The following is a 56,679-nucleotide window of genomic DNA, read 5'->3' on the forward strand; positions in this document are numbered from 1 at the left end:
GCGCTCCGGGCGGCAAGGTGGGTTCTGGCCGCGGCGCCAACGGCACTGCCTATCTGTCGCCCGAGCTCTACCGCGAGTTTTACCGGGAAACCAACTGGCGCGACGCTACCTACGGCACCGAAACCAAGACGCGCAAGGTCTGCACCGCCGTGCACATGGCTTCGGGCGCCTGCGTGAGCTGGGGCGAGCAGCAGTACAGCGAGACCACGCAGCTCGGTGCGGCGGGCTACGTCGAACAGACCGATTCCCGCGACATTCCGGCGATCAAGGTGCAGGCCCGCATCCCGCCGCAGCAGGCGCTGGCAAGCTTCACGCTCAAGGGCGGCCAACTGGTGCTGAGCCAGCGTATGCATTTGAAGACGCCTAGCTACAAGTACCGGCAATCCGCCTGCCGCGCGGTCGATCCCAAGATGATCGAATGCCCGCTTGAAGACCTGACCGTCTACACTCGCCCGGCGCCCATGGAGTTCACGCAGAAGTACATCGAGCGGCTTGCGAACGTGAGCGATGAGCACCGTAAACTCCTGTCGACGATGATACCGATGCAGATCACGCCGCTGGGCAAGCAGGGTATGGAAGACCCGGTCTGGGGCGTGCCGCTGTCGCTGCGCAAGGGCAAATAGACGGCCAGCGTAGCGGCGCAGCGCTGCCAGGCCGCAACTGACGAGGACGATCCACTTGAAGAAGATCCGGGATTACTGGTTCGGCATCGCGGTTTCCCTCCTGCTGGCGGGACTGCTGGCATTCCTGGGCGTCGTGTTCGTTTCCACCCCCAATCTCGGTTGGGGCGCGCAGGCGCTGCTGAGCTATGGCGTGTTGTTCGGCGGGCCGCTGGCCGTGGTGTTGGCGCTTTGCTGGATCGTGTACATGGTGCGCGACAAGGGCCAGGTGCCGGGGCGTGTCCATGGCTTGATGTTCCTGCCTGCGGTGCTTGCCCTGGCCATCGTGCCCGTCAGCGACTCCATCGAGCAGGGCCGGTACGACCGCTTTCGGGCGTCTCACCCCGCGATCGATGAGGTCCACGTCAATCTGAGCGGGCGCACCATCTGGACGGACAGGCGCGGCGGAAGCTTGTCTTCCGGCTCGTCGCCGTACCTGGAGCCCGGGTCGGCAGTGCAATACATGTTTTCGCGCTTTCACCGCTATCCGAACCAGGGGTCAGCGGCCAGCGAGAATTTCCCCTACCAGGGCGCGCGCCTGAAGGACGGCGTGGACCACTACGTGTACTCCAGCCAGGACGGAAGCCCGGGCGCGTCCGTGCCGTTGAAGCGCCTGCCGTATCCCGATCTGGGCAAGCTGCCCTCGGCGTCCTCGCAGGGCGAGGCTGAGGTGGTGGTCTATCACTACTACCACTATGCCGACCACGTCGAGGTTGCGCCTGGCCTCGCGCGCTTCGCCGGCACGACCGATGAGCGGATGGAGTCGGCGGGGATGCCTGGGTTGGCGATATTCGGCCTGCAGAACCTGACGCCGCTGACCATCGCCAGGGTGGAGATCAATGGCCAGGCCTACGACATGGGTTCTTACGCGACGCGCAGCGTGTTGTCGCGGCCTTGCGATCCGGTGCGTGGCGGCAGCCCGGTACTACTTGATCTGGAGCAGCCCTTGCGGGTGCGTTGGCAGACGCTGGAACAGCCCGGGATCTGGCGCGAGGCGACGGTAAATGTGCCGGCCTTCAGCGCGGCGAGCAGCAAGGATCCGGGCAAGGGCCTGTTGCGCGCGCGCCTGTACTTCCTGCCCGATGAGACGGTGGCGGCCGAGCGCTATCGGGAGATCCGCGTGCGCGGCGAACTGTCCGTCCGCGCCACCGGGCTGCCCGCCGCCGCGCAAGCCCATACGGGCTGCGGCGGCGCGTATTTCGGCTACAACCCGCAGACCGTGAGGCTGCTGGGCAACTGAAGCCTGCGTGCGCGCTATACGTCTTCAATGCGCCGCGATGGCGCGAGGGGCGTGCCCAGATCCAGCATGGCGTAGAGCCGCTGGGTGAAACGCTGGCGCCGGGTGGGCCGGCCCATGCGCCAGCGCGTGTCCAGCCACAGCAGGGGCAGGGCGAAGCCCAGCCACACGACGAAGAAGAGCGCCAATAGGAAGACCGCCAGTTCGGGAAAGTCCTGGAACGAGCCATCGTCCGATCCCGCGAAGTACTGCAGGCCGACCACGAACAGCCAGGTGGTCAGCAACAGCGCGCCCATCAGCTTGAGCATGCGCGCGCGCTGGCTTATGCCTACGCGGATGGGGGTGTCCCGGCCTTGTTCGCCGCCGTAATAGCGGTGGCACATATAGCAGCGGCCGTCTTCAAGATTGCGCAGCGCATAGACGGCGCGCTGTCCGTCGTGGGCCGGGGCCGCGCGCACCGCCATTTCGACGCGGTCGTTCTCGGCCAGGAAGGGCAGCGCGTCGCCGAACGCTTCCTGGGCGATCATCACAAAGTTCTCGCCATTGACCGCGTAGCGGTAGATGCCATAGTTGGGACCTTTGTGGACCTGGCGCATTTCATGCGTGAGGCCGACGAGATGGCCCCGCACATGTCCGATGGGCGGTTCGCCTTCGTCCTGCGTCGATAGCGGCTCCAGGCGTGGCGGCTTGGGCGGCGGGGCGGGCGTGCCGGCTGCGGGCCGTTGCTCGGGATCGAAGAGCGCCTCGCTCGCCAGTATCAACGGACGGTGGCGGCGGTTATGCCAGAGGCCATGCAAGGCCGACCCCGCCACTACCAGCGCCACCAGGGCGACGACCAGCGAAAAGACCATCAGGAACACGCGCGTGAGGCTGGCGATGCCGAGCAGCCACGCCAGCCATACGAACGCCGCGCCGATCGCGCCGCCGATGGCGGCCTCGCGCCAGCCGCGCCGTTTCAGGGTCTGGTAGTAGCGCGGCGGGATGGGCTCCCCGCGCGCCGGAACCGCCCAGGAGAAGACGGCCGATCCTTCCACACCGTCCATCACGCCCATGCGCGCCGGGATGCCCTGCAGATGCAAGCGCTGCAGCTGGTTGATCTGCGGCGCCTCCAGCCCGGCGGCGATCACGGCTTCTGTTCCGATGCGCAGGAACGCATCGTGCCGCACCAGAGGCACCGCGAGGCGGATCTGGTCGATGGTTCCTTCGAGGATGCGGGCGGAGGGCTGCGCCATGACGGGGTGCGGGATGAAAACCGTCAAGGATAGCGTAGCGGCCTCCGTGGGCTACCAGGCATCCGGCAAGGTCGCCGGCCCCTGATGCGTGGGGAAATGCGGAAGCACGTCCTCAGCCAGCTCCTGCAGCACTTCCGCGGCAGGCCGTTGCGAGAACTGGATGCCGATCGCGGCGTGATTGACCCCGACCGCCTGCCATTCCTCCAGCAACGCGATCAAGCCTTTCCTGCCGGTGCGCAGCACAAAGCCGTTGTGCAAGGGCGTGCGCGGATGGTCGGGGTCGTCGGCCAGGTCCAGCCATTCGTTGGTCATGTGCGGACGGAAGCCGCCATCGGGTATCAGCGCGCGCCAGGCGCGGATTTTTTCCCCCAGGCGTTGTGGTCCCATCGGGGTATCCGTGGCGTCGGGATAGGTCAGCCAGCCATCGGCGTGTTCGGCAATCCACGGCAAGGACTGCCCCGACGAGCCGGTGACGATGAGCGGAATGGCGCCGGCGGCGGGCTTGGGCAGGAATTCCGCGCGGCTGAAGCGCCCCAGCGATGAATCGATCTCCAGGCGTCCTGGGCGCATGAGCTGGCGGAAGTACGAGACGGCTTCGGCGAAACGCGCTGCGCGCTCGTCATGGTTCAGCCCATAAGCGGGAAATTCGACAGGCCGGTCGCCCGATGCGATCCCCAGCACCAGCCGCCCGCCCGACAGTTGGTCGATGGTGCTCGCCGCCTTGGCCAGATCGATGGGGTGGCGCAGGGAAAAGATTGCGCTCCCCGTCGCCAAGGCGATCTTCTTCGTTTGCGCCGCCAGAAATGCCAGGTAGGTGAACGGATCGAAGACCTGGCCGGCATCTCCGAAGGAAGGGGAGTACAAGGGCACGTCGCGCACCCAGACGGCAGCAAAGTCCTGCCGGTCGATCTGCTGTACCAGTTCCGCCTGGCCCGCAAGGACCGCCATGCTGCCTTCGTAGAAGCGCAGCGGCAGGAAAATGCCCAGGGTCAGGCGATCGGGTGCGAACATCCGCCGATAACCGGGATGCGCGGAGAAGGCGAAGTGCGACGCTCCGGCCGTGTCATGGAGCGAGTGAGTGGTATCCATTGCGACAGTCCTCGATGCTTTCAGGCGCCCGTTGCCGGCGCAGGCAGGGTGATGCCTTTGGCGACCGCAGGCCGGGCCGCCACGCGTTCGTGCCATGCGCTCAGATGCCGGTGATGGCTGAAATCGAAGTTGATGATGCGCGCGATATGGCTCCAGCCGAAATGCGCGATGTCGGCGATGGAGTAGGTGTCGCCAGCAAGATAGGAATGGTCGGCCAGCCTGCGGTCCAGCACCGCGAGCGCATCCTCGGTCAGGCGTTGGTAGCGTTCCAGCGCGGCAGGGTTGCGCGCCTTGTCGAACACTTCGAAGTTCACGCGCTGTCCGATGATGGGGCCGACGCTACTGGAATGGAATTGCAGCCACTTGATCGCTTCCCACCGGCCCTGGGTGTCCGCGGGCAGCAGCTTCCCGGTTTTTTCAGCGAGGTATAGCAGTATTGCCGCCGACTCGAACAGCACTACGCCGGTTTCGTCGTCGGTGAGGGCGGGGATGCGGCCATGCGGGTTCAGCGCAAGAAACTCCGGCTGGCGGTGCTCGCCCTGCGCGATGCGCACGTGATGCAGGCGGTAGGGCAGTGCCAGTTCTTCGAGGGCAATCGTGGCCTTGTAGCCGTTCGGAGAACTGTCGGTGTATAGGTTCAGCATGGGCTTGCTCATTCAAGATTGGCTAGATATTCAGATTCGCTGCGGTCTGGAAATTCTCCTTCCTGGAAGAGACCGGGTACAGCGATCATTTCTCAATCTTGAATTTAGGAAATCTAAAAGCAGGGCCATGCCTGCGCCGCAGGTCAACCGCGCGATTGCTTCAGCTGCGCAGGGACACGCTTTTTGGCCTGTGCCGCAACAGCTTGCCGTGGGCCATCTTCCAGCATGGCCAAGAGACCGATGATGAGCGCCTGCATGCCCTGATCCAGTTCCCCTTCCATCTCGGATTCTTCCGCCGCCCGTTCCGCGTCCACCACCGGCTCCAGCCCGGCGACTGAATACACCGTGTCGGCGACCGCCATGCCGTGGAAGGCCACGGTCGCCAGCAGGATGCGGGACTGCTCCCTGGAAATGCCGTAGGCATCGGCGATATGGCGCTGTTGCTCGGTGATTTTCGCGAGCATGGACGGGGTGGCCGCCAGCCTGCGGATCACATAGGGCGTCACGCCCGGATGCGCCTTGACGAAGTCCCGCACGGACGCGGCGAACAGGGTCAGGTACTGCTTCAATTCGCCGCGCTCGTTGCTACAGGCTTGCGGAATCTGCCAGCGGCTGAAGATCTCTTCGGCGACCAGGCGCTTGAGTTCTTCCAGGCTGGGCACGTGCTTGTACAGCGCCATATGGCTGACGCCGAGCGCCGCCGCGAGTCCGACGAAGGTGATGTTCGGCAGGCCCATTGCAATGCCGGCGTCGGCAATCCGCTCGCGGGTGATGGTGGGAGGGCGTCCCCGCGCCGGGCGGCGCTCTGGCGGTGTCATGGCTGTTCCTGGTTCCGTGGGGTCATTCATCCCTCACTTTAACCCGGCCCGATTTATTTAGTTTATTGCAATGCAACTAATTGCGGAAATTAGTTTATAGTGATGCAAATAATTATCACCCACATCTGAGCACTTCGATTTCATGAGCAGTTCTGAAGCAGCCGCGGCCAAGCCTGCAAAGCCCGGCCCGCTAGGCCTGGTGCTGGCCCCCATACGCGGGCAATTGATGGCCGCCGCAGCGCTGGCCGCAGTGGGCACCATGCTTACGTTGGTGCCGCTGGCAGGGATTGCGCACATCGCCAGAATCGTCTTCGCCGGCCTCGGCGCCGGGGACTCCGCATCTGCGCCAGCCTGGACCGATATCGGATGGACGGTCATCGCCAGCGTCGCGTGCATGTTCGCGGGCATGGGGCTGATCTCGGCAGGCGAGCTGACCGCCCATCTGGCCGACAACCGCCTTACGCATCGCCTGCGTCTGGCCGCGGCGCAGCGGCTGTCCCAGGTGCCGTTGGGCTGGTTCACCAGCAAGGCGTCGGGCGAGGTCAAGCAGGCGATGCAGGACGACATTGGCACGCTGCACAGCCTGACCGCCCATTTTTATACGGCAGTGGGACGCGCCGCGGGCGGCATCGTCATTTCGGTTGCTTACCTGTTCGCGCAGGACTGGCGCATGGCGCTTGCGGCGCTGTTGCCATTTCCCGGTTTCTTCCTGTTCCTGCGCCGGGCGATGAAGGCCGGAGGGGCGAACATGCAGGAGTTCGTCGAGCGGCTTGGGCGCCTGAACGGGGCAACGGTGGAGTTCGTGGGCGGCATTCCCGTGGTCAAGGCGTTCGGCGACGCGGGCAAGGCGCATCGCGGCTATCGCGAGGCCGTCGATGCTTTTGCCGAAGCCTTCGCCAGCTTTACCCGTCCGCTAGTGGCGGCGATGGGCCATGCCCACGCCATGATCGCGCCGGTCACGGTACTGGGCGTGGTATTGGGCTTTGGCACTTTGTTCGTCGGCTTGGGCTGGATGGCGCCCGTGGACCTGCTGCCATTCGCGCTGGTGGCGCCGGGAATATGCGCGCCGCTGTTGTTGCTGCACACGCTGCTGCACGACCTGGGTAGCGCCGCGGGCGCGGCGCAGCGCGTGCAGGCCCTGCTGGAGACTCCCGTGCTGGAACCGCTGACGTCCGGACAGGCGCAAATCCCCGAGGGCCATCAAGTCCGGTTCGAGAACGTGGGCTACTCCTATGGCGGAGAACGCCGGACACTGTCCAACATCAATTTCACGCTGGAGCCCGGCACGGTCACGGCCATCGTCGGTCCGTCAGGCGCGGGCAAATCCACCCTGGCGCGGCTGCTGCTGAGATTCTTCGACCCCGATGAAGGGCGCATCACGCTGGGTGGCGCCGACCTGCGGCGGATCGAGAGCGCGCAGCTCTACCGGCGCATCGGCTTCGTGCTGCAAGAGGTGCGCCTGATCCATGCCAGCGTGCGCGACAACATCGCGCTGGGCCGGCCGTCCGCCACCCAGCAAGAGATCGAGGACGCCGCGCGCACCGCCAATATCCATGAACGCATCCTGGCGTTGCCGCGTGGCTACGATTCGGTGATCGGGGAGGACGCGCAGCTCTCCGGCGGCGAACTCCAGCGCGCCAGCATCGCGCGCGCGGTGCTGCTGGATCCTCCCGTGCTGGTGCTGGACGAGGCCACGGCGGCGGCCGACGCCGGCAACGAGATGGCAGTCCAGGGCGCGCTGTCGCGCTTCGCCCGGGGGCGCACGGTGATGGTGATTGCGCACCGGCTGGACACGGTGATGCACGCCGACCGGATCGTCGTGATCGAAGACGGCGCCATCGTCGAACAAGGCAGGCATGAACAATTGCTGGCGCAAGGCGGCTGCTATGCCCGGCTGTGGACGCAGGGCGGCTATGCATCCTTCGAAGCGACCGAGGAGGCGTCATGCTGAAGACCTTCATGCTGCTGCTCGGCAAGGATGCGTCCGTCCTGCGCCGCTACGTCTGGATGGCCATCGCCTACGGCGTGTTGTGCGGACTGACGATTACCGCGCTGGTGCCGCTACTCACGCATCTGCTTGAAGGAAACGTGAGGGCGGCCGCGCCGTGGCTGGCCGCGCTGTTGGCCGGAGTGGCGCTGTGCTGGGGCTTGCGCCGCCATGTGGAGCGGGCCGGCGTGCGGGTCGGCGTTGCCATCCTGCGGGACGCGCGCCATCGTCTCGGCGACCATGTCGCGAGCCTGCCGGTGGGCTGGTTCACGGCGGCGAACACGGCGCGCCTCGGGCATCTCGTGACGCAGGGCATGATGTCCCTGGCCCAGCTTCCCGCGCACGTCTTCACTCCCGTCATCGCCGGCGTGGTGACGCCCGCGGTGCTGGTCGCGGCACTGTTTGCGCAGCACTGGCTGCTGGGACTGATCGCCCTGGCGGCGCTGCCGCTACTGGCTGGCGTCCTGCAGTTCACGGCTAGGTTGGCGCGGCGCGCCGATCACGCCTTTCAGCGGCGCTTCGCCGACGCCAGCCAACGCATGGTCGAGTTTGCCCAGGCCCAGTCGGTGCTGCGCGCCTTCAATGGCGAGGGCGGCGGCACGCGCCTGCTCGAACAGGCCGTCGAGCAGCAGCGCCAGTCGGGTGCGCGCCTGATCTGGTTGTCGGCCGGGGCGGCCGTGCTCAACGTCTGGGCCGTGCAGGCCGTCTTCGCTGTTCTGCTGATCGCCGCCGCCTGGTGGATCGACGGCATCCTGGGCAGTCCCTTGGCGGCGGGACAGATCGTGGCCGCGATCGTGTCGCTGTTGCTGGCGGTCCGCTACATCGATGCGCTGCTGGAGGTGGCCGGCTATGGCGAGGTGCTGCGCGGCGCGCGCGGACAACTCGACGCCGTGGACGCGCTGTACGCCGTCCAGCCGTTGCCGGAGCCCGCAGCGCCGCAGGAGCCGCGCGATGCGTCGATCGAGCTGCGGGATGTGCATTTCCGCTATGCCGAGGATCAGCCCGAGGTGCTGCGCGGGGTCGATCTGCGCGTCGAACCGGGCAGCATGACCGCCCTGGTCGGCGCATCCGGCTCCGGCAAGACCACGTTGGCGCGGCTGATCGCGCGCTTCTTCGACGCGAGCCAGGGCAGCGTGCTGGTCGGCGGCGTGGATGTGCGGCAGATTTCCAGTGCGCGGCTGGCAGGCCAGATCAGCCAGGTCTTCCAGGACAACTACCTGTTCACGGGCTCCATTGCCGACAACATCCGCGCCGGCAAGCCTGGCTGCAGCGATGCCGAACTGATGCAGGCCGCCAACCAGGCGGGCTTGGCGGGCATCGCCGAGCGCCTGCCGCAAGGGCTGGACACGCCGGTGGGCGAGGGCGGTGCGCGCCTGTCCGGCGGCGAGCGCCAGCGCATCGCCGTCGCCCGCGCGCTGCTGAACCAGGCGCCGATCCTGCTTCTCGACGAGGCCACAGCGGCGCTGGACGCTGAGAATCAGGCCATCATCACTGAGACGCTGGCGCGGCTGCGCGGCCAGTGCACGCTGGTGGTGATCGCGCATCAGCTCTCCACGGTGGCGATGGCCGACCAGATCGTGGTGCTGGAGGACGGGCGGGTCGTCGAGCAGGGCACGCCCATGGCATTACGCGCGCGCCAGGGGCGATACGCGCAATTCCTGGCGCAGCGGCAAGCCGCCAAGGGCTGGCGTATCGCCGGGGCGCGGTCCTGATGCGCGCAAGCTTGTTCGGCCTGTTCATCGTGCTCTGCGGCGCGTCGCTGCTGGTGGGCGCGCGCCAGATCGCATGGCCGCAGCTGTTCTCGCTGTCGGGCGACGCCTGGCTGACACTGACGGCGAGCCGGCTGCCGCGTCTGGCGGCGGTGGTGCTGACGGGCATCGGCCTGGCCGTCTGCGGCGTGATCCTCCAGCACATCGTGCGCAACAAGTTCGTTGAACCCGCAACCTCGGGCGGACTGGACGCGGCCAAGCTCGGCATACTGGCATCGATGCTGCTCATGCCCGCCGCCGGGACGGCGGGCCGCATGCTGTTCGCATTGGGCTTCTGCTTAGCGGCCAGCCTGTTGTTCGTCGCCATCGTCCGCCGCGTCAAATTCAAGAACACGGTGCTGGTGCCGGTGATCGGCCTGATGTACGGCGGCGTGTTGAGCGCCATGGCGGAGTTCTACGCCTATCGCAACAACATCATGCAGAGCATGCAGGGCTGGCTGCTGGGCGATTTTTCCAAGATCGTGCAGGGCAACTACGAAATCATCTACCTGATCCTGCCCATCGTCGCGCTGACCTATCTGTACGCGCACCGCTTCACCGTGCTTGGCATGGGCGAAGGCATGGCCGCAAGCCTGGGCCTGAACTATCCGGCCACCGTGGCGCTGGGGCTGCTGCTGGTGGCCGTCACCGTGTCCGCCACGGTGATCACGGTCGGAGCCATTCCTTTCGTGGGGCTGGTCATTCCGAATCTGGTCGCGCTGCGCTACGGCGACAACCTGGGCCGCACCTTGCCCATCGTGGCGTTGGGCGGCGCCTCGCTGCTGCTGGCCTGCGACATCCTTGGCCGCCTGCTGATCTACCCGTTCGAAGTGCCTATCGGCCTGACCGCGGGCGGGGTGGGAGGCGTGCTGTTCCTCCTGCTGATCTTCTGGAGGCACAGGTGATGCTTGCAGCCTCCCGGCGAGCGGTGTGGATGGCGGTCATTGCATTGGCCCTGGCTTTCCTGTTCTTCCGCTCCAACTTCGACTTCGGCTACATCATCCCCAAGCGGCTCGCGCGCTTGGCGGCCATGCTCATCGGCGGCGTCTGCATTGCCTGGTCGTCCATCGTGTTCCAGACCCTTGCCGGCAACCGGATCCTGACGCCGGCCATCATGGGATACGAGGCTGTCTACCTGCTGTTCCAGTCCCTCATGATCCTGGCCATGGGAGCGCAGAGCCTGGCCCTGCTCGGCGCGAACGGCAACTTCTTCCTGTCGGTGCTGCTGATGCTGGCCTACTCATGGATCATCCATCGCTGGCTGTTCCGCGACGGCAGGCAGAACGTGTACTTCCTGCTGCTGGTGGGGTTGGTGCTGACGATGGTGATCGGCACCTTCACGCAGTTCGTGCAGCTGAAGACCAGTCCAGGCGAGTTCTCCATGCTGCTGGGCTTTACCCAGGCCTCTTTCAACAAGGCAGAGCCCGGGCAACTGCTCGTGTCCGCCCTCATCGTCGCGGGCGTGTGCCTGGCGGGCGTCAAGAGCTTGCCGACGCTGGACGTGATCTCCCTGGGGCGCGACCAGGCCGTTTCCCTGGGTGTGGACTATCAGCGCGTTTTGCGACGGCATCTGGCGCTGATCGCGGTGCTGGTCGCGGTGTCGACCAGCCTGCTCGGACCCACGGCGTTCATGGGCATCTTCGTCGCCAACATGGCCTATGCCTTGACGCGTACGCGCCGGCACCGGGCCACGTTGTCCACCGGCTGCGCCATCGCCATCGCCATCTTCATCCTGGCCCAGCTTGCGGTCGAACATCTCTTCAACTACCGGACCAGCGTAGGCATCCTGGTCAACCTGGTGTGCGGCGCGTGGTTCCTGGCGCTGATGGCGCGCTCGCGGGGAACGGCATGATCACGATCCGGAATCTCTCGAAAAACTATGGTCCGAAGACCGTGCTGCGCGATGTGAGCCTGCAGTTTCCCGCAGGACGGCTGACCTCGCTAATCGGTCCCAACGGCGCGGGCAAGACGACCTTGCTGATGATGGCTGCCCGCCTGCTGGAACCCAGCCAGGGCGAGGTTCTGATCGAGGGCGCAAGGGTGTCGGATATCCGCATCGGCGATTACGCCAAGCGTGTCGCCACCCTGCGCCAATCGCCGGACTTCAATCTGCGCCTGACGGTGGAAGAGCTCGTTGCCTTCGGACGGTTTCCCTACAGCCGCGGCGCGTTGACGCAGGAGGACCGCCGCCTGATCGACGAGGCCATCGCGTTCCTCTCGCTGGAGCCGCTGCGCGCGGCCTATCTCGACGAACTCAGCGGCGGGCAGCGGCAGATGGCGTTCCTGGCCATGACGATCGCCCAGCAGACGGATTGCCTGCTGCTGGACGAACCGCTCAACAACCTCGACATCAAGCATGCGGTCCAGATCATGCGCGCCTTGCGCCGCCTGTGCGACGAGCACGGCCGCACCGTGATCCTGGTGGTGCACGACATCAATTTCGCGGCCAGCTATTCCGACCACATCGTCGCGATGAAGGGCGGATCGGTGCATAGCGCCGGCAGCGTGGCGCAGGTCGTGACCGAGGAGCGGCTGCGCGAGCTCTACGGGCTGGAATTCGAGATCACGCAAGGCGCGCGCGGACGTCTGTGCAACTACTTCAATCCATCAGGAGAACTGACATGATCCTCAAGCACGGACGCCGGGCATGGGCGCTTGCCCTGCTGGCCGCCGCGGCGGCCGCGATGCAGGGCTGCGGCCAGGAAGCGGCCGAATCGTCGAAGGCGGCGGCACAGCCGGCCGCCGCCAGCCCATCGGCGCAGCGCGCCTACGAAACTGTCACGGTGCAGCACAAGCTGGGGACCACCGTGATCAGCAAGCTGCCACAGCGCGTGGTGGCCCTGGATATGAACGAGGTGGACTTCCTCGACCAGTTGGGCGTACCGGTCGCCGGCATGCCGAAGGACTTCGTGCCGAATTTTCTTGCCAAGTACAAGGATGCGCCGGACGTGCTGGACGTGGGCGCTATCGTCCAGCCCAATCTGGAACGGGTGCACGCAGCCAAGCCAGACCTGATCCTGATCACCTCGCTGCAGGCCAACCACTACAAGGAATTGAGCGAGATCGCTCCGACCATCCACTTCGACGTGGACTACCGGGACAGCGAGGCCAATCACATCGAGATCATCAAGGACCACCTCATGACGCTGGGGCGGATCTTTGAAAAGGAAAGCCTGGCCCGCGACAAGTCCGCCGAACTCGACGCCAAGGTCCAGGAGGCGAAGCGCCTCATCCAGGACCGTCCCGAAAGAGCGCTCATCGTGCTGCACAACAATGGCGCCTTCAGTTCATTCGGCATGCAGTCGCGCTACGGCTTCATTTTCAAGGCCCTGGGCGTGAAGCCCGCCAGCCCCACCGCCGAGGCCGGCCTGCACGGCCAGCCCATCTCCAGCGAGTTCATCCAGCAGGCCAATCCCGACATCCTCTACGTGGTGGATCGCACTGCGGTGATGGAGCGCGGACCCACCTTGAACGCCGAGACCTTGACCAATCCGCTCTTGCGCCAGACCGCCGCCTTCCAGCACGGCCGCGTGGTCTTCGCCGATGCGCAAGCCTGGTACGTCATGGCCGCCAGCGTGAACTCGCTGAAGCTCATGATCGACGACGTCATCAAGGCCTACCAGAACTGAGGTCGTCCACGGATCGGGGCAAGTTGCCGGTTCATATGTAAATGATTCCCAGTCGCCTGATGTCGAAGGCGACCCAAAGCTCAACTGAACGGAGCATTCCATGAGCAAACGTCGCCATAGCGGCCGCGTCGCACGTCCTTCCTTGCACGCCAGGCACGCAATCCCCGTCTTTTCCCTCAACCATCTGACCGCGGCATTGTTCGGACTGACCCTGGGCGCTGCTCCGGCAGCATGGGCCCAACAGGCTGTCGAGGCCGGGGTGAAAACGCTGCCGGCCGTGACGGTGACGGGCCAGGCCGATGCGCCGGCCACGCCCTACGCCGGCGGGCAGGTGACCTATGGCGGCCGCGCGGGCTTTCTGGGCGACCGCGATTTCATGGATACGCCGTTCTCCGTCATCAGCTACACGGAGAAGTACATCGAGGACCTGCAAGCCCAGGACATCACCGATGTGATCGCCAGGACCGATCCTTCGGTGTTCAGCAACGGCGTGACCGGCGCCTGGAGCGAGAACTACTCGATCCGCGGCTTCAGCTCCAGCACCACTGATATTTCGTTTGGCGGGCTGTTCGGCATGGCGCCGTACTACCGGACCTCGCCGGAAATGTTCGAGCGCATCGAAGTCCTGAAAGGGCCGTCCGCCTTGCTGAACGGCATGCCGCCCGGAGGTTCCGTAGGCGGCACGGTCAACCTGGTACCCAAGCGCGCGGGCGCGGAGCCTCTGACGCGCCTGACCGCGACCTACATGTCGGATTCGCAGTTCGGCGGGCACATAGACCTGGGACGGCGCTTTGGCGAGAACCAGCAGTTTGGCTTGCGCTTCAACGGCATGTACAGGGACGGCGACGGTCCGGTCGACAACCAGAAGAAAAAGGCGCAACTGGCCGCGTTGGGCCTGGACTGGCGCGGCGAACGCGCGCGCGTTTCCATCGATATGTATGACAGCGATGAGCGTGTGGACGGCGTGACGCGAGGCATCAACCTGGCGCCGGGCATAGGCGTGCCCAAGCCGCCCAAGCCCGAAACCCTGCTGAATCCGGACTGGGCCTACGTGAAGAACCAGGACAAGGCGGCCATGATCCGTGGCGAATTCGACGTGAGCGACAAGCTGATGGCCTACGCAGCGGTGGGCACGAGCCGGTCCGAGTACACCTACAACGGCGCCATGGTGGCGCAGGTGTTCAACGAGGCGGGCGACTATCGCACCTCGATGGGCCAGCTGAACATGAACGTGAAGAAAACGTCGGGAGAGGCCGGCTTGCGGGGCAAGCTGCAGACTGGCGGCGTCAAGCACCAGTGGGTGCTGAATGCCACGTACTACTCGGACAACCAGCGCGACTACGGCCGCCGGACGGTGCCTGGGGCGGACTGGGTCACCAACATCTACAACCCGGTCTGGGGGCCGGCGCCGGCCACCAGTTGGCCGCCGATCCTGCATAGCAAGACCCGCCTGGTCAGCTACGGCCTGGCGGATACCTTGTCCTTCGCGGAGGACCGGGTGCAGCTGACGCTGGGCGCGCGGCGGCAGGAAGTCCGCACCGACAACTACAGCGTCGCGACCGGGGCGCGGACCAGCCGCTACGATGCGAGCGCGACCACGCCCGCCGCCGCGCTGCTGATCAAGGCAACCGACAACATCTCCGTGTACGCCAACTACATCGAAGGCTTGAGCAAGGGCCAGACCGCACCAGTCACCGCCGCCAACGCCGGGGAGCTGTTCCCGCCCTACAAGACCAAGCAGACGGAGCTCGGCATCAAGGTCGATCTGGGGGATTTCACCCATACCGTCAGCCTGTTCGAGATAAAGCGGCCCAGCAGCTATACGGACCCCGTCACCAACGTGTTCTCGTTTGGCGGCGAGCAGCGCAACCAGGGCGTGGAATGGGGCTTCTTCGGCGAGCCGATGCGTGGCCTGCGGCTGATGGGCGGGGTCGCGTACATCAATCCCAAGGTGACCAAAACCGCTGTCGCCGCCAACGAAGGCAAGCAGGCCACCGGCGTTCCCAAGCTCCAGGGCAAGCTGGGCGTGGAATGGGATGTGCCGGCGCTGCAAGGCCTGACGCTGACGGCCAATGCGACCTCCGTTTCCAAGCAGTACATCAGCGCCGACAACTCGCTGTCGGTGGCGGGACGGACGACCTACGACGTGGGCGCGCGCTACGCCACCAGAGTGGCCGACCGCCCGATCGTGCTGCGAGCCGCCGTCAACAATCTGACGAACAAGGCCTATTGGGGCATGCCGCAATTGTCGAGCCTGGCCCTGGGCGCGCCGCGCACCTTCATGCTTTCCGCCTCGATGGAGTTTTGACGGGGCGGGCTTTAGGCGGCGTTCGTGGCGATATCCCCGGCCTGGCGCGCAGTTTCAGCCGGGGACGCTGCTCACAGTTCATATCTGTGGTCCTGCAGCGGCACGGTGGCGTGCCAGCTGAGTTCGCGCTCGATGCGTTCGCGCAGGGCCTCGGAGGCCTCGGGTTCGCCATGGACGATGAAGACGCGCCGCGGCGCTTCTTGAAAGCCGGACAGCCAGCGCATCAGTTCATCGCTGTCGGCGTGGGCCGACAGCATGGGCAGTTCGGCGACTTCGGCGTTGATGGGCGTCCACTGGCCGTAGATCTTGGTTTCGGTGGCGCCGTCGAGCAGCTTGCGGCCGCGCGTGCCGGCTGCCTGGAAGCCGGAAAAGAGCAGGGTGTTGCGGTGGTCGGTGCCAAAGGCGGCGATATGGTGCAGCACCCGCCCGCCCGTGGCCATGCCGCTGGCCGAGATGATGACCTTGGGGTAACGGTTGGCCGACAGCGCCTTGGATTCCTCGACATCGCGCACATAGGTCACGGCGGCGCAGGCGGCTTCGTACTCGCGCGGGGACAGCTTGTGTTCCCCTGCATGGCGGTCCAGCAGTTCGGTGGCGCTGGTCGCCATGGGGCTGTCCAGATAGACCGGGACGTTCCGCAGCCGGCCGGCCTGGCGCAGCGTCCACAGTGCGTGGATCAGGGTCTGCGCCCGCCCCACGGCGAAGGCGGGGATGACCACTGTGCCGCCGCGCTGCACGGTGCGTTCGATGACGGCGCTCAGGGCTTCGACCGGATCGGCGGGATCATGGCGCCGGTTGCCGTAGGTGGACTCGATGACGATGTAGTCGGCGCGCGGCACGGGTTCGGGATCGTGCATCACCGGATCGTCGTAGCGGCCCAGATCGCCGGAGAACACCACGCGCATGCCGCCGATGTCGATCTGTGCGGTGGCCGCGCCCAGGATGTGGCCGGCGCGGCGCAAGGTCAGCGTCGCGCCGCCGGGCAGGGCGGTCTCCTGGTGCAGCGCCACGTCGGCAAAGCGCGTCAGCGCGCGCTGGGCGTCGATCACGCGGTAGAGCGGCAACGCGGGTTTGTGCTTGGAAAAGCCCTTGCGGTTGGCGAAGTCCGCATCCTTTTCCTGCAGGTTGGCGCTGTCCAGCAGGATCAGCTCCGCGACATCGCGGGTCGCGGGCGTGGCGTGGATCTTGCCCTTGAAGCCCTCGGCCACCAGCCGCGGCAGGTAGCCGCAATGATCGAGGTGGGCATGCGTCAGCACCACCGCGTCGATGTCGGCCGGCGACAGGGGCAAGCTCTGCCAGTTGAGTTCCCGCAGGTTCTTCAGGCCCTGGAACAGGCCGCAATCGATCAGCAGGCGGGTGTCGGCGTGGTTTAGCAGGTGCTTGGAGCCGGTGACGGTACCGGCGCCGCCCAGGCAGGTCAGTGTGAGCATAATGTCCTTGTGCCGCATCAAGAAGGGGTGGCGAGGTCGGCGGGATCGCCCCTGCCGTCGATGGCTTGCAGTCGCGGCGTATCCAGCACGTCCTCGCGGCGCCAGCCGGCTACGGCGGCAGCAGCGTCGACCGCGTGCGCCCAGGTGCAGCGGTTGGCGAATAGCATGCCGGGCACGTCCAGCGTGCCGCCGCGGCTGATGTAGCCCAGCGCCCGGGTGCGGGCCGGGCCGCCGTCCAGCCGGCGCAGCACGCCCAGCATGGGTTCGGGGCGCGTGTGGCACAGCAGCACGCGCGGCAGGCCGGGCGGGAAGAGCGCGTGGACCGCAATGTCGGACAGCGCGAAAGCGGCTTCCAGTTCGTCGCGCGGCGCTCGCAGGCGGCCGGGTTCCAGCACAACGGACACGCAGCATTCGTGGCCCAGCCGCGCCAGATGGGCGCGCGCCTTCAGGGCCTCTTCGAGCTGGTAGGCGCCGATGGCGACGAATTGCAGCGCGCTGCTCTGCGGGTCGCCCGCGACGTGGGCCGCGCCCTGTTCGACCAGTGCCTGTGCGGCCCGCGCGTCGAAGCGCTGCGCGCCGTCGCGCTTGGACACGACCATGCAGGCCACTTGGGCGCGCTGGGCATAGACCGCGCGCAGCGCCGCCGCGGCGCTGTTGCCGTCCACCGGGAACAACACGCGGGAGGTGTCGGACATTTCGCCCAGCAAGGCTTCGCCTATGGTGGGGTCCTGGTGCGATTGCTCGTTCTTGGCGTTCTCCCAGGTGTGGGAGGTGACCACCAGCGGCACCGACAGCCATCCCGGCGCCTGCCCCAGTTCCTTCTGGCGGCGCGCGAAGATGATCTCCTGGCGCAGCAGGCCCAGCATCTTCACCGCGAAGGCCTCGTAGCTGACGATGAGGTTCAGGCCGCCCTTGTTGGCGAGCGCGGCGGCGGCCACGGCTTCCTCGTTCAAGGCGGTGATGACGGCGCCGTGCTGGTCCTCGGCGACGCCGGCCTCCGGATGGTCGACGCGGTGCTTCAACAAGGCCAGCGTGCCGCCCATCTTGTTGCTGGCCAGTTCGTCCGGATTGCCGATGCGCACGCGCAGGCCCGGGTTGACCCGCACCAGTGCCACGAACCAGCGGTCCAGCGCGGCCATGGCGCTGCCCTGGTTGCCGGTGGCTTCCCAGGCAGGTTCGGGCAGAGCGGGGGCGTCGGGATGCCGGTGCGCCATGGAGTGCCCGCTTTCCAGCGGGCGTTGCTGCGCTTTGTGATTGGCCAGTGTGGCCAGCGCCGCGTCCAATTCCGCTTCCGGCACGAACAGCCGGGCGGCGCTGGCGTTGAAGGCATCGCGCGCCGCGATGTCGGTGTGCGGATTGCCGCCCAGCGGCAGGTTGTGCGCGGCATTGGTGCCGGCGCCGGGAAAGCCGAATCCCTTCTCGGTCTCGGCGATGACATAGGGCAGCCGGGCGGGATACTGGAAGTCCGGCGCCGCCAGGTTCGCGACCAGCGCTTCCTCGGCCGCCAGGATGGCCCAGGCGATGGCTGCCGGATCGCGGCCGTCGACGATCAGCGGGTCGAAGCCGTTGTGGCGCAGGTCCTCCGCCAGCCAATGCGCGCCGCCTTCCTGCACGATCTGCGTGCGCTGCTCGATGCGGCGGCCATTGAGGATCATGACCGGCACGGCCTGGCCGCAATCCTCGGCGCGCCACCAGCGCGTGGCCCAGTCGGAGCCGCGTTGTTCTTCGAAGGCGCCGTCGCTCAGGAAGGCCACCAGGCTTTCTCCCGGCAGGGGCATGTGCACGTATTGCAGGCCGGCGAAGCCGAGGTAGCCGCCTTCGGACACCGCGCCCGCCGTGTTGGGGCCGGCGTGGCTGCCCAGCGGCACGGCGGGCAATCCCTGCGCGTCGATGGCGTAGGAATAGAAATCCGTGATCAGGCGTCCCAGTCCGGCCTCGCTGCGGTCATAGCGGCCGCGCTGCGCCGGCGAGACGTCGCCGGTCAGGGCGTTGACGGCTTCGATGGCGGCCACGCAATGGCCCTGGCCCATCAGCCAGCCGCGGGTCTTGCCGCTGAGCGCATTGGCCAGCAGATAGGCGACGAAGGCGGGCGCCATATTCAGCGAGCCGCCCGTATGGCCCTCGGGGTTGGGCTTGAAGTCCTCGGCGCCCAGCGGCGCGCCGTTCAGGTCGATGCGGCGGGCATAGGTCATATGCGCCACCACGTTCATCGCCGCGCAGCTTAGGCGGTCGGCCGCGGCCAGCATGGCGTAGGCATCGTCCGGGCTGGCGACCTGGCCGCTGGCCGCCAGGCGCTGCACCAGCGCGTCGACGCGGTTCACGGTTTCGGCGCGGTGTTGGATGGGGCCATGGCCGGATAGCCAATACTCGCGGAGTTTCATCGCGGGGTCCTTTGAAGTTCGCCTTGGCACAAGGCGGCAAGGCGCTTCGCGTATCCTTCATCGCCGGGTAGCGGGAGGATAAGTCTTTGTATGAATGCCGGGTCCGCCTGATCGAGGTGAGGGAAACCGAAGAGGCTAGGTGGGCCTCGCGCGGCCCATGAGGGACCGCGGCATGTTGATTATGGCGCAGAGGGGCGTTGTCCGGCGTTGTGCGCCGGTCAAACCTTGAGGTAACTCAAAGGTTTTATCTGCGCCGTTGTGCCAGCCAGATGTTCGCGCCGCCGCAGGTCTTGTCGGCTTCGACGTGGCGTATCACTTCGAAGCCGGTCTGGCGCAACAGTTCGCGATACTCCGCGGTGTCCAGGCTGCCGTGATAGAGCGGCTGGCCTTCGAATTGGCCGATGGCTTCCCCCAGATGGGTGCCGCTGGTGAACATCAGCGCCGCGCCCGGAGCGGCCAGGCGCTCGAAGGCGTCGAACATGGGGCGCTGGTCTTCCGGCCGCAGGTGAAAGAAGCTGTGCCAGGCGATCAGCCCCTGGAATGGGCGCAAGGGCGGCAGGCTGCGCATGTCCGCTTCAATCCAGCTGTGTTCAGGGAACGAGGCTCTTGCCCGCGCAAGCAGCGCGTCCGAGGCATCCACGCCGGTCAGCCTGCAGCCGCGTTCGATCAGATGGCGGGCGATGGGGATGCCGGTGCCGCAGCCTATGTCCAGCACCTCGGGAGCGGGGCCGGGCAGCAGGTCCAGGAACGCCGCCAGCCAGGCGCGTTCTACCAGCTGCTTGCCGCGCAATTTCTCGAAGGCGTCGGCGTGTTCCCGATACAGCGAAATCACATTGTCGGCGGGCGAGGTGGACATGTCGGTGTTCCCAGAGAGTTGCGATTTTCCCATGCCCGGGCAATCCAGAGCTGGTGGCGGCCATCCGCCGCTCATCAGCCAGGATGGTTGATTCGTCATCCCAGACTTGTGGAGCGGGCGGGGAACGGCGATTTTCTCTATCTGCCCTATTTTCGCCGCCGCCGCCATGACCCTACAACAAGACATTCCAAAGCCCGGCCGCAACGGCCTGCGGCTTACCTGGCTGGCGTTGTGCTTGCAGGCAGGCATCTCCACCGTGTACCTCTTCGGGCGGCCGGCCTGGGCGCAGACGGCGCCGCTGGCCTATCAGTTTCGCGGCGCCGACGGCACCTGCTGTTCCAGCGGCGAACACCCCAATAATGGCCATGACGGGCAATGGGGCCAGCGTGACTTCGTCCAGACCGACAGCAACCAGCGCATCAGCGCCAGTGCGACCGGTCAGACCGGCATCCTGATCGACGTCAGCGGAGGCAAGGGCGGCAACGGCAGGGACGCCGACGTGAACCATTGGGGCGGCAATGGCGGCGGCGGGCGGATCATCGATTACACCTTGTCGGCCAGCACGGTCAATGCCGCGGGCCGGGGAATAGACCTGTACTCGGCGGGCGGCAACGGCGGCCTGTGGGGCAATGCGGACGGACCCAACGGCGGCTACGGCATCGGCGGCGACGGGCATCAGGCGCGCATCACGCTCAACAACGCCACCATCGCCGGCACGGGCTTTGGCATCGCGGTCCAATCCTGGGGCGGCGCGGGGACCGACAGCGCCATCGCCAATGGCTTCGACAGTGCCTACACGTCCGGCCATGGCGGCAGCGCAGGCTTGGCATCCGTGATCCTGCAAGGCGCGAGCTCGGTGACCGCGCGCGGGCCGGGACCGGACGGCGTCAGCGCCGGGGTTGGACTGATATCGTCGGGCGGGCAGGCCGGGGCGGCCGAGCATACGGGGGACTTCGGCGGGCATAGCGATGCCGGGCGGGGCGGCGACGCCTCGGCTGTTACGTTCATGTCCTCGGCCGGGACTGCGGTCAACGGCCATGGCGACGGCGTGTATGGCGTGATCGCCCGTTCCATCGGCGGCAATGCGTCGACCGCCAACGATACCGACACCAAGGCCGCGGCGGGGGGCAATGCCGGCCAGGTCAGCGTCAGCAACGGCGGCGCCATCAAGACCGACGGCAACCGGGGTATCGGCGTCTACGCGCTGACCCAGGGCGGCAATGGCGGCAACGGCGGCAACGGCTCCTGGTTCGATGGCCACAATGGCGGCGCGGGCGGCGCGCCCGGCGCCATCGTCATCACCAATACCGGCACGATCACGACCGGCGCCAACGCTACTGTCGGCGCGAAGGGCGTCATGGCCAGCGTGCTGGGCGGGGAAGGCGGCCCGGCGGGCGCCAACGGCGCATTCGGACAAGGCGGCAATGGCGGCGCCGGCGCGGTCGCGGGCCAGGCGATCACGATCACCAATGCCGGCCGCATCAGCACCTACGGCAACGATGCGGCCGCCGTCATCGCCAACAGCGCGGGCGGCGGCGGCGGCTTGGCCTCGTCCAGCAACGGCATCATCGCCGTGGGCGGCGGGCATGGCGGAACCGGCGGCGCGGGCGGCGGTATCGCCATGGCCAATAGCGGCGGCATCGACACCTCGGGCGACAACAGCGCCGCGGTGCTGTTGCAGAGCATAGGCGGCGGGGGCGGGTTGGGCGGCGACGCCAACAGCACCGGCGTGATCGCGTCGGTCGCGATCGGCGGCACGGGCGGCGCGGCAGGCAATGGCGGGCTGGTCCAGTTTTCTTCGCAAGGCAAGATACTGACGCGCGCCGGCAACGCCTCGGGCGTGATCCTGCAGAGCATAGGCGGCGGTGGCGGCAGCGGCGGATCGGCCAATGCGGTCGGCGTGGGCGTGGGGTTGAACGTCACTGTGGCGACCGGCGGCAAGGGCGGCAGCGGCGGCTTTGGCAGTACGGTTTCATTCACGCAGGCCAGCCAGGGAACGATCACGACGCTGGGCGCGCACAGCAATGGCGTGCTGGCGCAAAGCATAGGCGGAGGCGGCGGCAGCGGCGGGCTGGCCAACTCCCGCGCCATCACGATCGCGCCGCCCTTGGGCGACAAGCCCAGCGGCACGGTCACGGTTGCGGTGTCCAACGGCGGCGCGGGCCAAGGCGCTGGCGATGGCGGGACGGCCGTGTTCACGAATGCGGGGGGTATCCACACCGCGGGCGCGCAAAGCAATGGGGCGGTGGTCCAGAGCATAGGAGGCGGCGGCGGCAATGGCGGCGGGGTGCTGGCGCCGGTCAAGATTCCGACCATAGGCAACTCGCTGGTCGACCTGCAACTGAGCGTGCGCCATGGCGGGCAGGGCGGCCAGGGCGGCAGCGGCGGAAGGGTACGGGCCGGCAACGCCGTCACGGGCGTCATCGCCACCCAGGGGACGGGCGCGGCTGGCATGGTCGCGCAAAGCATAGGCGGGGGCGGGGGCAACGGCGGCATCGTCCAGGCGCACGACGCCAACTCGTTCAATGACATCCTGGGCTCGCCGGCCAGTCTGGCGGGCTTGCTGGACAAGGCCGCGAGCTGGCTGGAGCAGACGCCGCAGCTGGCGTTCAGCAAGGCCGTCAATCTGTCGGTCGGCGTCACGACCGGCGGCAATGGCGGCGCGGGGAACGGCGCCAGCGCCTTCAATGTGCGCAATGACGGCGCCATCTCGACGGCGGGAGATCACGCGCCCGGCATCCTGGCGCAGAGCATCGGCGGCGGGGGAGGCAATGCGGGCACGATAGATTCGGCGGGCGCGTCCAGCCTGCTGTCCAGTATCGATGCGCTGATCAAGGCCGCCGCGTCGGGCGTGCAGGATCTGTTCACCGTCGCGCTGCCGCAAACCAGCATCACCCACCAGACAGGCGGCAACGGCGGGGAGGCGGGCGCGGGCGGCGGCAGCGCTGCGGATCCGGCCATCGTGACGAACACGGGAGTCATTGCGACGCAAGGCAACGGTTCGGCGGGCATCGTCGCGCAGAGCATAGGCGGTGGCGGCGGCAGAAGCACAGCCAGCGGGCAGGATCTGCAGGCGGTGGTATCGGCCGGCTCGGGCAGCCAGGCTCCAGCGATCATCGACAAGATCACCCGCATCGTCAGCCTCCTGGGCACCAAAGGCGGGTCACTGCTGGGCTCCCTGGTCAATGTGCGTGCCGGCGGGGTAGACGGGGCCAGCGGCGCGGGCGGCGCCGTCATGGTCGACGCCAGCGCCGCGACCAGCCAGATCTCCACGCAGGGTTACCAGGCGCCGGGCATACTCGCGCAGAGCGTGGGCGGGGGCGGCGGCATTTCGGTGGTCGACCAGCCCCTGTTCCTGTGGAACCAGACCGCCGCAGCGATCACGCTGGGCGCCGCGGGCGACCCGAAGCAGGGTTCCTCGACCAGCACGGGCGGCGCGGCCAGCGTGGTTCATGGCGGGACGCTCGCGACCCGGGCGGGCGGCTCTGCCGGGATCATGGCGCAGAGCGTGGGTGGCGGCGGCGGGGTCAGCACGCTGGTCCTGCGCAATGCCAGCCTTGCCGCCATCCAGCAGGAGGCCTCGCTGGCGGTCGCATTGGGCGCTGAATACCCGTCCATCACCAACACCTTCGGCATGGTCCAGGCGTCTGGCGGCACGGTGAGCGTGGCCAACAACATTGGCCGCGTCACCACGCAAGGGTGGTTCTCTCCAGGGATCCTGGCGCAAAGCGTGGGCGGCGGAGGCGGCATGGCGGCCGCGTCGTCCAGCGCGTCTCTCACGGGCATCGATATTCAGCTGGGAAGCACCGCGAAAGCTGGGGGAGGCGGCTTCCTGGGCAACGTCACCGGTGGCGGAGGCAGTGTCAGCGTCGCCAACACGGGCGGCAGCATCGTCACGAACGGCGCGCTGTCCTTCGGCGTGCTGGCGCAGAGCATAGGGGGCGGCGGCGGCCTGGTCATGGTGGATAACGGCGCGGGGCCAGCCGCCAATGCGGTGAACCTCACGTTCGGCTCCAGCTCGCCGATGGTGGGTCCTGGTGGAAGCGTTACCGTGACGCAGGACGTGGGCGGCAGCATCGTCACGGCCGGCACGAACTCGCATGGCATCGTCGCGCAAAGCATAGGCGGGGGCGGCGGCATTGCCGGCCTGGCGACGCGGCCCGGCCTCGTGACCTTGAAACCCGTCGGATCCCCGGCGGCAGGCGGCGACGGCAATGCCGTCAACCTGTCCATTTCGGGCATGGTCGCGACTGCGGGCAAAGGCGCCGCCGGCATCCTGGCGCAAAGCGTGGGCGGCGGCGGCGGGCTGGCGGGCGACCAGTCGTCCGCGCAATACACGACGGGCCTCATACAGAACGCGGGACTGACCGGCGGCCAGGGCAATGGCGGCAGCATCAACGTGGCCATCGGCACGGGCGGCACTGTCCAGACTTCCGGCGCCAACGCGCCCGCGATCCTGGCGATGAGCGTGGGCGGGGGCGGCGTGTTCAAGGACGGCGCACTTTATCAATACAGCACGCCGGGCAACTACCCGGCATACGGCGGGCCGGTAAGCGTGGCCATCGGCCATGCCGCGCAGGTCGTCGCCACCGGCGCCAATTCGCCGGCCGTGGTCGCGATCAGCAATGGCGCCTATGGCGGAGGCCGGGCGGTCTCGGTCAGCCTGGAGCAGAATGCCTTGATAAGCGCCGACGCCAAGTCCGGCACGGGCATCCTGGCCATCGCGCCGCTGGCCAGCACCACCATCACCAATGCCGGCACGATTCAGGCGAAGACGGCGATCGACGTGGCCGGCCAGACCGTCGTCAACAATAGCGGAACCGTGGCGGGCGACGTGCTGATGGGTAGCGGCAGCCTCTTCCATAACAACGCCGGCGCCAACCTGTACAGCGGCGCCCGCTTCCAGGGCGATCTGGCCAGCGCCGGCATCCTGAATCCGGGCAGGCCGGGCGTGTTTGCCGCGACCCGGATCACGGGCGCGCTGAACCACACGGGAACCTACCGGCCCGATCTGGACTTTGGCGGCCACAACAGCGACTTCCTCTCGGTATCGGGCGCATCGACCTTCGCGGGAACGGTCCGACCCGTGCTGCGCAATCCCGTGAAGAACGTGTGGCTGGGGATAGGCCATTTCGATGCCGCGCAAAACAGCATGCCCGCGACCGCAAGCGACAGCCCCTTGTTCAACTATGCGCTGAAGAACAACGGCGCCGGCGGCTTGCGCGATCCGCTCATTTCGGTCGACGCCAATTTCACCCCGTCGGCATTGCCGCTGAGCGCGGATCGCGCGAGGATCGCGAACTCGTTGCAGGCGCTGTGGGATCAGGGGAAACAGAGCGATGCCGCCACCTTCGACAAGCTCACGGGGATCCAGACGGCGGACCAGTACCGCGACGCCTTGAACCGCATCGCCCATGACGGCCAGTTCGCCCGCGCCGCCAACCAGATGCATGCGTCCTACGCGTCGATGAACCGGATGATGAGTTGCCCGGCGTTCGTCGGAGAAAGCACTATCCTGCGCGAGGGCGATTGCGTCTGGACCCGTCTGGACACGAACTGGACCCAGCGCAAGGCCACCTCGGACGACGAAGGCTACCGCGTGCGCCAGAGCACGCTCACGCTGGGCGCGCAGCGCGAGATCGCCACCAACTGGTTCCTGGGCGGTTCGCTGAGCTACGCCTATGGCAAGACCACCTCGGCCTCGGATCTCTCGGGCAATAGCGATACCTACGCGGGCGGCCTGGCCTTGAAGTACAACAATGCGCCGTGGCAGGTGTCGCTTGCCGTGCATGGCGGCGTGGAGAAGAGCAGGATGTCGCGCGGCACGCTGGACGGCGTGGCCAAGAGCAAGCCGGAATCGTCCTTTCTGGCGGCCAGGCTGCGCACCGCCTACGAATTCAGCCAGCCGTCCTGGTACTTGCGGCCGTACATGGACTTGGACGTGAACCACATCCGGCAGGACGGCTACGACGAACAAGGCGCGGGCGCCTTCAACCTGAAGGTGCGCGGCAACGACACGACCTCGTTCATGGTCTCGCCCATGATGGAACTGGGCGGACGCAAGGACCTGGCCAACGGCTCGACCTTGCGCTCATACGTGGCCGGCGGGATGAGCTTTCTGAGCGGCGGCGACGTGGTCAGCACCATGCAGCTCAATGTGCCAGGCGCGGCGCCGTTCACGCTGCGGTCCGGCATGCCCAGGACCTATGGCAATCTGTCCGCAGGCCTGGAATACGTCACGCCCAAGGGCGTGGAGCTGAAGACGGAATACGCTTTGCGCGGCAATGGGGAATACCGCGACCAGTCCCTGACCTTGCGCGCCGCCTACCGTTTCTGAGCTGGCGGCGCGCAAAGCGGCTACTTGCTGGTCCAGCGGCCCAGGCCGCTGTCGTCGTAGAACTTGATGTCGAAGCCCTGGGCCCGCCCCTGGTCCATCTTGAAGACGATGGACGCCAGCGATGCGACCAGTTCGGCTTCGCCCGCGGGCGAGAAGGCGTAGGTGTCGCCGTCCCAATGGCGCAGGGGGAAGCGCATGCCCTTGGGGCCCAGCGCCAGGGTCAGGACGCCATTGGCTTCCTGAATTTCGGCAGGGCCGTAGTAGGGGTTGTCGAACCTGCCGGTGTATTGCGACAGCGCTTTCGACGCCGCGGGTTTGGCGGGTTCGGCCTGTCCGGACAGATCGGCTTGGGGTTCGAAGAAGGCCTTCATGGCGCCGTTGTAGGCCGCGAACCAGTCGCGCGTGGGCTTGCCGTACAGCGCCGTGTCGATGAACGATGCCGCGACGGATTCGGCCGCGCCCACCGGCGCGCCATTGGTCAGCACCACGATGCCGATGCCGGCGGACGGCACGATCCGGAACGTCGTCCCGGTCCCCATCAGGAAGGCGCCGGAATGCCCCATCGAGGGGCGTCCGCCCAGTTCCGTGTTGACGTTGAAGCCGTAGCCGTAGAAGCCGGAACGCGAATCCAGGTCGTGCGCGCGGGCGCTGAATGCCTGGGCCGTCAATGCGGGCAGCAGCGCGCCCGGGGCGATCATGGCTTTGCCCTGGTACTGCCCGTCAGCCAGCAGCAGCTTCAGCCATTCCGCCATATCGACGACCGTGGAGGACACGCCGCCCGCGGGCGCCTGCTGGTCCGCGTCACGCTGGCCCGAGGGCACGAACTTGCCTTTCTGGAACGCATGCAGCACGGCGCGATTGGCGTGCGCCTCGAAGTCGCCGTAGCGGTAGCTGGTCGACTTCATGCCCAGCGGCTTGAACAGCTGTTCATCGGCAAGCGCTTCCCAGGGGCGTCCGGCGGCCTTGGCCACCGCTTCCGCGCCTATGGTGGTGCTGAAGTTGGCGTAGTGGTAGGACGTGCGGAACGCGTCCAGCGGCAGCAGCCGCAGGCGGGCGATCACGTCCTGGCGGGAAAATCCCAGGTCTTCGAGGTCGTCGCCCGCCGTGCCAGGCAAGCCGGAGCGGTGCGCGAAGAAGTCGCCGATCGTGGCGCTTTCGGACACGTAGGCATTGCTCAGCCTGAAGTCCGGCAGATAGCGCGAGACCGGATCGTCCCACGCGGCCTTGCCCTTGGATATTTCGATGGCCGCCACCGTTGCCGACAATGACTTGGAGATGGACGCGATCTGGAACACGGTCTGCGCGTCCACCGGCGCCTGCTTGCCCGCTACGCGCGTGCCGTAGCCTTGGGCCAGCACGGTCTTGCCGTCGATGACCACCGCCACCGCCATGCCCGGCACCTGGCTGCGCTGCATGATGTCCGCGATGATTCGCGGCAGGTCCTGCACTGCGCGTTCCTTGCTGCCGGCCGGGATCGCTACCGCGTCGGCGGGCGGGGTCGGCCCGTTGGCGATGGGCACGGGTTGCGACCAGGCTGCCGGGGCGCTGCCCAGCGCAAGTACGATTGCGGCGGTGATAAGCGTATGTTTGCGGTTCATGATGGCCTCAGAATCCTGCTTGGTAAGCGATGCGAATAACGCCCTGGTTGATGCGCAGGGCCTGGTCGCGCTGATGCGTGAGCCCGGCCTGCACGATGAAACCCAGGGGAGTGACATAGGTGACCGCGCCTGAAATTCCCCAATCCGTGTCGTCCAGCAAACCATGCTGCGCCAGCTTCTGGCCGCTGCCGGACAACTTGCGCACGGCGGCCGTGGCGGTCAGTTGCCAGCGGTCGCGCGACAGCGACACTGAGGTCACGCCGTTGCCATTGGAGACGGGAGCGCCGCGAAAGGCGCTGGAATAAGTGGCTTCGTTGAACCAGCTCAGGTTCCATGAGTTGGCCAGCGGCGTGTCGTAGCGCAAGCGGGCCGACACCGTGTTGGCGCTTTTGCCTTGTCCGGGATCCAGATGCAGCCGGCCCGCGTCCAGGCCGCCCGACAAGCCTTCCAGCCCGGGCAGGTCGCGGAAGTCGTAGGAGAGGATGAAGGACTTCAACTGGTCGCTGAACAGCGGCGGCTGATCCGGTCCGATGAGACCGCCGTCCAGGCTGAAGCGGCGGTTCATCGCGGTGTTGTCGCGCTTGAACAGGATGGCGGCCACGGAATGCGTGCCTTGGCCCGTGGTATCGAGGGTGTAGCGCCCCCCCAGCCCGATCGAGCCGCGGAACTCCGAGTTTTCGTTGAAGCCTGTGTACAAGCCGTCGATCACGTGCCAGGCGTCGCCAAAGCCCAGGTCCATCTTGCCGCCATACAGCGCGTAGTTGTCCGCGGTGTAGGCGGCGAACAGGTTGTCCAGGTCCACGCCCAGGTCGGAAAAGGCGTTGTCCTTGGTGTCGTTGGTGGACGAATTGAACGTCGCCTTGGCGCGAACCGAAAACTGCCGGTTCAACTGCAACACCAGCGCGGCTTCCGCCGTGGGCTGCACGCTGCTCCAGTGCGAGCGCGGCAGCTGGCCGTTGTCGTCCTGCACGCCGAAGAAGCCGGTGTAGCCGGTCATCAGCAAGAACCTGCCGTTCAGCCGCGGATAGGTCTCGCCGCCTTCGCCCAACTCGCTGTAGGGCGTGAGGAAAATCTCCGTCTTGAAGATGTCCCGGGCTTCCTGCGCGCACGCGCCTTGCGCGGCCACGGCCAGCAGCGCTGCCGCCGCGGCCTGGCGCAACGTGGGACGCCTACCGCTCACCGCGCCAACTCGGCCGCCAGTTCACGCACCTGAGAGTGGATGTTGTTGAACATGGCGAAGTTCACGCGGCTGGCGACGACGAACACGCCCAATCCGCGGTTGGGCGACAGGACGGCGTAGGACATGAAGCCGCCCAGGCCGCCGCTCTTGCCCAACAGCAAAGGCGCGCCGTTGCGCGGCAGGGTCACCACCCAGCCCAGCCCCATGCCGTCGGCGTCGGTGACTTCCGTGCCCACGACGGATTTCAGCCCGTCATAGGGCAGCCACATCGTGTGGGCCAACAGGGCGGCTTCCTTGGACTGTTTTGCGCTGTCCAGATGCCAGCGCATCCAGCGCGCCATGTCGTCGGCGGTGGAGTAGACGCCGGCGCTGGCGTACATCACGTCGGGCACCACGGCGTTCGGGTCTGGCTTGTCGAAGGGGTCGAGGCCGGTCATCAGGCGTTTCTTCTGCGCATCGCTCAGCGCATTGGTGGTGTCCGTCATGCCGGCGGGCTTGAGGACCTCGTCGGCCAGCACGGTCGAGTAGTCCGCGCCGCCGGCCTTGGCCAGCGCGTCGCCCAGCAGGCCGTAGCCCAGGTTTGAATACAGCGTGGTCGTGCCTGGCACATAGGCCGGCTTGTGGCTGCCGACCCACTTCCAGTAATAGGCGCGGTCGAATGCGGCGAAAGGGTTGTCGGAGGGCTTGGCGTCCGGGTTGGGCAGTTCGCGCGGCAGGCCCGCCGAATGGGTGGCCAGGTCCAGCAGCGTCAGCGGACGGCCGTTGGCGTCGACCTTGGCATGCTCCGGCGCATACTTCGCCAGGGGATCGGTCAGCTGGAGCTTGTTCTTGGCCGCCAGCGCCGCCAGCACATCGCCGGCGAACACCTTGGATACTGAAGCGATCCTGAATATGGAACGGCCATCGGGCTCCACGCCGCTGCCCGGCGCGGTTTCGCCATAGCCCTGGATCACGACTTCATCGCCGCGCACCGCCGCGATGAGCAGTCCGGGTGCGCCGGAGTTCAGGTACAGCTGCATGCCGGCCATGGAGACGGCGTCCTGCAAGGCCAGGTCGGCCGCGCGGGCCTGGCTTGCGCCCAGCGCGCAGGCGGCGCTCAGGGCAAGGATGGCGAGGCGCGTAGGGGGGCGGAACGTCAGCATGCGGTTCTCTCTGGGTGACTCGAGGAACGGGTGTTCCTCCGCATGCGCGATGATCCCAAAAACTCGTTGCGCGGCCACTTCCGCCAGGACGAAACAACATGCCGGCATGACGAACTGCATATTGCCGGGCCGTCGCTGCCGGGTCGCCGGATTCAGATTCCCATGCGTTCGCGCAGCGGTTTGCGGTAGGAGCGGGACACCGGCCAGGTCTCGTCCACGGCCCGCATCCTGATCAGCCACTTGTCGACGCTGCGGCGGTCCACGTCCATGACATGCAACGCGTTTGCAATGGCGGTCCGATGCACCCGGAAGAAAGTCTGCTCCGGCAGCAGGGTCGACCATACGCCGAGCGCGCGCGAGTCCAGCACCATCGATCCATCCTCGAGCCAGATTTCGCTGTAGTTGCCGGCGGAGCGCACGCCGACGATGGTTTCGGGCTGCACGCCGCGCACCACGCCGCGCATGCTGAGATAGATCACCGATGTCACGTTGCCATAGCCGGCCGCGCGGCTGCGGTCGCGGGCGTTGCCGTACTTGGCCTGTCCGATCAGGTTGGCGCACTGGTACAGGGCGCGGACTTCGTCGGCCGACCAGGTGCGGTGCCGGACCGTGGTGTCGAAGCCGATGATGCCGTAGAGCTTCTGGTCGTGGAATATGGGCACGCTCAGCACGCTCTTGTTGCCCTGGCGCTGAAACTCGACCTGGATGGCGCGGGCGGTGCGGGGCAGGTCGTTGACGTCATGGATGGCGACCGCCAGGCCCTTCACCATGAACTTGTGCAGCCAGGCGATCAGGGTGGTCGGCACGTCCTGGAGTTCGGCGACGAAGGGCTCGGTCTGGCCCCGACACCACTCGTGGGTGTTGCGCAGGCGCAGCATGTCGGGACGGTATTCGATCATCCAGGAGCGGTCGACGTCGGAGGTCTCGCCCATATAGGCCAGCTGCTCGGAGATCGCGTCGTCGGCTGGCAGCTTGAGCAGGCTCATCGCGCAGTGGTAGAGCCAGTCCGATGAGGGATCGGGCTCGAGCAGGGTGGCTGAGTGCGTGTTGTACTGACCTGCATCCTTCACGTGCGATGTCCCCCGGCGGCTTCGTGGCGCTGCGTCCGGACGCGAGTCGTGCCGCGCGCCCAGCGGGGATTTTCTCTCCGGTAACCATGGATTACAAGAACAGCAAGGCGTGGAGCGGTACCAGTTCGAGGCGGTCGAACCTAAGGGTTTCTACTGAGCATGCACCGGTTCCAGTCCGTTCCTCGACAGGACCTGGCGCACGTTGGGCGACCGGGCCAGAAACACGATCAAGGCGCGTGCCGCTTCCGGATTCTTCGCGGACGCCGAGATGCCCGCCGAGAATACGGTGTATTGCTGCAACGACTCTGGCAGCTTGCCGACAAATGCGATGCCGGGAACTGCCAGCAGCTCACTGACCTGCTGCATGCCGATTTCGGCCTCGCCCCGGGCGACCACGGCGCCGACTTTTTCGCCCGAAATTTTGCGGCTTTTGGGCAACACTTGCTCTTCGATCCGCATTTTCTTGAGCATCTCGGTTTCGTAATAGACGCCGCTCAGACTGGATGAGTAGGCGATCGAGCCAGCCCGCAGCAGCGCCGCCGCAGCCTGTGCTTCCGTGGCGATTTCCGGTATCGGACTGCCGCTGCGTACGGCCAGGCCCAGGGCGGATTTCATGATGTCGACCTGGCTTTCGGGAACGACCAGCCCCTGGGCGGCAAGCCTGGCTAGCGAGTCCTTGGATGTCAGCACCACGTCCGCGGCCTCTCCGCGTTCCAGGCGGCGTGGCACGGAGGTCGGCACGGAAGGCAAGGATGAACCAAAGCTGGCAGCGACCTCCAGGTTCAATTCCTGTCGATAGAACGGTTCCAGTTGTTCGTGCACGGCGGAAACGGCGCCAGATGCAAGCAGGCTGACGGTGTGGCTGGGGCGCTGGGCCGCCGCCCCGTCCGCGGCCTGCAATGAACCCCCAAAAAACACCGTGGCCCAGAACAGCGCAATCCGGAATGCCAGGGATCTCTTTTTCATGTCGTCTCCTTGCGCGCCGTTGCGGCGTGGCCTATTGCAGGCTGATATGGGTTTGTTTGATGGTGTTTTCGTAGTCCCGCCTTTCCGTTTCCACCAGCTTGGCGAGGTCCTGCGGCGTGCCCGGGGCCGGACGGTTGCCGGAGGATTCCAGGTTGGCGCGCACGCTTTCGTCCTGCAACGTTGCAGTGAACGCCTCGTTCAGCTTGTGGACCACGGGGGCAGGCGTGTCCGGCGGGGCGAAGATGCCAAACCAGTTGTTGGCGGTAAACGACGGCCAGCCGCTATCCGCGATAGTGGGGACATCGGGGAACAAGGTTTCCCGGCTTGCGCCTGTGACGGCCAGGATCCTGATCTTCCCGCTCTGCACCTGGGGCAGCACCACGGGGACGGAATCGAACAGCACGTCGATGTTGCCGGCCATCAGGTCGGCCATGGCGGGAGCGGTGCCTTTGTAGGGAATATGGCGCAGTTGCGCACCCGTGCCGACCACGAAGGACATGGCCACCAGGTGGGTATTGGAGCCTATGCCCGCCGAACCCACTGTCAGGCCGTGGGGCGTGGATTTCGAAAGTTCCACCAGCTGGGCGACGGAATCCGCTTCCAGGTTCTGGCGCACCATCAAGGCATAGCTGATGCGCGCCAGCGGGCTGATCGGCGTGAACTTGCGGGGATCGTAGGCAAGCTTGGGTTGCAGGATGGGGTTGATGATCATGCTGCCGGGACTGCCCAGCATGACGGTGTATCCATCGGCTTCGGCCCGGGCCAAGGTCCTGGCGGCCAAGCTGCCGCCAGCGCCGGCCTGATTCTCGACGATGATCTGCTGGCCCAGCCGGGTCGACGCCTGCTGCGCGACCAGCCGCGCCAGCGTGTCGCTCGCGCCGCCGGGTGCGAAGCCCACGATCAGCTTTATCGGCTTGTCCGGATAGCTCGCGGCTTGCGCCGCTCCCGCCGCGAACAGCAGGCCGGCGCACAGCGCGGCAATTTTCCTTACGGCCTTGAATTTCGAATGGCCTTGCATGGTTCATGTCCTCGGAGTGCTGGATGGTCCGTGTCCACGGGTCGGGGTGCCGCGCTTCATTTCTATGGCAGCCTTTCGACGTGATTGCTCAAGGCGCCCAGGCCGGATATGGCGACAGTCACCTCTCCACCCAGGGTCGCAAGATTGACGTTCTGCACGGCCATGCCGCCGCCCGATCGGCGCAGCGCGGTGCCTAGCGAGATGATGTCGCCCGGCATGAGCGTCATGTACGAGGACAGGAATTCGATGACCTGGGGCAGCTTGAAGAAGAGGTTCTCGGTGTTGTCCTGGGTGATCAGTCTGCCGTCATGGCTGCAGGTCACGTCCAGCGCATGCGGGTCCGCGATGTCGTCGGCACTCACCAGCCAAGGCCCCACCGCCGAGAATGTGTCGCTGCATTTGTAGCGGCCGGGGTAGCTGACATGGGTATCGACGTACTCGATCTGCTCGGGATCGTCCGCGGCGGGATGGATGGCGCGATAGTGGAAGGTATCCTCCGCGCGCATGGTGGGCGAAGTGAAATCGTTGTGTATCGTGTAGCCGAACACATGCGCCATGGCGTCGGGCGCGGCCACGTTCCTGGCCCGGCGTCCGATCACGGCGGCGAGCTCCGGCTCGGGGTGGACGCGGCCGTAGGCGGGCCGGATCTGCAGCGCGCAGCGGTTGCCCGTCATCGAGGTCCAGGGTTTCACGAACACAGCCGGATGCTTGGGGCCGGACAAAATGCGTTCGCTGTTGGCGCTGTTGTTCAAGGCCAGGCAACAGAGCTTGGAGGGCCGGCGCACGGGCGGATGCCAGAGAATGTCACCGGGAGAGAACCGCAGGCCGGAACGCTGTCCGGAGCCGTACAACCCGTGCAGTTCGCGCAACGCCGGCCACCAGGAGGCGTGTTCGGTTTCCAGCAGGGACAGCAGGTCGTTGCGGCTTTCCGCCAATTGCGCCATGTCCTGGCTGGCCGCGGCCGCGGCGATGTCGACCACATTGCCGTCGGCGTCCTCGAACCCGATCCGATCGCGTCCTGCTGCCCAAAAACTGGCGAGCTTCATGCTGTTGTTCCTTGAGGTGGTGAGGCCCCAAGATAAACAAGTGCCGTCGCGAAGCGTAGCGCGCCGTGGCAGCTTTCCGCCTGGCGGAACGCTGCGCTGGACGGCGTCAGCTCAGGCGGATGGCTTCCGCCAGATCGTTGCAGACTTCCTGGAGTGGAGGCAGCTGGGCCTTGATGAAGGCGGGCGTCATGATGGAACCGAAAGTCGTTAGCGAGACGCAGGCCGCCAGTTCGGCGGCCACCATCAGCGGTACCGCCAGGGTGGCGGTACCGCGGGGGGCCGCAGGCAGCCTCAGCCCGTATCCCTGCCGCCGCGTCTGGTCGATGCGTTGGGCAAGCAGTTGCTCCCCTTCGGTGTGGTCACGGTCTTTGCCCAGCAATTGCAGGGCGGCGATCCGTTCTGCCTCGGAACAGAACGACAGATAGGCCAGGCCCGCCGCCGTCCTGTCCAAGGGCAGGCGATGGCCGTAGGTGCTGGGCTGGGACGCCAAGGGACTGTAGGGCATGGTGCTGAAGCGCACGACCATGGCGTCCTCATCCCGCGTGGATATCGCCAACGGCCACTTCAACATCTTCGTGGCGCGGATCAGCATGGGCATGGCCATGTCCACCACCCGCTGCCGGTCGCCGCAGCCCGCGCTCAGCTCCATGACCTTGGCTGTCAGGCAGTAGATGCCCGAGACGCCGGTTCCGCGCACGTAACCTTCCTGGCGTAGTGTTTCCAGCATCCTGTGCAGGGTTGCCTTGGGCAGACCCGTGGCAGCGTGCAGGGTCTGCAGCGAGGTTTCGGGCGTTTCGTTCAGGGCCCGGAGCAGTTGCAGGACGCGGGAGACGCTGCGTATGTGTTCCATGGTGGGGGTCCTGGAGTTTGCGCCCTGGGGATGTGGCACCCTGCCATTCCACCGGCTACTGCGTCTTCGTCGGCGTCGCCGACTGCGAGGCCTGGGTCGGCATGCGGCCCACGCTGAGCGTGCCTGGATCTGCCACGGAGGGCCGCAGCACCGCCGCATTGTTGGCGTCGTTGGCGCCGAGCTTGGGCAGGTCGATGGGACGCGCGGCCACGGTTTCGAAGGGGCCGCCGCCAGCGGATGGCACGCCATCCAGCGTCAAGCCGTGGGTCCAGTTGCCATCGTGGCGCGACAGCACCTCGTAGCGCTGGGGGCCGCCGGTGGCGCGGGCCACGATGTAAAGCGTGCCGTTGACCAGATTGATCGCGGGTGGCGAGGCAGCTTGGGCGTCCAGCTTGGCTGGCCGGCCGCGCTCCACCAGCCAGAGCTGTCCGCCCGCGCGTTCCAGCAGCGCGAGCATGACGTTGCCGCTGGCGTCGGCGCTGATGGCCGGGCGGCCGATGTAGGGCACGCCCATGTCGGTGGGGGAGCCCCAGTCCATGTCGAGATCGGTGGTGTCGCCGGTCTCCATCAGCCGCGTCAGATGGTTGCTGCCGCGCTGGCGGAAATAGAGTTCGACGCGGTTCTGGTGGTTGCGGATCGCGGCCAGTCCGCCGGCTGCCTGCGGCGCGGGTACGCGGCGCCAGTCCTGCCATTGCGGCAGTTGGCCCTTGGCGGCCGGCAGTTGGCGGGTGTAATAAAGCTCGCCTGCAGAGGTGATGGCGAAGATGACGTAGCGGCCGTCGCCGCCCAGCGCCGCGGCGGGCGCGCCGGTCACGCCTTCCAGCGGCGGCAGGTCCTGCCAGACGCTCCAGCTGCCGTCCACGCCGGATGGCGTGATCCAGTGCAGCAGGCCGTCGTAGCCCAGCGCCACGGCGGCGGCTTCGCCGCGCGGCGCCACCGCCGGAATCTGGGTCACGCGCAGGCCGCCCAGGGCCTGCCAGCCTTGCCAGGTGCCGTCGTGGCGCTGCTTGTTTGCCCACACGCCGCCCAGCGGGTCGCGCGCCATCAGGCCGGCCGTGCCGTCGGCGTGGGTGAACGAGACCAGCGGTCCGCTGGTGCGGCCGCCCAGGCTTTGCCAGCGGCGCTGATCCGCGTCCCAGCGGTTGACGGCGCCATTGGTTTCACCGGCGGCGAACACCACCAGGCCGCCGCGTCCGTCCGGGTAGAGCTGCGGCGCGATGTCCTGGCGCGACACGTAATAGGCGCGCTGCACCCAGGCGGCGGCGGGGCCGGCGGGTTCCTTGCAGCCGGTGGGGCCGGCGCAATAGTGGTAGTCGTTCCAGGCGTAGTGCTGGAAGATCAGCGACTTGCTGGCGATCTCTGCCTGGGTAAGGTTGGTGGCGCGCTCCTGGCTGGGGTAATCGACATAGCCCATCTCGGCGTAGTTGCCGGGCGCGCGCAGCATGGCCTCGCGCGCCAGCCGCGCGCTGGCGATATGGTCGGGATGCCCGTGGCCGGCGCAGCGCCAGCACAGCTGCGTGTAGGGCACGGCAATCGTGTCGTCTAGATGGCGCACCGTGGTCGGGGCGTATTGGCGGATCAGGTCGGCCAGGGTGTCGATCAGCTGTTCGCGCGTATAGGATGCGGCGTAGGGGCCCAGCGTGTCGACGTTCTGTCCGGGTTCGGATTCGGTGCGGCTCAGCGGCGTCAGGCTGCCCCAGCCCTTGCCCAGCCAAGGGTCCTTCAGGCGCATGTGCCACAGTTGCACGCGCGGATTGCCCTTGAGGGTGAAGCGCGCGATGCGGTGTCCGCCCGCGGCGCCAGCGTCTTCCTTCCATTCGTCCGGCTGATGCGCCATGTAGGCGTAGGCGGAGCGCACGCCGCGTTCGCGGCCCAGCATGTAGCTCTCGCCTTCACCGGCATCGCTGGCGGTCAGGTAGACCAGCCGCACACAGCCGCCAGCCTGGATGTTGGAGACGATGTCGGGGTTCATGAACAGCAGGTCGTCGTCCAGGTGGGCGACGAACGCCATGTCCTTGATGCCGTGGCATTGCGCCAGCGTCGGCGGGGCGGCGAACGCGTGGGCGGAGAGCAGGGTGGCGACGGTACAGAGTAGCGCCCGGCCAAGGGGGCGCAGCATGGCCAACGAGACGTGCATAACGAGGCGCAGCAGAAAAGGCGCGGCGCGTAAGGGGTATTGAGGTGGGACCAGTATAGCGGCGCGCGATTACGATAAATGGGGGCGGTACAGGCCGCGCCATGGCCCCGTTTTGGCGCGGCGCGACCGGCCCGCCGCGCTAGCGGCCCGGCTTGGCTGCGGCCTTATCGCCCTGGTACGGGCTGAGATCCAGCCCGGCCTGCTGGAAACGCCGCACGACCATGGGCAGTTGCTTGCTCTGGGCCGCGCCGTCGACGGCCTGGATGGCCTGGCGGCAGGTGTCGATGTCCTTCGGGCAGCCGTGGCCGGGCGCCAGCAGGCTGGCGTACACCGATATGTTGACGGCCAGCTGGGACACCTGGACAGTGGTCGGCTTGCCCAGATAGAAATTGTCCAGATCGGCCTTCAGCCGGGCGGTCTCTTCCTTGCCGGCGAGGGTTCCGTCGCGGCATTCCATGAAGGTGGGAGTACCGTCCGCCAATTCCATGCGGCGGCATGCCAGGGCCAGATGCCCGGCCGGCGCGAGGCCCGCAGGCAAGTGCGCCCGGACCGTCGGCGAGCCGGAGGTAGCGAACGACACGATCTGTCCGTCCGAGGTCCCGGCGGCGACCGGGCCGGCGATCAGCATGGTCAAGTTCAGCGAGGCGGGAAAGCGCGCGGTCGGGCCATTGGCATAGGCTCGGGACACGGCCTCGGCGGTGGCGGCGGGCAGGCCGAGCCGTGCGCCGATGAGGCTGTTGCCGCCTTGCGTGTAGGTGTTGAGTTCGTCGCGCAGCACGGCATCCAGTACCGCCGCCTCGGTGGCGGAAAGACTGTAGGCGGCGCTGGCCAGCGCGGGAAGCAGCAGGCCCAGCAGCGCGCAGATTTTCTTCATGGGTAGGTTCCGGACGGGAGGCGTGACGCGCAAGGGTAACTCGTAAGCGCGTGCCTTGCGGGCGGGATCAGTCCGCGCCGGCGCTGGCCAGCAGCCAGTCGCGCAAGCGTTCGTGCGCGGCATCGGCGCGCACCGCATCCTTGCGCAAACACAGGCTGAAGGCCGCGCCGCTTTCAACGAAACCCAGCGGGGCGGCGAGGCGGCCCCGATGCAGGTCGGACTCCACCAGCACCGCGGGGGCGATGGCCACGCCCAGGCCGGCGGCGGCGGCTTCCAGCATGTGGCCCAGGTGGTCGAATTCGCGGCCCGGCTGCCGTGGCGCAAGCGCGATGCCCTGGCGCGCCGCCCAATCCTTCCAGGCGTCGGGCCGTGAGGAGGTGTGCAGCAGCGGCGCCTCCAGCACATCGGCCGCGTTGCGGATACGCGCGGCCAGGGCCGGGGTGCAGACCGGCCCTGTGGTTTCGGCGAAGAGGGGCGTGACGTCCCATTCTTGCGGCCAGGCGCGTCCGGCCAGGATCAGCGCGTCCACGCGCTGCGTGTTCAGCAAAGCCGCGTCGGCGGCGGTCTGCAGCCGTACGCGGATGTCCGGATGCTGGGCTTCGAAAAGCTCAAGCCGCGGGATCAGCCAGTTGGACAGAAAACTGGCGGGCGCGCCCAGCGCCAGTTCGGCCGGCTGCGTGCGGCGCTTGAGTTCATCGCAGCGGCGTTCCAGCAGGTCGAAGGCGTCGTGGGCGGCGCGTTGCAGGTCCAGGCCCGCGGCAGTCAGGTGGACGCGCCCGGCGCGACGCTCGAACAAGGCGCAGCCCAGCCATTCTTCCAACTGCCGGATCTGTTGGCTGACCGCGCTGTGGGTCACGCAGAGTTCCTTGGCGGCCAGCGTGAAACTGGCTTGGCGGGCCGCGCTGTCGAAGAAGCGCAGGGCATTGAGGGAGGGCAGCCGTCTCATGGTCAGTTTGTTAGTTCAGCTTACGTTCATCGTAAACAAATCATTGATTCAAATAAGTTTTTTATGAAGATAGCATAAGGAAAAATCCTCATCATCTTGCCAAGGGATTCTTCCTCATGCCATCCGCCATCCATCCGGCCGCTCCCGATAATCGCGGCCAATTCGGCCCCTACGGCGGCCGCTACATGCCCGAAACGCTGGTTCCCGCCCTGGACGAGCTTGAACGCCAGTTCAAGGCGGCGCTGTCGGACGAGGACTTCTGGCAGACCTACCGCGGCATGCTGGCCGATTATGTTGGCCGGCCGAGCCCGCTGTTCCTGGCCCGTGGCGTTTCCGAGGAACTGGGCGGCGCGCAGGTGTACCTCAAGCGCGAAGACCTCAACCACACCGGCGCGCACAAGATCAACAACTGCCTGGGGCAGATCCTGCTGGCGCGCCGCATGGGCAAGCGCCGCATCATCGCCGAGACCGGCGCGGGGCAGCACGGCGTGGCCACTGCCACGGTCTGCGCCTTGTTCGGCCTGGATTGCGTGGTCTACATGGGCGCCGAGGACATGGCGCGCCAATCCGTCAACGTGCGCCGCATGCACATGCTGGGCGCCGAGGTGCGCGCCGTGCATGCCGGCACCGCCACGCTGAAGGATGCGATGAACGAAGCCTTGCGCGATTGGATCGCGCATCCCGCCGACACGTACTACCTGCTGGGCACAGGCGCCGGCCCGCATCCTTACCCCTGGCTGGTGCGCGAGTTCCAGAAAGTGATCGGGGAAGAGACGCGTCAGCAGATCGCGGCCAAGACCGGGCGCATGCCCGACGCCATGGTGGCTTGCGTGGGCGGCGGCTCCAACGCGATGGGCTTCTTCTATCCCTTCCTGGAGCTGGCGGACGTGCGCCTGTACGGCGTCGAAGCAGGCGGGCTGGGCCTGGCCAGCGGCGCGCATGCGGCCAGCATCAGCGCCGGCCACGAAGGCGTGCTGCACGGCTGCCGCAGCTATTACCTGCAGGACGACGATGGCCAGATCGTCAATGCGCATTCGATATCGGCCGGGCTCGACTATCCGGGTGTGGGTCCCGAACACGCCTTGCTGCATGACCGCAAGCGCGTGGACTACGTGTCCGTCACGGACGCCGAGGCGGTGTCTGCCTTTCATTGGCTGACGCGCAAGGAAGGCATCCTGCCCGCGCTGGAAAGCGCGCATGCGCTGGCCTACGTGCGCAAGCTGGCGCCGCGGATGGCGCGCAACGAGATCCTGGTCGTGTGTTTGAGCGGGCGCGGCGACAAGGACATGGACACGGTGACGCAATTTGGCGAGGTGGCGGCATGACACGGCTGGATCAAACCCTTTCCGCGCTGCGCCAATCCGGACGCAGCGGCCTGGTTACCTACTTCGCGGCGGGCGACCCCGATCCCGCCGCGTGCCTGGAACTGCTGCGCGGCTTGTGCGCGGCGGGCGCGGACGTGATCGAACTCGGCATGCCGTTCAGCGATCCGGTCGCGGACGGCCCCGTGCTGCAGCAGGCGAACGTCCGCGCGCTGGCCGGCGGCCAGACCTTGAAGCGCACGCTGGCTCTGGTGCGCGAGTTCCGCGATACGGACGCGCATACGCCCATGGTGCTGATGGGTTATCTGAATCCCATCCTGCGGCATGGCGTTGAAAGCTTCATCCGGGACGCGGCCACCGCGGGCGTGGACGGCCTGATCATCATCGACCTGCCGGTCGAGCATGCCGACGATATCGGGCGGGAAGCGCGCGAGCATGGCCTGCACCTGATCCGCATGTCCGCGCCGACGTCCGAGGACGCGCGGCTGGCGGGATTGCTACGCGACGCCAGCGGCTTCGTCTATCACATCATGCTGGCCGGCACGACGGGCGCGGACCTGCCCGACGAGCGCCGCATCGCGCAGGATCTGGAGCGCTTGCGCTCGCATACGAGGCTGCCGGTGGCCGCGGGCTTTGGCGTGCGCTCGCCGGACGAGGCCCGGCTCGTGGCTCGGCATGCCGATCTGGTCGTGGTCGGTTCACGGCTTGCGCAGGTGTTGGCGGAGCAGGGCGTGGCGGGCGCGCTGGATGAGGTGCGGACGTTGGCGGCGGCGCTGCGGCAGTGAACGGCAGGCTGCGCCAAAGCCATGCCGGCTGACGGCACGGCCCTGCCTTGAGCCGAGTCACTGGGCTTTCAGGTCGATTTCCTTCGCGACCTCACCCAAGCGGGTGAAGTCGGCCTGTACGCGCTCGCGAGCCTGTAGCGGCGTGTTGGCGACGATCACCCAGCCCAATTCCTTGAGCTTGCGCTCGGTGTCTGCAGTCCTGAGGCCCTGGACCAGCGCGCCGTGGAGCTTGTCTATCACCGCCTCCGGCGTGCCTTTGGGCGCGGCCAACCCGAACCAGCCGGCCGGTACCAGGCCAGTGATGCCCAGCTCCTTGGCGGTGGGGACTTTCGGATAAGCGTCGAACCGATAATCGCTGGTGACGAAAAGCGCGGTGGTCTTGCCCGAGGTGACATACGGAATCTGCGAGGCGGCGTTGTCCATCATCGAATCGATGTGGCCGCCCATCAGGTCGTTCACGGCGGGCGCGGCTCCCTTGTAGGCGACGATGTTCAGGCTAAGTCCGGCCTGCTTGGCGAAGGCGGCCTGTGTCAGGTGGGCCTGCGTTCCCAGACCGGCATTGGCGGAAGTCAGTCCGGCGGGCTTCTGGCGCGACAGCGCCTGGAACGCGGCATAGTCCTGCGCCGAGAAGTCCTTGTTGACCACGAACACGAAGGGCACTTCCACCGCGACGGAGATGTGAGCCAGGTCGTTCACGGGCTGGTAGCGCAGCTTGTAGATGTGCGGATTGACGGCGATGGTGCCGCTGGCCGACAGCAGCAGCGTATAGCCGTCGGGGGCTGCGCGCACTACGTGCTCGGTAGCGATGGATCCGCCCGCGCCAGGGCGGCTTTCGACGATGACGGGCTGGCCCAACTGCTTCTGCAACGAGTCGGCGATCAGGCGAGTCAGCGTATCCGAGGCGGACCCGGGCGCATACGGATATACGATGGTGATGGGCTTGGCCGGATAGCCGTCCGCGGCCGCCTGAGCGGCGGCGGGACCGATGCACAACAGCAAGGCGGCGAAGTAGCTGCGCAGGCGCTTCATGATTTCCCCTCATTGTTTTGGGTGGTTCGAATAATGTCTTGCACTACGGGTATGGCCAGCGCCGAATACCAGGCCAGCTCGGCGTACATCTCGCGTCGGTACCAGCCCGCCTGGTGCAGCAGGTTCAATGAACCCAGCGTCCGCCCGTTCCAGCGCACCGGCACGTTGACCGCGCTTTCGCAGCCCAGCGACGCAATGAGTTCGTGGTCGGGAAAGGCCCGCGCGCAGTCGTCGCGGTTCATGCACAGGCGGGGTTCGCCCTGCAGCACTACCGCGGCGTAGAACTCGCTGTCCTCGCGTATCGGCTTGCTGCCGCCCGCGGGATAGGCCGTCGGCTGGGTCGAGAAGCAGCGCCGGCTCAGGCCCGCGTTCCAGTCCAGCACCAGCACGGTAAACAAGCGGTAGCCGATGCGCTCCTGTAGCGCCGCGCCCAGCGCGTTCAGACCGGTCGCGGGCTGGCCGTCTTGCGCCAGGCCGCGAGCCACGGCGTTCAAAGATGAAAGGGAAGAGAGGCTGGCAGGCATGGAGTGTGAGGTCGATTCGAGAGGTGCCCATTTTGTGCGTGAACCCCATAGACAGCCAATGAATAAACCTGAGATATCCATTACCATTTCCGCATGATTGCGCCCCTTACCGAATTGCTCTGGACGCGGCGCTTGAAGCTGCGCCATCTGGAAGTGCTGATCGCCCTGGAAAAGGCCGGAACCGTCACGGCCGCGGCCAAGGCCATGCACATGACGCAGCCCGCGCTGTCGCACTGGTTGAGCGATATGGAGGACATGGTCGGCACGCCCCTGTTCGCGCGCGGCAGGACGCTGGCCTTGACCGAGGCGGGACGTGCGCTGTGGCGTTACGCGACCCGTGTCCTGGGCGACACTGCGCGCACCGGCGAGGAGATCGAGGCGGTCAAGGCGGGCGTGGCCGGACGGCTGCATATCGGCACCATCCTGTCGGCCGCGCCGGTGCTGCTGCCGCGCGCGATCGCCACGCTGCACCAGCGCGCGCCCGACGTGCAGATCGAACTGGTCGAGGGTTTGCTGGATCCGCTGATCGAGCGCGTGGCGCGCCACGAGATCGATCTCATCATCGGGCCGCTGGATCTGCGCGCCAGCCGTTCCGGATTGTGCGGGCAGTGGCTGATGACCGACAGCTTCAGCCTGGTGACCCGGCGCGGCCATCCGCTGGCCGGGCTGGCTGCGCCTACGTGGGCGGACACGCAGGGCTATCCCTGGATCCTGCCGCCGCCCGGCGTGATGTCACGGGTCAGGCTGGACCAGGCCCTGGTCGACGCAGGCTTGGCGCCGCCCAAGCCCGCGGTGGAAACCAGTTCGCTGGTGGCCTTGCTGTCCTTGCTGCAGGACAGGGAGTACGTGGCGACGCTGGCCAGTTCTGTGGCGCACATGTACGAGCGGCTCAATCTGATCAGCATCGCGCGGGCGCCCACGCGGCTGGAGTTCGGCCCCATCGGCATGCTGTGGGCCGCGGATTCGCCCAGCATCGTGCTGCCCTGGCTGCGCGAGATCCTGCGCGAGGAAGCGCAGAGCCTGGCGCAGGAAGGGGCCGGCCAGCCTACCTGACGGTGGCGTACTCCAGCGTCTTGGGCGTGCCGGTCAGCACGCGGGGCGTATCGCCCACCACCACCGTATCGTCCAGGCGGAAACCGCCGATGCCGTAGGCATAGATGCCTGGCTCGGCGGAATACACCTCGTTGGCCAGCAGCGGCCGCTGGCAGAACGCCATGTCTTCCGGGTACTCGTGGTGGATGATGCCGACGGCATGTCCGGTGCGATGGCGGATGAAGCCGGCATAGCCGGCTTTTTCGATCTCGGCCTGCGCGGCGGCGTCCATCATGCAGACGGGGTTGCCGGTGCGGGCGGCGGCGATGGCCGCTTCGTTGGCGGCCTTGGCCGCGGACCAGAGCCTGGCTTGTTCCGCCGAAGGCGTGCCGCAGAACCAGGTGCGTTCGTTCTCGATGGTGAGGCCGTTCAAACGCGGGATGACGATGTTGACCAGCACGTCGCCTTCCTTGATCCGCGCACCGCAAGAGGCGCCATCGCCATGCGGGGACGCTGAGGCCGGGCCGCTCAGCGTCCAACAGCGGATGACCTCGAATTGTTCGCCGGGGAAGCGTTCGGCGGCTTCTTGCACGAAGAGCGCGGCCATGGCGCAATCCAGTTCCTGCACCAGCCTGCCGGGCCGGATGTTCTCGCGGTACCTGTCCTGTATCCAGTCGGAAATCGACGCGGCGGCCGCCATCACGGCGATTTCCTCGTCGTGCTTCTGCCAGCGCAGCGAGCGGCATTCCGCGGTGGCGCCGCGCAGCGTCAGCTCGGGCAGCAGGCGGCCCAACTGCGCCAGCACCGGGCTGCCGCCTTCGACCGCGATGCGCGAGCGCGCAAGCCCGGCCTGCCGCAGCCGTTCGGCCAGGACTTCCGGTAGCTGGGTGATCAGCGGCAGGCGGTCCGTAACGCGAGGGTGCTCCGCATAGTAGGTGATGTCGGTGATCCAGACCTTGCCTTGTTCCTGCGAGAAGCGCATGTGATGCGTCGACAGTTCGTTCATCACGAGAAAGGGCGTGCCGTTGCGCGGCACTACCGCGAAGATGGGCCGCTCCCAAGGCAGGACGTCGGTGTGGAAGTTGCTGGCGAACTGGAAGAAGTCCGCCGAGGTGAACACGATGGCGTCGACGGCGAGGTCATCCATCAAGGCCGTCATTTTTTCGTGGCGATAGCGCCAGACGGCGTTGCTGAGCTTGGGCATGTCATTCCTTTCGGGGTGCGGTCAATCGTTGTTCAGGCCGAGCTGGCGTATCAGTGGTCCCCAGGCCGCGCTGTCGCGTGCAACGGCTTCGGCGACTGCTTGCGGCGAGGATGGCAGCGGCTCGAGCTGCAATTCCTGCAGTCGCGCCTTCACCGCGGGGTCTTCGAAGAAGCGCCTGGTTTCGGTATTGAGCCGCTCGATGGCGGCCTGCGGCGTGCCCTTGGGCGCAACCAACGCGTACCAGCCCGGCAGCGGAAAATTGGCGATGCCCAATTCAGCCAGCGTTGGCACGTCCGGCACGCTGGCCGCGCGGCTTGCGCCCACCACCGCCAGCGGCACGACCTTGCCTGCCTTGGCTTGCACGGCGGCCGTGTTCAGCACGTCGGCCATGAGTTGCGTCTGGTTCGCCATGACGCTGGTCAGCCCCGCCGCAGCGCCGTTGTAGGGCACGTGGGTCAGCTTGAACCCCTGGCGCTGCTCGAGCATTTCGACCACCAGATGCGTGGAGTTGCCCTTGCCGGCGGAGGCGAAGTTCAGGCTTTCGGGATTGGCCTTGGCCCTTTCGACCAGGTCCTGAAACGAGCGGATTCCGGCCTGTGGACTGGCGACAAGAAGGAAGGGCGTGTTGACCAGCAGACTGATTCCGTCGAAATCCCGGGCCGGGTCGTAGGGCAGGTTCTTGTACATGTGCGGATTGAATGCCAGGTACGAAATGCCGCTGATCAGGACGGTGTAGCCGTCGGCGGGCTGTTTGGCGACGTGGCTGGAAGCCAGGATGCCGTTGGCGCCGGGACGGTTCTCTACGACCACGGCCACATTCAGGCGCCGCGACATGTAGTCGGCCCAGAGACGGCCAATGACGTCGGTGCCGCCGCCGGCGGCCTGCGGCACGACCAGCTTCAGCGGCTTGTCCGGATAGTCGGCGGCCGTGGCGGCCACCGCCGTCAGCAGGCCGCAGGCAAGCCCGGCTGTGCGCAGGCAGCGGGCCAGCTTGGTTCGCAACATGTGTATTTCCCCATGGAATCGTTGAATGGAGCCGCCTCGGCGACGCGCGGCGATGGCATCCGGCGGATTATGGGGAAGGGACCTATTAGTGCCCAATGAAAAAAACTGAGGGATCCATAAGCGTTACCGCATGGGTATCCGCATGCGGCGCTCGCTTGCACGTCCATCGCAGTCGAGGACATACTTGGCGTCCCCGGCCGGACCGCGAACCAGCTTTGCCGTACCTGCCTACATTCAGATCCGCTGCATGCGGACATACACGGAGGGGTCACCCACCATGCCTGGCGTGCCGTTTCGACCCTCAGCAAGCGCGGCGCTGGCTTGCGCGCTGTTGCCCGCTGCGTGGATCAGTCCGGCCATCGCGGCGGAGAGCGACCTGCAGGCGCAGGCCTGGGCGGCCGCCTGCGTCACCTGTCATGCCTCCGCGCAGCGGCCGACATCGGCCATTACCCCGCTCGAGGGACGCTCCGCCGACTGGATCGCTGCACGCATGCGGGCGCTTGCGGGTGGGGCGTCCGACGGGAGCGTCATGGGCCAGATCGCGCGGGGCTACTGCGACGCCGAGATCGTCCGCATTGCCGGCTGGTTTGCCGCGCAGCCTGCGGCGGCGGCCCCATGAAGCGGCGCAGCATCCTGCTGGCCGCGGCGGCTGGCGCCGCCCTGGCTGCTGCACCCATCGCGCGGGCCGCCAAGCCGCACGTGGTGGTGGTGGGTGGCGGCTATGGCGGCGCCACCGCCGCACGCTATTTGCGGCTGCTGGGCGCGGGCGCGGTCGATGTCACGCTGGTTGATGAGAACCCGGTGTTCGTCTCCTGTCCGCTGTCGAATCTGGTGCTGGGAGGCAGCAAGTCCATGGCCGACATCACCGTCGCCCGGGACGGTCTGTCGCGCCACGGCGTGCGCCTGCTGCGCGACCGCGCGCTTGCCATTGATGCGGCGGCCGGGCAGGTCCGGCTGACCAGTGGCGAGCGCTTGTCGTATGACCGCCTGATTCTCTCGCCCGGCGTGGACATGCAGTGGCAGCGCATCGAAGGCATGGACGCGCCAGGCGCGCGGGAACGGGTCCTGCATGCCTGGAAGGCGGGCGCGCAGACCGCGGCTCTGCGGCGCCAGCTGGAGGCGATGCCGGACGGGGGCAACTATGTGCTGACCATCCCGCTGGCGCCATACCGTTGCCCGCCCGCGCCGTACGAGCGGGCCTGCCAAGTGGCGTGGTATTTCAAGCGGTACAAGCCGCGCTCCAAGGTGCTGGTGTTCGACGCCAACGCCGACATCACATCCAAGGCCGCGCTGTTCCGCCGCGCCTGGGCCGATTCCTACGCGGACTACATCGAATACACCCCGCAGTTCGAGGCGGTCGCGGTGGATGCTGCCGGCCTGAGCGTGCAGTTTGAACTGGGCGAAACCGTGCGGGCGGACGTATTGAACGTGGTGCCGCCGATGCGCGCCGCGGCTATCGCGGTGGACGCCGGCCTGGCCACCGCCAATGGCGCCTGGTGCGAGGTGGACTTCCTGACCTTCGAATCGCTGGCCGTGCCCGGCATCCATGTGCTGGGCGATGCGATCCAGGTCGCACCGGCGATGCCCAAGTCCGGCCACATGGCCAACCAGCATGGCAAGACCTGCGCCGCCGCCGTGCTGGCCTTGCTTGGCGGCGGCGGCGTCAATCCGCTGCCACTGTATGCCAACACCTGCTACAGCTACACCTCCGACCGCGAGGTCATGCATGTAGCCAGCGTGCATCGCTACGACGCGGCGGCGAAGACCATGCTGCCGGTGGCCGGAGCCGGCGGATTGTCGGCCGAACCCAACGCTAGGGAAACTCCTGATGCCCAGGCCTGGGCCCAGGCAATCTGGGGCGACATGCTGGGCTGATCCCCTTGTTTGACCGTGCAGACGCCGCCGGGTGTTGCGGCGCAGCGTGCCAACCGGCTTCTTTATGTGCAAAGATAATTTGCATATAACTACAGAAAATAAAGAAGCTGGGTAACACCCACGGAGGAGGAAGGTGGATCGAGAGGCAAAAGTGGGACGCCTGCGCAAGGCGCCCGAGAATTTCGTGTCCGCCGATCTGGCGCAGGACATTGCCCGCAATGGCCTGGACGACACCCGGCGAGGTTTTTTGCTGCGCAGCTTCCAGACGGCGGGCGCCGCGCTGGCCGCCGGCCTGGGCGGCAACGCGCTGGCGCAGAAGGCGGGCGGCGACGAGATGATCCTGACGCCGCGGCCCTGGACGACGTCGCTGGGGCAGCCGGTCGCCGCGCGGCCCTATGGCGTGCCGTCGAAGTACGAAGCCAACCTGCAGCGGCGCCAGTCGCCGGGCCTGACCCGGGTGCCCGCCTCCTCGGTCGCCTTTGCGCCCTTGCAGGGCCTGTTCGGCATCATTACGCCGAGCGGGCTGCATTTCGAGCGCCATCATCAAGGCTGGGTGGATATCGACCCGGCGCAGCACCGCTTCATGATCAATGGCCTGGTGGCGCAGCCCAAGGTCTACACCATGGACGACCTGATGCGCCTGCCGTCCGTGTCGCGCATCCATTTCATCGAATGCGGCGCCAACAGCGGCCCGGAATGGGGCAATGCGGCGGTTCCAACGGTGCAGTACACCCACGGCATGCTGTCCTGTTGCGAGTTCACCGGCGTGCCGCTTTCGGTGCTGCTGGAAGACTGCGGCGCCGACCTCAAGCGCGGCAAGTTCGTGTTGGCCGAGGGCGCCGACGGTTCCAGCATGACACGCACCATTTCGATGGAAGCGGCGCTGGACGACGCCATCGTGGCCTGGGGCATGAACGGCGAAATGCTGCGGCCCGAGAACGGCTATCCGCTGCGCCTGGTGGTGCCGGGCGTGCAGGGCGTGTCGTGGGTCAAATGGCTGCGCCGCATCGAAGTCGGCGACCAGCCCTGGAACGCCAAGGACGAGACCATCCACTACGTCGACCTCATGCCCGGGGGGCTGCATCGCCAGTACACCTCGATCCAGGAATGCAAATCCGTCATCACCACGCCGTCGGGCGGGCAGGTGCTGCTGGACAAGGGCTTCTGCAATATCTCCGGCCTGGCCTGGTCGGGACGCGGCAAGATCAAGCAGGTCGATGTGTCGGTGGACGGCGGCCGCAACTGGCGCACCGCGCGGCTGGAAGGGCCGGTGCTGACCAAGTGCCTGACGCGCTTCAACATTGACTGGGTCTGGGACGGTTCGCCCGTCATCCTGCAAAGCCGCGCCCAGGACGAGACCGGCTATGTCCAGCCGCGTTCGGGCCAATTGCGCGAGGTGCGCGGCACGCGCTCCATCTATCACAACAACGGCATTCAATCGTGGCGGGTGGCCGAGAGCGGAGAGGTGAGCAATGTCCACGTTGAATAGCCTGCGCGCGGCATTGGCCTGTATGGGCCTGGGGCTGGCCATGCTGGCCCCGGGCGCAGACGCAGCAGAGAAGTTCCCCGGCGTGGGGCGGGACGCCACGCCGGCCGAGGTAGCGGCGTGGGACATCGATGTGCGGCCGGATTTCAAGGGCCTGCCGCCTGGCAGCGGCACGGTGCTGCGCGGCGGCGATATCTGGGAAGGCAAGTGCGCGTCCTGTCATGGCAGCTTCGGCGAGAGCAACGAGGTCTTCACGCCCATCGTCGGCGGCACCACCGCCGACGACATCCGCAGCGGCCGCGTCGCGGCCCTGGCCGGCAATTCCCAGCCGCAGCGCACCACGCTGATGAAGGTCAGCACCGTCTCCACGCTGTGGGACTACATCCATCGCGCCATGCCCTGGGACCAGCCCAAGACCCTGTCGCCGGACGAGGTCTATGCCGTCACGGCCTATCTGCTGAACCTGGGCGAAATCGTGCCCGAGGATTTTGAACTGTCCGACAAGAACATCGCCGACGTGCAGGCGCGCATGCCCAACCGCAACGGCATGACGCGCGAGCATGGCATGTGGCTGCCCGGGGACAAGCCCGATACGCAGAACACGGCGTGCATGAGCAATTGCGTCGAGACCATCAAGGTTACCTCCGAGCTGCCGGATTACGCGCGCAACGCCCATGGCGACATCGCGGCGCAGAACCGCCTGATCGGCCCTGTGCGGGGCGCCAACACGCTGGCGCCGCCATTGACCGGAGCTGCGGGCAGCAATGCCGACGCCGTGCGCCTGCACGCCGGCCAGACCATCGCTTCGGCGGCCGGCGCGGCCAAGCCGGAGACCGCAACCGCGACGGCGGCGCCTGCGCCGACCAAGCCGGCGGGCGCGGACCTAGCGGGCGCCCGCCTGGCCACGTCCGGCACCTGCGTGGCCTGCCATGCGGCCGATCGCAAGATGATCGGACCCAGCTACCGCGACGTGGCGGCCAAGTACGACGGCAAGGCGGACGCGCATGCGCTGCTGGTTCAGAAGATCCGCAAGGGCGGCGGCGGCGTCTGGGGCGCCATGCCGATGCCACCGAACCCGGGCGTCAGCGACGACGACCTGAAACGCATCGTGGACTGGATTCTGGCCGGCGCACCCGCGCCGGGTTGAAAACTCAGGGAGAGAGGAGACGGCTATGACGCAACAACACATCGATCGGCAGCGACGCAAGGTGGTCGGCCTGGGCACGGTGCTCAGCCTGGCCGTTGCGGCGGGCCTGCTGCGGCCCAGCCAGGCCTGGGCGGTGCAGGCCGACTGGAACAAGCAGGCCTTCGATGCCAAGAGCATGCAGGACGTGATCAAGGCGCTGGGCGGCGGCGACGCCGTGGCCAGCGACCAGATCACGCTGGTGGCTCCCGACATTGCCGAGAACGGCGCGGTGGTGCCGGTGGGGGCGGTCAGCAAGCTGCCCAACACCGAGCAGATCTCCATCCTGGTCACCAAGAACCCGAACGCCCTGGCCGCCAGCTTCACGCTGCCCGCAGGCACCGAGCCCGAAGTGGCGACGCGCGTGAAGATGGGCCAGACCTCGGACGTATACGCCCTGGTGAAGGCCGACGGCAAGTACTACACGGCGCACAAGGAAATCAAGGTGACCCTGGGCGGCTGCGGCGGCTGATCCGCGTACCGGTTACGAGCAATCAAGGAGACAGCACATGGAAGCAAGGCCGATGCGGATCCGCGCCGCGGAAAAAGACGGCGTGATCGAGGTGAAGGTCCTGATGAGCCACATCATGGAAACCGGGCAGCGCAAGGACGCCGAAGGCAAGGTGGTGCCGGCGCATTTCATCCAGGACGTGGTGGTGAAGAACGGCGACAAGGTGGTCCTTGCGGCGCAATGGGGGCCGGCGGTGTCGCGCGACCCGTTCCTCTCGTTCAAGTTCAAGGGCGGCGCCAAGGGCGACAAGGTCAGCGTTACCTGGAAGGACAGTGAAGGCGCGACCCGCACGGACACCACCACGGTGACCTAGCGTTTCGGATGTGTGAATGAAGGCGGACAAACAATAAACGCCCGCCGGCGCGCAAGGCCGGCAGGGCAACCGCGTGAGGAGACATACATGGATAGGAAACGCATGGCCGCCGCCTGTGCGCTGGCCGGTTTCACGCTGGCTGGAGCGAGGTTCGCCGCGGCCGCGACCGAACAGGACACGGCGCAGGGCATCGCGCAGTACCGCGAAATGCTGGCCGATGGCAATCCGGCCGAGCTGATCGAGATGGCGGGCGAGGATCTGTGGAAGGAAAGCCGCGGGCCGAAGAAGGCCTCGTTGGAAAAGTGCGACCTGGGCCAGGGCGCCGGCGTGGTCAAGGGCGCGTATGCGCAGCTGCCTCGCTACTTCGAGGATGCCGGCCGCGTCATGGACCTGGAGAGCCGCCTGGTCTATTGCATGGTGCAGCTGCAAGGCCTGGAGGCCGCCGAGGTCACCAAGAAGCCCTTCTCGGGCGACGGGCAGTACTCCACCGATATCGAGGCGCTGGTGGCGTATGTGGCAGGCCTGTCGCGCGGCATGAAGATCGCCGTGCCGCAGACGCATCCCAAGGAGCAGGCGGCTTACGCGCGCGGCCGCGACATTTTCTACTACCGCGGCGGTCCGTACGACTTCTCCTGTGCGTCCTGTCATACCGGCGACAACAAGCGCATCCGGTTGCAGGACCTGCCCAACCTGACCAAACAGGAACCCGCGCGAGCGGCCTTTGCCAGTTGGCCGGCCTATCGCGTGTCGCAGGGCGCGCTGCGCTCCATGCAATGGCGCCTGCAGGACTGCTTCCGCCAGCAGCGCATGCCCTTGCTGAAGTACGGTTCGGACGCGTCGGTGGACCTGACCGTGTTCCTGGGTGTCAACGCCAACGGCGGCCAGATGATGGCCCCGGCCATCAAGCGGTAAAGGGGGAATCATGCGCAAGATACGCACGACCTGGCGCGGCCTGGCGGCCGTGGGCCTGCTTTTGGCGGCGAACGCCGCAGCGCAGCAGCCGGCGCCGAAAGCGGCTGTCGATCACCAGGCGCTGGTCGCGGAGCTGAAGGACTCCTTCGTCGAACGCGGCCTCGCAAAGTTGGACCGGATCGACCAGTCGCCGATGCAGCGGGCCTGTTCGATCGCCGAAGCAGGCGGCGAGATGCCGGCGGACACCGCCCTGAAGATCACGCAGGAGGCCGCCGCCAACGTCAAGCCGCCCGCCGACGGCAACTACATCGGCGATTGGCGGCAGGGCGAGAAAGTGGCGCAGAACGGCCGCGGCCTGCAGTTTTCGGATACGGCCAAGACGATCAACGGCGGCAACTGCTATGCCTGCCACCAGATGACCAAGGCCGAAATTTCGTTTGGCAACATCGGCCCCTCGCTCTACCAGTACGGCAAGCTGCGCGGCAACAGCAAGGAAATGGTCGCCTACACCTGGAACAAGATCTACGACTCGCACGCCACCATGCCCTGTTCCAACATGCCGCGCTTCGGCGCGGCCGGCATCCTGACGGAACAGCAGCTCAAGGACGTGATGGCGCTGCTGCTGGATCCGCAATCCGCCGTCAATGACGACCAGGCCAAGCCTTGAACGCTGCCGCACGCGGAGGACGCATGAACGCTGTTTCCAGATACGGCCGCTTGCTGCTGGCCGTGGGCATGCTGGCCGCCGCGGCGGCCCATGCCCAGGCGCCGCCCAAGGTGGGGGACAAGCTCGTGATGCCGGATGTGCAGTTGCTGGACGGCACCCGGCTGTCCGCCGCCGATCTTGCGGGAAAGCCGCTGGTGGTGGAGTACTGGGCTTCCTGGTGCCCCTACTGCGCGCGGCAGAATCCGCATCTGCAGAAGCTCACCGAGGCGGCCAGCGGCAAGGGCCTGCGCGTCCTGACGGTCAGCATTGACAAGGATGAGCAGGCCGCGCGCGACTACATCGCCAAACATGGCTACACCTTCGGCGTAGCCATGGACAACGAGGCGCTGCGCGCGGTGTTCGGCAAGCGCCGCGTCATCCCCGAGATCTTCGTGCTGGACGCGAACGGCAAGCTGCTTGAGGCCATCCCCGGCGAAATGTTCGAGGAGGATGTGCTCGAACTGCTGCGCCACGCTACGCCGCGCTCCTGAGCGCATCCCTTCCTCTTACACGGTTGGACCGATGATCAATCGACGCGAGTTTCTTCAGATGCTGGCGGTCGCCTCCGCGGGCGGCATGGGCCTGTCGCACCATCCGCGCGCGGCGGCGCAGGCCGCGCAGGCGTTCTATGACACACCCGCCTTCGGCAACGTGCATTTCCTGCATTTCACCGATTGCCATGCGCAGCTCTTGCCGATCTATTTCCGCGAGCCCAGCGTCAACTTGGGCTTCGGGCAGGCCGCGGGCCGCGCGCCGCATCTGGTGGGCGAGCATTTGCTTAAGGCCTATGGCATCGCGCCGGGTTCGGCGCAGGCCTACGCTTTCACCTGCCTGGACTTCGCCCAGGCTGCGGGACAGTACGGGAAGGTCGGCGGCTTTGCCCACCTGGCCACCTTGATCAAGCGCCTGAAGGCCACGCGGCCGGGCGCGTTGCTGCTAGATGGCGGCGACACCTGGCAGGGCTCGGGCACCGCGCTCTGGACCCGCGGACAGGACATGGTGGATGCCTGCCTGCTGCTGGGCGTGGACATGATGACGGCGCATTGGGAGTTCACGCTGGGCGCCGACCGCGTGCAGGAAGTGCTGGAGAAAGACCTGAAGGGCAAGGTCGAGTTCCTGGCGCAGAACGTCGAGACCAGCGACTTCGGCGACGCGGTGTTCGCGCCTTATTCCATGCGAGAAATGAACGGCGTGCCGCTGGCCGTGATCGGCCAGGCGTTTCCCTACACACCCATCGCCAACCCGCGCTACATGGTGCCGGACTGGACCTTCGGCATCCAGGAACAGCGGTTGCAGGAAACCATAGACGAGGTGCGCGGCAAGGGCGCGCAGGCCGTGGTGCTGCTGTCGCACAACGGCATGGACGTGGACCTGAAACTGGCATCCCGCGTGCGCGGCCTGGACGCGATCCTGGGCGGCCACACGCATGACGGCGTACCCGCCCCGGTAGCGGTGCAGAACGCCGGCGGCAAGACGTTGGTCACCAACGCCGGCAGCAACGGCAAATTCCTCGGCGTGCTGGATTTCGACGTAAAGGACGGCAAGGTGGCCGACTTCCGCTACACGCTGATGCCGGTGTTCGCCCAGTACCTGCCGGCGGACCCCGCCATGGCGCAGCTGGTCGAGCGCATCCGCGCGCCCTATGCGCAGAAGCTGTCGCAGCCCTTGGCCACCACCGAGGAAACCCTGTACCGGCGCGGCAATTTCAACGGCACCTTCGATCAGGTGATCCTGGATGCGCTGATGCAGGTCAAGGACGCGGAGATTGCCTTTTCGCCTGGATTCCGCTGGGGCACCAGCCTGCTGCCGGGCCAGCCCATCACCATGGAAAACGTCCTGGACCAGACCGCCATCACCTATCCCCATACCACCGTGACGCAGATGAGCGGCGCCACCCTGAAGACCATTCTGGAAGATGTGGCCGACAATCTGTTCAACCCGGACCCCTACTACCAGCAGGGCGGCGACATGGTGCGCGTGGGAGGGCTGCAGTATGCGATCGACCCGGCGGGCGCGGCGGGGGCGCGGATCAGCGACATGCGCCTGGGTGGCTCGCCCGTGCAGGCCGACAAGCAGTACAAGGTGGCGGGGTGGGCGCCCGTGGCGGAAGGGGCTGCCGGCGAACCCGTATGGGATGTGGTGGCGGCCTACCTGCGCGACCGCAAGACGATATCGCAGGTAAGTCCCAACCAGCCGCAGGTCAAGGGCGCCGCCGGCAATCAGGGTTTGATGTAGGAATAGCCTTCCTGCTGCAGCCGGGTGATGCGGACCACGCCGGAGGGCGTGAAGTCCGCTTCCATCACGAATGCGTCCTTGGCCAGCTTGCGGTTCTTGAGGGTGATCTCGCACACCTCGAAGGCCACGCCGCGCGCGGCCAGGGCAGAGATCAGCGGACCGACCTGGGCCGCGTCCTTGTAATCCGTCATCAGGAAGTCGACGCCGTCGGCATGGGCCACCAGCTTGATGGAGGTGTCAGGCGCGGTGTCCAGCTGATTGCGCATGTTGCGCAGCGCGGAAAGCGCCTGCGAGGCGGAGTCGTTGACGTGATAGACGACCTTGTCCGCGGCCAGGGCGGCGCTTGCCGCGCCCATCAATGCCATGCCCAACACCAATGCCAGCAGCTTTTTGAACATACTTGCCTCCCGTGGGTGCGGCAGCACTGCCGCGGCGCCTGGCCATGATATCAGCGCATGCGCGCCATGGGGCAAGTGCTTGCGTGGCTTCAGGCCGTTTGCGGCGCATCGCCGCCCGGTGCGCTGTTGCTGCGCGATTTGCCATAGAAGATGCGCGCGCACACGAAGGCGCTCACGGCGCCGGGCAGGGCGCCCACGGTCAAGGGAAAGCCGAGGAGTTCCTGCCACGGCCTTTCGTGGGTGCCAAAGCCCAGCAGGAAGACAAATCCAAAGAGCGCGCCCACCGCTGCCATTCCCGCGCAGGCGAGCCACGACGAACGCGCTGGCCGCAGCGCCCCAGCCACCACGCCGCACAGCATGGCGGGCACGAAGCCGAAGAGGTAGAACCAAGGCAATCCGTAGAGCAGCATGAGCAAGGTCTCCGGATCCCGGGTGGCTGCCGTCAAGCCCAGTATGACGCCAGCGCCGCCGATGGCGGGAGCCGCCACGCCATAGAGCGCGCCGCCAGCGAGCAGATCGCTGCCGAGGCGCCGGCCTGTAGCGTCCGCCGTGCGCTGCCGCTTCCTGCGGTAAGCGATGGCGGCGAAAACGCCTAGAAGCAGAATGCCGATCGAAATAAAGGGATTCATCGCGTCATGCAGGATGTGGGCGGGATACGCGTGGCATGCTTGCGGGAGCAAGCCGCGCAACAGGCCTGATGATACCGTGCCCGCCGGCGTGCCAAGCCTGCGCGCGCTGCGTCCGTGGCGGACGCAGCGCCATCCTGCTGCCGCGCGAAGCTCAGGTCTCGGCGTTGCCGGTGCGCGCGTCAGCGCTGGCGGCATTGTCGGCGAGGGCGCTCGCCCGCGCGGCGTCGGCCTCGCCCGCCTCGCGCAGGTCCGTCGTGCGTCGCATCAGCCGCTTGCTCACCATGGCGGCGACGAAGGCATTGCGCCGGGCCGCGTCGTAGCCGGGGTGGCTGAGTTCGCGGACGTAAT

General features: G+C 66.9%; 48 protein-coding genes (2 of these 48 cut by a window edge). 23 read left to right on the forward strand and 25 right to left on the reverse strand.

What is annotated here, in order from left to right:
- Positions 1 to 623, forward strand: the 3' portion of a protein-coding gene (locus AC3WOB_RS04930) for a hypothetical protein (protein WP_013396070.1). The gene continues 427 nt to the left of window position 1, outside the view; the window shows 623 of its 1,050 coding nt (coding positions 428-1,050); its start codon lies off the left edge, out of view; its stop codon occupies positions 621 to 623.
- 55 nt (positions 624 to 678) lie between these two features.
- Complete coding sequence (locus tag AC3WOB_RS04935; protein WP_492274366.1) at positions 679 to 1,899, forward strand: hypothetical protein; 1,221 nt, start codon at positions 679 to 681, stop codon at positions 1,897 to 1,899.
- 14 nt (positions 1,900 to 1,913) lie between these two features.
- On the opposite strand, the gene AC3WOB_RS04940 is transcribed toward AC3WOB_RS04935, so the two are convergent.
- From AC3WOB_RS04940 to AC3WOB_RS04955, 4 genes are all read right to left on the reverse strand, one after another.
- Entirely contained in the window at positions 1,914 to 3,128 is a 1,215-nt protein-coding gene (locus AC3WOB_RS04940; RefSeq protein ID WP_492274367.1) for a hypothetical protein, read from the reverse strand.
- A gap of 51 nt (positions 3,129 to 3,179) precedes the next feature.
- A complete protein-coding gene (locus AC3WOB_RS04945; protein ID WP_492274613.1) occupies positions 3,180 to 4,139 on the reverse strand; it encodes an LLM class oxidoreductase in 960 nt (319 codons plus the stop codon).
- Positions 4,140 to 4,237: 98 nt separating this feature from the next.
- A complete protein-coding gene (locus tag AC3WOB_RS04950; RefSeq protein ID WP_492274368.1) occupies positions 4,238 to 4,861 on the reverse strand; it encodes a glutathione S-transferase family protein in 624 nt (207 codons plus the stop codon).
- 143 nt (positions 4,862 to 5,004) lie between these two features.
- On the reverse strand, positions 5,005 to 5,679 hold the full coding sequence (locus tag AC3WOB_RS04955) for a TetR/AcrR family transcriptional regulator (RefSeq protein ID WP_492274369.1): 675 nt from the start codon (positions 5,677 to 5,679) through the stop codon (positions 5,005 to 5,007).
- A 142-nt stretch (positions 5,680 to 5,821) separates the two neighbouring features.
- Here AC3WOB_RS04955 and AC3WOB_RS04960 point away from each other — a divergent pair, with 142 nt between their 5' ends.
- The 7 genes from AC3WOB_RS04960 to AC3WOB_RS04990 all read left to right on the forward strand — a co-directional run bounded on the left by AC3WOB_RS04960 (position 5,822) and on the right by AC3WOB_RS04990 (position 15,351).
- Positions 5,822 to 7,630, forward strand: a complete 1,809-nt coding sequence (locus AC3WOB_RS04960) for an ABC transporter ATP-binding protein (RefSeq protein ID WP_492274370.1) — start codon at positions 5,822 to 5,824, stop codon at positions 7,628 to 7,630.
- Positions 7,624 to 9,378 (forward strand): ABC transporter ATP-binding protein, encoded by a 1,755-nt coding sequence (locus AC3WOB_RS04965; RefSeq protein ID WP_492274371.1) that lies wholly within the window; start codon positions 7,624 to 7,626, stop codon positions 9,376 to 9,378. Before AC3WOB_RS04960 ends, AC3WOB_RS04965 begins: the two co-directional genes overlap by 7 nt.
- Positions 9,378 to 10,319: an ABC transporter permease gene (locus AC3WOB_RS04970; RefSeq protein WP_013396062.1), complete on the forward strand. Its 942-nt coding sequence runs from the start codon at positions 9,378 to 9,380 to the stop codon at positions 10,317 to 10,319. The genes AC3WOB_RS04965 and AC3WOB_RS04970 overlap by 1 nt, the downstream gene beginning before the upstream one ends.
- Entirely contained in the window at positions 10,319 to 11,266 is a 948-nt protein-coding gene (locus AC3WOB_RS04975) for an iron chelate uptake ABC transporter family permease subunit (protein WP_013396061.1), read from the forward strand. Before AC3WOB_RS04970 ends, AC3WOB_RS04975 begins: the two co-directional genes overlap by 1 nt.
- Positions 11,263 to 12,039 carry an iron ABC transporter ATP-binding protein gene (locus tag AC3WOB_RS04980; RefSeq protein ID WP_492274372.1) on the forward strand — a complete coding sequence of 259 codons (777 nt, stop codon included), beginning with the start codon at positions 11,263 to 11,265 and terminating at the stop codon, positions 12,037 to 12,039. Before AC3WOB_RS04975 ends, AC3WOB_RS04980 begins: the two co-directional genes overlap by 4 nt.
- Complete coding sequence (locus AC3WOB_RS04985) at positions 12,036 to 13,043, forward strand: siderophore ABC transporter substrate-binding protein (protein WP_492274373.1); 1,008 nt, start codon at positions 12,036 to 12,038, stop codon at positions 13,041 to 13,043. Before AC3WOB_RS04980 ends, AC3WOB_RS04985 begins: the two co-directional genes overlap by 4 nt.
- A 100-nt stretch (positions 13,044 to 13,143) precedes the next feature.
- Positions 13,144 to 15,351, forward strand: a complete 2,208-nt coding sequence (locus AC3WOB_RS04990; RefSeq protein WP_492274374.1) for a TonB-dependent receptor — start codon at positions 13,144 to 13,146, stop codon at positions 15,349 to 15,351.
- A 71-nt stretch (positions 15,352 to 15,422) separates the two neighbouring features.
- On the opposite strand, the gene AC3WOB_RS04995 is transcribed toward AC3WOB_RS04990, so the two are convergent.
- From AC3WOB_RS04995 to AC3WOB_RS05005, 3 genes are all read right to left on the reverse strand, one after another.
- On the reverse strand, positions 15,423 to 16,781 hold the full coding sequence (locus tag AC3WOB_RS04995) for an MBL fold metallo-hydrolase RNA specificity domain-containing protein (protein WP_492274375.1): 1,359 nt from the start codon (positions 16,779 to 16,781) through the stop codon (positions 15,423 to 15,425).
- Positions 16,782 to 16,798: 17 nt separating this feature from the next.
- Positions 16,799 to 19,162, reverse strand: coding sequence for a phosphoketolase family protein (locus tag AC3WOB_RS05000; RefSeq protein WP_492274376.1), 2,364 nt, complete (start codon positions 19,160 to 19,162; stop codon positions 16,799 to 16,801).
- Between the two features lie 244 nt (positions 19,163 to 19,406).
- Positions 19,407 to 20,018, reverse strand: a complete 612-nt coding sequence (locus AC3WOB_RS05005) for a class I SAM-dependent DNA methyltransferase (protein WP_492274377.1) — start codon at positions 20,016 to 20,018, stop codon at positions 19,407 to 19,409.
- Between the two features lie 166 nt (positions 20,019 to 20,184).
- Here AC3WOB_RS05005 and AC3WOB_RS05010 point away from each other — a divergent pair, with 166 nt between their 5' ends.
- Positions 20,185 to 26,355, forward strand: coding sequence for an autotransporter outer membrane beta-barrel domain-containing protein (locus AC3WOB_RS05010; RefSeq protein WP_492274378.1), 6,171 nt, complete (start codon positions 20,185 to 20,187; stop codon positions 26,353 to 26,355).
- Between the two features lie 20 nt (positions 26,356 to 26,375).
- Here the strand turns inward: AC3WOB_RS05010 and AC3WOB_RS05015 are convergent, their stop codons facing one another.
- From AC3WOB_RS05015 to AC3WOB_RS05065, 11 genes are all read right to left on the reverse strand, one after another.
- Positions 26,376 to 27,953: a serine hydrolase gene (locus tag AC3WOB_RS05015; RefSeq protein ID WP_492274379.1), complete on the reverse strand. Its 1,578-nt coding sequence runs from the start codon at positions 27,951 to 27,953 to the stop codon at positions 26,376 to 26,378.
- Between the two features lie 7 nt (positions 27,954 to 27,960).
- Positions 27,961 to 29,133: a hypothetical protein gene (locus tag AC3WOB_RS05020; protein ID WP_237709941.1), complete on the reverse strand. Its 1,173-nt coding sequence runs from the start codon at positions 29,131 to 29,133 to the stop codon at positions 27,961 to 27,963.
- The gene (ampH, locus tag AC3WOB_RS05025; RefSeq protein ID WP_041654315.1) at positions 29,130 to 30,275 is read right to left on the reverse strand and encodes a D-alanyl-D-alanine-carboxypeptidase/endopeptidase AmpH; all 1,146 of its coding nucleotides are present in this window, start codon (positions 30,273 to 30,275) and stop codon (positions 29,130 to 29,132) included. Before ampH ends, AC3WOB_RS05020 begins: the two co-directional genes overlap by 4 nt.
- 152 nt (positions 30,276 to 30,427) lie before the next feature.
- A complete protein-coding gene (locus AC3WOB_RS05030) occupies positions 30,428 to 31,345 on the reverse strand; it encodes a LytTR family transcriptional regulator DNA-binding domain-containing protein (protein WP_237709940.1) in 918 nt (305 codons plus the stop codon).
- 150 nt (positions 31,346 to 31,495) lie between these two features.
- Entirely contained in the window at positions 31,496 to 32,311 is an 816-nt protein-coding gene (locus AC3WOB_RS05035; RefSeq protein WP_013396049.1) for a substrate-binding domain-containing protein, read from the reverse strand.
- 31 nt (positions 32,312 to 32,342) lie between these two features.
- The gene (locus tag AC3WOB_RS05040; protein ID WP_492274380.1) at positions 32,343 to 33,329 is read right to left on the reverse strand and encodes a Bug family tripartite tricarboxylate transporter substrate binding protein; all 987 of its coding nucleotides are present in this window, start codon (positions 33,327 to 33,329) and stop codon (positions 32,343 to 32,345) included.
- A 62-nt stretch (positions 33,330 to 33,391) separates the two neighbouring features.
- Positions 33,392 to 34,375, reverse strand: coding sequence for a fumarylacetoacetate hydrolase family protein (locus AC3WOB_RS05045; RefSeq protein WP_013396047.1), 984 nt, complete (start codon positions 34,373 to 34,375; stop codon positions 33,392 to 33,394).
- A 106-nt stretch (positions 34,376 to 34,481) separates the two neighbouring features.
- Positions 34,482 to 35,225 (reverse strand): helix-turn-helix domain-containing protein, encoded by a 744-nt coding sequence (locus AC3WOB_RS05050; RefSeq protein WP_013396046.1) that lies wholly within the window; start codon positions 35,223 to 35,225, stop codon positions 34,482 to 34,484.
- 55 nt (positions 35,226 to 35,280) lie between these two features.
- Positions 35,281 to 37,362: a DUF8189 domain-containing protein gene (locus AC3WOB_RS05055; RefSeq protein ID WP_013396045.1), complete on the reverse strand. Its 2,082-nt coding sequence runs from the start codon at positions 37,360 to 37,362 to the stop codon at positions 35,281 to 35,283.
- Between the two features lie 139 nt (positions 37,363 to 37,501).
- Positions 37,502 to 38,236 (reverse strand): hypothetical protein, encoded by a 735-nt coding sequence (locus AC3WOB_RS05060; protein ID WP_013396044.1) that lies wholly within the window; start codon positions 38,234 to 38,236, stop codon positions 37,502 to 37,504.
- Between the two features lie 67 nt (positions 38,237 to 38,303).
- Positions 38,304 to 39,182 carry a LysR substrate-binding domain-containing protein gene (locus AC3WOB_RS05065; protein WP_492274381.1) on the reverse strand — a complete coding sequence of 293 codons (879 nt, stop codon included), beginning with the start codon at positions 39,180 to 39,182 and terminating at the stop codon, positions 38,304 to 38,306.
- A gap of 116 nt (positions 39,183 to 39,298) precedes the next feature.
- Here AC3WOB_RS05065 and trpB point away from each other — a divergent pair, with 116 nt between their 5' ends.
- Both trpB and trpA read left to right on the forward strand, forming a co-directional pair.
- Entirely contained in the window at positions 39,299 to 40,507 is a 1,209-nt protein-coding gene (gene trpB, locus AC3WOB_RS05070) for a tryptophan synthase subunit beta (protein ID WP_013396042.1), read from the forward strand.
- A complete protein-coding gene (trpA, locus tag AC3WOB_RS05075; protein ID WP_013396041.1) occupies positions 40,504 to 41,289 on the forward strand; it encodes a tryptophan synthase subunit alpha in 786 nt (261 codons plus the stop codon). The genes trpB and trpA overlap by 4 nt, the downstream gene beginning before the upstream one ends.
- A gap of 57 nt (positions 41,290 to 41,346) precedes the next feature.
- Here the strand turns inward: trpA and AC3WOB_RS05080 are convergent, their stop codons facing one another.
- Both AC3WOB_RS05080 and AC3WOB_RS05085 read right to left on the reverse strand, forming a co-directional pair.
- Positions 41,347 to 42,318 (reverse strand): Bug family tripartite tricarboxylate transporter substrate binding protein, encoded by a 972-nt coding sequence (locus AC3WOB_RS05080; protein ID WP_492274382.1) that lies wholly within the window; start codon positions 42,316 to 42,318, stop codon positions 41,347 to 41,349.
- Positions 42,315 to 42,803 carry a GAF domain-containing protein gene (locus AC3WOB_RS05085; protein WP_492274383.1) on the reverse strand — a complete coding sequence of 163 codons (489 nt, stop codon included), beginning with the start codon at positions 42,801 to 42,803 and terminating at the stop codon, positions 42,315 to 42,317. Before AC3WOB_RS05085 ends, AC3WOB_RS05080 begins: the two co-directional genes overlap by 4 nt.
- A 132-nt stretch (positions 42,804 to 42,935) precedes the next feature.
- On the opposite strand from AC3WOB_RS05085, the gene AC3WOB_RS05090 reads away from it, so the two are divergent.
- Positions 42,936 to 43,895, forward strand: a complete 960-nt coding sequence (locus tag AC3WOB_RS05090) for a LysR family transcriptional regulator (protein ID WP_013396038.1) — start codon at positions 42,936 to 42,938, stop codon at positions 43,893 to 43,895.
- Here AC3WOB_RS05090 and AC3WOB_RS05095 read toward each other — a convergent pair.
- Both AC3WOB_RS05095 and AC3WOB_RS05100 read right to left on the reverse strand, forming a co-directional pair.
- A complete protein-coding gene (locus tag AC3WOB_RS05095; protein WP_492274384.1) occupies positions 43,888 to 45,078 on the reverse strand; it encodes a M24 family metallopeptidase in 1,191 nt (396 codons plus the stop codon). The two genes, AC3WOB_RS05090 and AC3WOB_RS05095, sit on opposite strands and share 8 nt — an antisense overlap.
- 21 nt (positions 45,079 to 45,099) lie before the next feature.
- The gene (locus tag AC3WOB_RS05100) at positions 45,100 to 46,083 is read right to left on the reverse strand and encodes a Bug family tripartite tricarboxylate transporter substrate binding protein (protein ID WP_492274385.1); all 984 of its coding nucleotides are present in this window, start codon (positions 46,081 to 46,083) and stop codon (positions 45,100 to 45,102) included.
- 277 nt (positions 46,084 to 46,360) lie between these two features.
- Between AC3WOB_RS05100 and AC3WOB_RS05105 the strand changes: the two genes are divergently transcribed.
- From AC3WOB_RS05105 to soxB, 10 genes are all read left to right on the forward strand, one after another.
- Positions 46,361 to 46,702 carry a c-type cytochrome gene (locus AC3WOB_RS05105; RefSeq protein ID WP_492274386.1) on the forward strand — a complete coding sequence of 114 codons (342 nt, stop codon included), beginning with the start codon at positions 46,361 to 46,363 and terminating at the stop codon, positions 46,700 to 46,702.
- Positions 46,699 to 47,958 carry an NAD(P)/FAD-dependent oxidoreductase gene (locus AC3WOB_RS05110; RefSeq protein WP_492274387.1) on the forward strand — a complete coding sequence of 420 codons (1,260 nt, stop codon included), beginning with the start codon at positions 46,699 to 46,701 and terminating at the stop codon, positions 47,956 to 47,958. The genes AC3WOB_RS05105 and AC3WOB_RS05110 overlap by 4 nt, the downstream gene beginning before the upstream one ends.
- 133 nt (positions 47,959 to 48,091) lie before the next feature.
- Positions 48,092 to 49,447 carry a sulfite dehydrogenase gene (gene soxC / locus AC3WOB_RS05115; protein WP_013396033.1) on the forward strand — a complete coding sequence of 452 codons (1,356 nt, stop codon included), beginning with the start codon at positions 48,092 to 48,094 and terminating at the stop codon, positions 49,445 to 49,447.
- Complete coding sequence (locus AC3WOB_RS05120; RefSeq protein ID WP_492274388.1) at positions 49,431 to 50,591, forward strand: c-type cytochrome; 1,161 nt, start codon at positions 49,431 to 49,433, stop codon at positions 50,589 to 50,591. The genes soxC and AC3WOB_RS05120 overlap by 17 nt, the downstream gene beginning before the upstream one ends.
- A gap of 40 nt (positions 50,592 to 50,631) precedes the next feature.
- The gene (gene soxY / locus AC3WOB_RS05125; protein ID WP_041656212.1) at positions 50,632 to 51,099 is read left to right on the forward strand and encodes a thiosulfate oxidation carrier protein SoxY; all 468 of its coding nucleotides are present in this window, start codon (positions 50,632 to 50,634) and stop codon (positions 51,097 to 51,099) included.
- A gap of 37 nt (positions 51,100 to 51,136) precedes the next feature.
- A complete protein-coding gene (soxZ, locus tag AC3WOB_RS05130; RefSeq protein WP_013396030.1) occupies positions 51,137 to 51,451 on the forward strand; it encodes a thiosulfate oxidation carrier complex protein SoxZ in 315 nt (104 codons plus the stop codon).
- A gap of 87 nt (positions 51,452 to 51,538) precedes the next feature.
- The gene (soxA, locus tag AC3WOB_RS05135; protein ID WP_492274389.1) at positions 51,539 to 52,363 is read left to right on the forward strand and encodes a sulfur oxidation c-type cytochrome SoxA; all 825 of its coding nucleotides are present in this window, start codon (positions 51,539 to 51,541) and stop codon (positions 52,361 to 52,363) included.
- 10 nt (positions 52,364 to 52,373) lie between these two features.
- Entirely contained in the window at positions 52,374 to 53,030 is a 657-nt protein-coding gene (gene soxX, locus AC3WOB_RS05140; RefSeq protein ID WP_492274390.1) for a sulfur oxidation c-type cytochrome SoxX, read from the forward strand.
- 23 nt (positions 53,031 to 53,053) lie between these two features.
- On the forward strand, positions 53,054 to 53,560 hold the full coding sequence (locus AC3WOB_RS05145) for a TlpA family protein disulfide reductase (protein ID WP_492274391.1): 507 nt from the start codon (positions 53,054 to 53,056) through the stop codon (positions 53,558 to 53,560).
- Positions 53,561 to 53,594: 34 nt separating this feature from the next.
- Entirely contained in the window at positions 53,595 to 55,304 is a 1,710-nt protein-coding gene (soxB, locus tag AC3WOB_RS05150; RefSeq protein ID WP_041656208.1) for a thiosulfohydrolase SoxB, read from the forward strand.
- On the opposite strand, the gene AC3WOB_RS05155 is transcribed toward soxB, so the two are convergent.
- The 3 genes from AC3WOB_RS05155 to AC3WOB_RS05165 form a co-directional block, all read right to left on the reverse strand.
- Positions 55,289 to 55,702, reverse strand: coding sequence for a DsrE family protein (locus AC3WOB_RS05155; protein WP_492274392.1), 414 nt, complete (start codon positions 55,700 to 55,702; stop codon positions 55,289 to 55,291). The two genes, soxB and AC3WOB_RS05155, sit on opposite strands and share 16 nt — an antisense overlap.
- 89 nt (positions 55,703 to 55,791) lie before the next feature.
- Positions 55,792 to 56,331 carry a hypothetical protein gene (locus tag AC3WOB_RS05160; RefSeq protein ID WP_492274393.1) on the reverse strand — a complete coding sequence of 180 codons (540 nt, stop codon included), beginning with the start codon at positions 56,329 to 56,331 and terminating at the stop codon, positions 55,792 to 55,794.
- A 151-nt stretch (positions 56,332 to 56,482) separates the two neighbouring features.
- On the reverse strand, positions 56,483 to 56,679 hold the 3' portion of the coding sequence (locus tag AC3WOB_RS05165; protein ID WP_492274394.1) for a hypothetical protein. It continues 19 nt past the right edge of the window; the window shows 197 of its 216 coding nt (coding positions 20-216); the start codon falls outside the window, past its right edge — the gene reads right to left on this strand; it ends in the stop codon at positions 56,483 to 56,485.

This window comes from Achromobacter sp. FW305-C-30-7 (assembly GCF_058783105.1).

What these genes read in the sequence shown, in the direction of transcription:
- AC3WOB_RS04940 (WP_492274367.1), bottom strand. Translation starts at nt 3,128, where the DNA reads ATGGCGCAGCCCTCCGCCCGCATCCTCGAAGGAACCATCGACCAGATC.
- AC3WOB_RS04945 (WP_492274613.1), bottom strand. Translation starts at nt 4,139, where the DNA reads ATGTTCGCACCCGATCGCCTGACCCTGGGCATTTTCCTGCCGCTGCGC.
- AC3WOB_RS04950 (WP_492274368.1), bottom strand. Translation starts at nt 4,861, where the DNA reads ATGCTGAACCTATACACCGACAGTTCTCCGAACGGCTACAAGGCCACG.
- AC3WOB_RS04955 (WP_492274369.1), bottom strand. Translation starts at nt 5,679, where the DNA reads ATGACACCGCCAGAGCGCCGCCCGGCGCGGGGACGCCCTCCCACCATC.
- AC3WOB_RS04960 (WP_492274370.1), top strand. Translation starts at nt 5,822, where the DNA reads ATGAGCAGTTCTGAAGCAGCCGCGGCCAAGCCTGCAAAGCCCGGCCCG.
- AC3WOB_RS04965 (WP_492274371.1), top strand. Translation starts at nt 7,624, where the DNA reads ATGCTGAAGACCTTCATGCTGCTGCTCGGCAAGGATGCGTCCGTCCTG.
- AC3WOB_RS04970 (WP_013396062.1), top strand. Translation starts at nt 9,378, where the DNA reads ATGCGCGCAAGCTTGTTCGGCCTGTTCATCGTGCTCTGCGGCGCGTCG.
- AC3WOB_RS04975 (WP_013396061.1), top strand. Translation starts at nt 10,319, where the DNA reads ATGCTTGCAGCCTCCCGGCGAGCGGTGTGGATGGCGGTCATTGCATTG.
- AC3WOB_RS04980 (WP_492274372.1), top strand. Translation starts at nt 11,263, where the DNA reads ATGATCACGATCCGGAATCTCTCGAAAAACTATGGTCCGAAGACCGTG.
- AC3WOB_RS04985 (WP_492274373.1), top strand. Translation starts at nt 12,036, where the DNA reads ATGATCCTCAAGCACGGACGCCGGGCATGGGCGCTTGCCCTGCTGGCC.
- AC3WOB_RS04990 (WP_492274374.1), top strand. Translation starts at nt 13,144, where the DNA reads ATGAGCAAACGTCGCCATAGCGGCCGCGTCGCACGTCCTTCCTTGCAC.
- AC3WOB_RS04995 (WP_492274375.1), bottom strand. Translation starts at nt 16,781, where the DNA reads ATGCTCACACTGACCTGCCTGGGCGGCGCCGGTACCGTCACCGGCTCC.
- AC3WOB_RS05000 (WP_492274376.1), bottom strand. Translation starts at nt 19,162, where the DNA reads ATGAAACTCCGCGAGTATTGGCTATCCGGCCATGGCCCCATCCAACAC.
- AC3WOB_RS05005 (WP_492274377.1), bottom strand. Translation starts at nt 20,018, where the DNA reads ATGTCCACCTCGCCCGCCGACAATGTGATTTCGCTGTATCGGGAACAC.
- AC3WOB_RS05010 (WP_492274378.1), top strand. Translation starts at nt 20,185, where the DNA reads ATGACCCTACAACAAGACATTCCAAAGCCCGGCCGCAACGGCCTGCGG.
- AC3WOB_RS05015 (WP_492274379.1), bottom strand. Translation starts at nt 27,953, where the DNA reads ATGAACCGCAAACATACGCTTATCACCGCCGCAATCGTACTTGCGCTG.
- ampH (WP_041654315.1), bottom strand. Translation starts at nt 30,275, where the DNA reads ATGCTGACGTTCCGCCCCCCTACGCGCCTCGCCATCCTTGCCCTGAGC.
- AC3WOB_RS05035 (WP_013396049.1), bottom strand. Translation starts at nt 32,311, where the DNA reads ATGAAAAAGAGATCCCTGGCATTCCGGATTGCGCTGTTCTGGGCCACG.
- AC3WOB_RS05040 (WP_492274380.1), bottom strand. Translation starts at nt 33,329, where the DNA reads ATGCAAGGCCATTCGAAATTCAAGGCCGTAAGGAAAATTGCCGCGCTG.
- AC3WOB_RS05045 (WP_013396047.1), bottom strand. Translation starts at nt 34,375, where the DNA reads ATGAAGCTCGCCAGTTTTTGGGCAGCAGGACGCGATCGGATCGGGTTC.
- AC3WOB_RS05050 (WP_013396046.1), bottom strand. Translation starts at nt 35,225, where the DNA reads ATGGAACACATACGCAGCGTCTCCCGCGTCCTGCAACTGCTCCGGGCC.
- AC3WOB_RS05055 (WP_013396045.1), bottom strand. Translation starts at nt 37,362, where the DNA reads ATGCACGTCTCGTTGGCCATGCTGCGCCCCCTTGGCCGGGCGCTACTC.
- AC3WOB_RS05060 (WP_013396044.1), bottom strand. Translation starts at nt 38,236, where the DNA reads ATGAAGAAAATCTGCGCGCTGCTGGGCCTGCTGCTTCCCGCGCTGGCC.
- AC3WOB_RS05065 (WP_492274381.1), bottom strand. Translation starts at nt 39,182, where the DNA reads ATGAGACGGCTGCCCTCCCTCAATGCCCTGCGCTTCTTCGACAGCGCG.
- trpB (WP_013396042.1), top strand. Translation starts at nt 39,299, where the DNA reads ATGCCATCCGCCATCCATCCGGCCGCTCCCGATAATCGCGGCCAATTC.
- trpA (WP_013396041.1), top strand. Translation starts at nt 40,504, where the DNA reads ATGACACGGCTGGATCAAACCCTTTCCGCGCTGCGCCAATCCGGACGC.
- AC3WOB_RS05080 (WP_492274382.1), bottom strand. Translation starts at nt 42,318, where the DNA reads ATGAAGCGCCTGCGCAGCTACTTCGCCGCCTTGCTGTTGTGCATCGGT.
- AC3WOB_RS05090 (WP_013396038.1), top strand. Translation starts at nt 42,936, where the DNA reads ATGATTGCGCCCCTTACCGAATTGCTCTGGACGCGGCGCTTGAAGCTG.
- AC3WOB_RS05095 (WP_492274384.1), bottom strand. Translation starts at nt 45,078, where the DNA reads ATGCCCAAGCTCAGCAACGCCGTCTGGCGCTATCGCCACGAAAAAATG.
- AC3WOB_RS05100 (WP_492274385.1), bottom strand. Translation starts at nt 46,083, where the DNA reads ATGTTGCGAACCAAGCTGGCCCGCTGCCTGCGCACAGCCGGGCTTGCC.
- AC3WOB_RS05105 (WP_492274386.1), top strand. Translation starts at nt 46,361, where the DNA reads ATGCCTGGCGTGCCGTTTCGACCCTCAGCAAGCGCGGCGCTGGCTTGC.
- AC3WOB_RS05110 (WP_492274387.1), top strand. Translation starts at nt 46,699, where the DNA reads ATGAAGCGGCGCAGCATCCTGCTGGCCGCGGCGGCTGGCGCCGCCCTG.
- AC3WOB_RS05120 (WP_492274388.1), top strand. Translation starts at nt 49,431, where the DNA reads ATGTCCACGTTGAATAGCCTGCGCGCGGCATTGGCCTGTATGGGCCTG.
- soxZ (WP_013396030.1), top strand. Translation starts at nt 51,137, where the DNA reads ATGGAAGCAAGGCCGATGCGGATCCGCGCCGCGGAAAAAGACGGCGTG.
- soxA (WP_492274389.1), top strand. Translation starts at nt 51,539, where the DNA reads ATGGATAGGAAACGCATGGCCGCCGCCTGTGCGCTGGCCGGTTTCACG.
- soxX (WP_492274390.1), top strand. Translation starts at nt 52,374, where the DNA reads ATGCGCAAGATACGCACGACCTGGCGCGGCCTGGCGGCCGTGGGCCTG.
- AC3WOB_RS05145 (WP_492274391.1), top strand. Translation starts at nt 53,054, where the DNA reads ATGAACGCTGTTTCCAGATACGGCCGCTTGCTGCTGGCCGTGGGCATG.
- AC3WOB_RS05155 (WP_492274392.1), bottom strand. Translation starts at nt 55,702, where the DNA reads ATGTTCAAAAAGCTGCTGGCATTGGTGTTGGGCATGGCATTGATGGGC.
- AC3WOB_RS05160 (WP_492274393.1), bottom strand. Translation starts at nt 56,331, where the DNA reads ATGAATCCCTTTATTTCGATCGGCATTCTGCTTCTAGGCGTTTTCGCC.